Here is a 57671-nt window from a genome sequence, read left to right on the forward strand (position 1 = left end):
CCGCCACCAATGACGGCCACATCGTAATGGCCTTCGACAGGACCTTGCGCCGCCCCCGCAAACAGGGGCGCCGTGTCGTGCCAATAGGAGACGAGCTTCATGATCCGGTCCTTCCTTACAGTCCAACGACGCCCGCGAGACCGGAAATATCGGAGATCTCCGTATAACCGTAATAGGGGTTTGCCGGTTCGTGGCCGCGGTTGACCCAGACCTTGTTCTTGATGCCGAGATCGTGCGCGGACATCAGGTCGTAGCGGAAGGAGGACGAGACGTGCAGAATATCTTCCGGGCCGCAGCCGAGCATGTCGAACAAATATTCGAAAGCCTTGAAATGCGGCTTGTAGGCCTGCGCCTGTTCGGCGGTATAGACAGCATGGAACGGCGCGCCAAGCTTTGCCACATTCGACATGATCTGCGAATTCATGGCGTTAGACAGAATGACCAGCGGAATTTCCTTGGCAACCTTCGCCAGACCGGCCGGAACGTCCGCATGCGGACCCCATGTCGGAACGCGCTCATACACCATTACCGCATCTTCGTCCTTGAAGGCCACACCGTTGCGCTTGCAGGTGCGCGACAGGGCGTTATGGACAACTTCGGCGTAAGGCTTCCAGTCATGCATGACCTCGTCCAGGCGATATGCAGAGAAGTCCTTGATGAATTGCTGCATCTCGGCCTCGCCCAGACGATCACCATAGAGATCGCGGGCAGCTTCTGCCATCTGGAAATGAATCAGCGTACCGTGGCAATCGAAAGTGATGTATTTCGGGCGGAAGATGGTCATGTCGTCGTCGTCCTTGCTTGGGGATGGGTGGTGGCTGCAATAACAAGATCATAGAGGCCTTTGCCCGGTCGACGCACTGCAATTGCCATTCGCGAAAGCAGATTGTTGCGTATGCAGCCGCCAGTTTGGCAGAGAGTTGCGTGCGACAAAACCGGAAGCCGCCGCCCACCCCCGTTCTGCGGATGGAAGCAGATGATGTGCGGCATAAGATGCGGCGGCGGGTAAAAGCAACAGTGAAACATATCGAACCTTGCCATTCGTCGGGACAATGTTCTTTTGCCGCCGGTCTATCAATGAACATGAAGAATAAAACGGAGTTGGGCCATGCAAGCCAGCCTCATCGATATCCAGAAATTTGAGCCGCAACACCTCGACGCCGCCGTCGAGCTTTCCCGCCAGGCCGGTTGGCCACACCGCCGGGAAGACTGGGCGCTCGTCCTTTCACTGAGCAAGGGTTTCGTCGCTATCGAAAACGGTCGCGTCGTCGGAACCGCAATGGCCACGCTTATCGGAGACACCTGCGCCACCGTCAACATGGTGATCGTGGACGAGGCCATGCGCGGCCGTGGTCTCGGACGCAAGCTGATGCAGGCGGTCGTCGATGCTGCGGAAAATCGCGAGTGCCGTCTGACCGCCACCGCTGAAGGCCTCCCACTCTATGAGAAGATGGGTTTCGTCGCATGCGGCGAGGTGCGTCAGCACCAGGGAATTCCTACGGCCGCCGATAAGCCCGCTAACGTGGCATGGGCAGAAACGATTGTACCGGCCGAGCTTGCCGCACTCGACGCGCAGGCATTCGGTGCGGATCGTACGGCACTCTTTACCGAGCTTGCGGATAGGGCACGGTTTGCGGTGGTTCAAAAGCATGGCGCCATCATGGGCTTTGCAGGCCTTCGCGCCTTTGGCCGTGGTGAAGTCATCGGCCCGATTGTCGCGGAAACTGCTGAAATCGCAAAGGATTTGATTGCCTTCGTAGTTTCCGAGCGCCCCGGCGCATTCCTGCGCGTAGACACCACCACCGAGACGGGACTCGGTCCCTGGCTTGCCGAATACGGTCTTGCCCATGTCGGTGGCGGCATCGCCATGCGCCGGCCGAAGGCGGAAACCTCTGCCGACAAAAAACTGAAAACATTCGCGTTGACCAGCCAGGCGCTGGGCTGAATCCGGAGAGACCCATGTTAAGCAATTCACTGATCGAGCTCGACCGCGCCCATCTGGTGCACCCTGTCTCTTCCTTCCGCGGCCATGAAAAGCTTGGCGTTCGCGTGCTGAAATCGGCAAAGGGTGCCACGATTACCGACATGACCGGCCACCAGCTGATCGACGGTTTTGCCGGCCTCTGGTGCGTCAATGCAGGCTATGGCCATGACAGCATCGTGGAAGCGGCGGCAAAGCAGATGCGTGAACTGCCCTATGCCACTGCCTATTTCGACATTGGCAGCGAACCCGCCATCCGCCTGGCCTCCGAACTCGCCGACCGCGCGCCGGGCGATCTCAACCACGTCTATTTCACGCTTGGCGGATCCGACGCGGTGGACAGCACCATCCGCTTCATCCGATATTACTGGCACGCCAAAGGCCAGCCGCAGCGCGACCAGTTCATTTCCGTCGAACAGGGTTATCACGGCTCCACCACCGCCGGTTCAGGCCTGACTGCGCTGCCCGCCTTCCATGCAGGTTTCGGCGTGCCTTACGACTGGCAGCACAAAATTCCGTCTCACTATGCCTATCGCAATCCGGTCGGCAGCGACCCCGCCGCCATCATCGCCTCTTCCCTGCAAATCCTGAAGGACAAGATCGAGGCTATCGGCCCGGAGCGGGTCGCCGCCTTTTATGCCGAGCCCATTCAGGGCTCCGGTGGCGTTCTGGTGCCGCCGCCTGGCTGGATCAAGGCCATGCGAGAACTCTGCCGTTCCTACGGCATTCTCTTCGTTGCCGACGAAGTCATCACCGGCTTCGGCCGCACGGGACCACTGTTTGCCTGTGCCGACGAAGATATCGTGCCGGACTTCATCACGGCCGCCAAGGGTCTGACTTCGGGCTATGTGCCGATGGGCGCCGTCTTCATGGCCGACCATGTTTATGATACAATAGCCGACTTCGCCGGCGATGCCGCGGTCGGGCACGGTTATACCTATTCCGCCCATCCCGTCAGTGCCGCCGTTGGTCTCGAAGTGCTGAAACTTTACGAAGGCGGGCTGCTGGAAAACGGCCGGCGCGCCGGTCAGCGGCTGATGGCCGGGCTGGAAGGATTGAGAAGCCATCCGCTGGTTGGCGATGTACGTGGCCGGGGCATGCTTGCCGCTATCGAACTCGTGACCGACAAAGAGAAGAAAACCCCGCTGCCGGCTGCAGCGGCCCCTGCACGCAAGGTTTTTGACCGCGCCTGGGAAAACGGCCTCATCGTGCGCGCCTTCGCCAACGGCATCCTCGGCTACGCGCCGCCGCTGTGTTGCACCGATGACGAGATCGACGCCATTATAGAGCGGACGCGGAAAACCCTCGACCAGACGCTCGAGGACCCGGCAGTGCGGGCCGCCATGGCCTGAGGCGAACAGTGGATGGCGTTGCGGCACCTTCTCGAAATGTCGCAACGCCGCACATATTCGCAATATTCTGCCGAAGACCCGATCCTTTTCGGAGAATCCGGCGCGCTGGAACTGCCAAACTATCAACAGAAAAAGCACTAAACGCCATAAAAAAGGGCGTTAGCGAGAATGGGAACGGGGCAAGGATCCCGTCCGGGAACAGAATAAAATGCCGCAGCCTTCCCAAGGGCTCTGCGCGGCAAAGCGGAGACCGACATTGCCCAAGAAACTGAGCGACTTCAAATATATGAGCTTCGACGTGGTGGGAACTCTCATCGATTTCGAAGGTGGCTTGAAATCGACCCTGATCCAGATCGGCGCTGAAAACGGCGTTGAGGTCGACGGTGAAAAGGCGCTTAGCCTTTACCGCGCGGCGCGTTACTCCGACGCCACCGATCTGTTTCCGGACGATCTCGTCCGCGTCTACCTGATCATCGCTCCGGAACTCGGTTTGCCGGCGGAGCGCGCTCTGGGTGAGCGCCTGCGCGACGCGGCAAAAAACTGGAAAGGCTTTGAAGACAGCCGTGCCGCGATGGCCGAGCTTGCAAAGACGCATCGTCTCATTGCCATGACCAACGCCCAGCGCTGGGCCTTCGAGTATTTCTCGAAGGAACTCGGTAGTCCCTTTTACGCCGCTTTCACAGCGGATGATACCGGCACGGAAAAGCCGGATCCCGCATTCTTCGAGAAGGTTTTCGCCTTCGTTGAAAGCGAAGGCGCATCGAAGGACGACATTCTGCACGTTGCGCAGAGCCAGTACCACGATATCGGCATTTCACGGAAACTCGGGATGACCAATTGCTGGATAGAGCGCCGCCACGCCCAGAAGGGATATGGCGGCACCATCGAGCCGGAGAACTTTACCGAACCGGACTACCATTTCACCTCGATGGCCGGCCTTGCCGAGGCCACGAGACACTCGGGCCGCTGAACCGCCTGTGGCATGACGCGCACTAGGGCGTGGATGCCGAAAATTACTGCAGATGCCATTTCAACAAATCATACAAAAGGGGAAGACCATGAGTGACAGGATTACAAATTGGACCCGCTCTGACGATGCCGCCGTTGAACAGGCTATCCGTCGCGGCGCGACGCGGCGAGAGCTGCTTCACATGATGCTGGCCGGCGGCGTAGCACTTTCCGCCGGTTCGGCCATTCTTGGCCGCGCCTCGCAGGCTCTGGCGGTCACTCCCGTTTCCGGCGGCACGCTGAAGGCGGCCGGCTGGTCCTCCTCCACGGCCGACACGCTCGATCCCGCAAAAGCCTCGCTTTCGACGGATTACGTTCGTTGCTGCGCGCTCTATAACCGGCTGAGCTTCCTCGATGTTTCCGGCACGCCCCAGATGGAGCTGGCCGAATCCATCGAAACGAAGGACGCCAAGACCTGGACCGTGAAGCTGCGTTCCGGCGTCACCTTCCATGACGGCAAGGCACTGACCGCCGATGACGTGGTCTATTCGCTGAAGCGTCACCTTGACCCGGCCGTCGGTTCGAAGGTCGCCAAGATCGCCGCCCAGATGACCGGCTTCAAGGCGATCGACAAGAGCACCGTCGAGATCACGCTGGCAAACGCGAATGCAGACCTGCCGGCCATCCTGGCATTGCATCACTTCATGATCGTTGCCGATGGCGCGACCGATTTCTCCAAGGGGAACGGCACCGGTGCCTTCAAGCTGGAGAAATTCGAACCCGGCGTCCGCTCGATCATGTCGAAAAACACCAATTACTGGAAACAGGGTGGTCCGCACGTCGATAGCTTCGAATTCTTCGCGATTGCCGAAGACAATGCCCGCGTTAACGCCCTCATTTCGGGCGATATCCACCTCGCAGCGGCTATCAATCCGCGTTCGCTGCGCCTGCTCGACAAGCAGGAAGGCATCGTTCTGTCCAAGGGAACGTCCGGCAACTACACCAACCTCAATATGCGGCTGGACCAGACGCCCGGCAACAATGCCGATTTCATCGCCGGCATGAAGTCGATCGTCAACCGCGAGCAGATCGTCAAGGCGGCTTTGCGTGGCCTCGGCGAAGTCGGTAACGACCAGCCCGTGCCGCCAATGAGTCCCTACCACAATCCGGACCTCAAGCCGAAGGCCTTCGATCCTGATAAGGCGAAGTTCCACTTTGAAAAAGCGGGTCTTATCGGTCAGTCCATCCCCGTCATCACCTCGGATGCTGCAAACTCTGCCGTGGACATGGCGATGATCATCCAGGCGTCGGCCGCAGAAATCGGTGTAAAGCTGGATGTGCAGCGCGTTCCCTCGGACGGTTACTGGAGCAATTACTGGCTCAAGGCGCCTATTCACTTCGGCAATATCAACCCGCGCCCGACCCCGGATATTCTGTTCTCGCTGCTTTACGCCTCCGACGCGCCGTGGAACGAAAGCCAGTACAAGTCGCCGAAGTTCGACAAGATGATGCTCGAAGCACGCGGCATGCTGGACATGGACAAGCGCAAGCAGATCTACTTCGAAATGGAAAAGATGATCGCCGACGAAGCCGGCACCATCATTCCCGCCTATATCACCAATGTCGACGCCATCACCTCCAAGCTGAAGGGTCTGGAAGCCAATCCGCTCGGCGGCATGATGGGTTACGCGTTTGCTGAATACGTCTGGCTCGAAGCCTGATAGACCAAGGGGCCGGGCGCCGATGCGCCCGGCAACCTTTCCGCCGGTGCGGGAAGCCTCCACAGCTGGAGCGACACTTTGAAAAACAAGCGGTTTTCGCCTGATATCTCGCTCCAGCCATATAATTTGGATCATGATGATTTCAGGTCGATCGGGCCTGAAATCATCATGATCCGGGCAGGTCGCAGGAGCATGTAAATGAACAGCCGGATACTCTCCCTTATCGCCAGGCGGCTGGTCGTCATGCTGACGACGCTGCTTATCGTATCGTTTATCGTCTTTTCCGCCACCAGCCTGCTGCCCGGCGACACGGCAACGATCCTTCTTGGCCAGTCGGCAACGCCGGAGGCCGTGGCTGGTCTGCGCACCGCCATGCATCTCGACGACCCGGCCCTTCTGCGTTTTGTCCGCTGGCTTTTTGGCCTGCTGCACGGCGAACTTGGCACGTCCTACGCCAACAATATGGCGATCGCCGACCTCATAGGCCCACGTTTCGTCAACTCCATGAAGCTTGCTGGCATCACCACTGTTATCGCCGTGCCGCTGGCCCTGACGCTCGGCATCAGCTCCGCTATGCTGCGTGGAACGCTTTATGATCGCGCCGTCACCATCCTGACCATCGGTGTCATTTCCGTGCCGGAGTTCATGATCGCGACGCTCGCGGTTCTTCTTTTCGCCGTATACCTGAAGTGGCTGCCGGCCCTGTCGCTGGTCAGCGAGGTGCATACCGTGTTCGATGTGCTGCGGGTTTACGCCATGCCGGTCATCACGCTCACCTTCGTCGTGTCGGCACAGATGATCCGCATGAGCCGCGCCGCCGTCATCGAGACGCTCGATACGCCCTATGTGGAAATGGCGCTCCTGAAGGGCGCACCGCGCATGCGCATCGTCCTGCGCCACGCACTTCCCAATGCGCTTGGCCCCATCGTCAATGCGGTTGCTTTGTCGCTCTCCTATCTCGTCGGCGGCGTCATCATCGTTGAGACTATCTTCAATTATCCAGGCATCGCCAAGCTGATGGTTGATGGCGTCGCGACCCGCGACCTGCCTCTGATCCAGAGCTGCGCAATGATTTTCTGCGTCGGTTATCTCCTCCTCATCACAACCGCCGATATCATCGCCATCATGTCCAATCCGAGGCTGCGCTGATGACCGACAATATCAAAACAACTTCGGGGACCTCGCGCTTGGGTTACAAAATCAACGTCGTCGGCGTTTTCGGCTTTCTCGTCATTTTTCTCTGGGCCATGGTTGCGATCTTTGCGCCCTATCTCATCCCGCATCCCGTCGGTGAAATCGTCGATCTCGATTATTTCGGTCCGATGACCTCCGATCTCTGGCTCGGCTCCGACTATCTCGGCCGCGACGTGTTTTCCCGCATTCTCATGGGCGCGCGTTTCACGGTCGGCATTTCACTTGCGGCCGTCACGATCGCCTGCGTGTCGGGCGTCGTTCTCGGCATGAGCGCTGCCGTGGTCGGCGGCTGGTTCGATGCGGCCCTCAGCCGTTTTCTCGATGCGGTGAACTCCATTCCAAGCAAGCTTTTCGGACTTGTGGTTGTCGCTGCCGTTGGCTCCTCCATTCCTGTGCTGATCGTCACCCTGTCGGTAATCTATACGCCGGGCGCTTATCGCTTTGCCCGGGCGCTCGCCGTCAATGTCAACACTATGGATTTCGTCACCGTGGCCCGCGTGCGCGGCGAGAGCCTCTTGCACCTCATCAGCTCCGAAATCCTGCCCAACATCATCCGTCCCGTGCTGGCCGATCTCGGCGTGCGCTTTGTATTCATCGTGCTGCTTCTGTCGGGCCTTTCCTTTCTCGGTCTTGGCCTGCAGCCGCCGAATGCAGACTGGGGTGCGCTGGTGCGTGAAAACATCGGCGGCCTGCCCTTTGCCGCGCCAGCCGTGATCTTTCCGTCGTTGGCGATTGCCAGCCTGACGATCAGCGTCAATCTGCTGATCGACAATCTGCCGCAGAAAATCCGCGACAGGAGCGAATAATGACAAATCTTGTTGAAATCCGTGGACTTAAAGTCGAGGCGACCACCGATTCCGGCCGCCGCATCCAAATCATCAGGGGTGTAGACATCGATATCGCCGATGGCGAGATCGTCGCATTGATCGGCGAAAGCGGCTCCGGCAAGACCACCATTGCACTGACATTGATGGGATATGCCCGTCCAGGCTGCCGTATTTCCGGCGGCAGCGTCACGGTGGCAGGCCGCGACATGGTACAGCTTTCCGAAATGGAACGGGCGAAGATCCGCGGTACGAAAATCTCCTACGTCCCTCAAAGCGCCGCAGCCGCCTTCAATCCGGCGCAAAAGATCATCGACCAGGTCATAGAGGTCACCCGCATCCACGATCTGATGCCGCCGCAGGAGGCACGCCAAAGAGCGGTGGAACTGTTCAAGGCATTGTCGCTGCCCAATCCCGAAACCATCGGCGACCGTTATCCGCACCAGGTTTCCGGCGGCCAGCTTCAGCGTCTCTCCGCAGCCATGGCGCTGATCGGCAACCCGGACCTGGTCATTTTCGACGAACCGACCACGGCACTCGATGTGACGACACAGATCGAGGTTCTCCGCGCCTTCAAATCAGCGATGCGCAAGGGCGGTATCGGCGGCGTTTATGTTTCGCACGATCTCGCAGTCGTCGCCCAGATTGCCGACCGGATCGTGGTGCTGAAAGGCGGCGAGATACAGGAAACCGGCACGACCACGGATATTCTCGAGAATGCACAGCATCCTTATACGCGGGAGTTGCTCACCGCTTTTAACGATAAGGTACGCACCGTAGCGCCGCTAAAACAAAGTGAAGCGAAGCCGCTGCTGGATATCGAGAAGCTGATCGCCGGATATGGAACGAAAGGCGAAGACCATATGCCGCTGGTGCGTGCGGTCGATTCCGTCAGCCTTGCAGTCTATCCCGGACGCAATCTCGGCATCATCGGCGAATCCGGTTGCGGAAAATCGACGCTGGCGCGCGCCATTGCCGGCATTCTGCCCGCCGCCAGCGGTCATGTCATCTTCGAAGGTCGGCAGCTGGATGCCGATGCCCGCCAACGCACCAGCGATCAATTGCGCCGCATGCAGATCGTCTTCCAATATGCCGATACGGCGCTCAACCCGGCCAAATCCATCGAGGATATTCTCGGCCGGCCGCTGACCTTTTATCACGGCATGAGAGGCAAGGCGCGCGACGCCCGGATCGACCAGTTGCTGGATATGGTGAAGCTGCCGCGCTCGGTTCGCCACCGCCATCCTTCCGGTCTGTCGGGCGGACAGAAGCAACGCGTCAACTTCGCCCGCGCACTCGCAGCAGAACCATCGCTCATCATTTGCGATGAAATTACGTCGGCGCTTGATACGGTCGTCGCAGCCGCGATCATCGACCTGCTCGGCGAACTCCAGCGAGAGCTGAACCTCTCCTACATCTTCATCAGCCACGATCTCTCTGTGGTGGAAACCATCTGCGACGAAATCGTCGTGATGTATGGCGGGCAGAAAGTGGAGCATCTGGCAACGGAAGCGATCAAGTCGCCGACCCATCCCTATTCGAAGCTCCTGTTCTCCTCGGTACCGAAGCTCGACCCGAAATGGCTCGACAATCTTCAGCAGGATGCAGAGTTGGTGCGGGCGTTTTCCAAGAGGTGACAACATCACTTTCGTCATCCTCGGGCTCGTCCCCAGGATGACGTTGAGTATGAAGCGACGTATCTCGATACTCTGGCGCCCCTGCTAAGGGACGTCTTCCACCTCAAAGCGGAAACAGGCTGGTCAGCGGCATATGCGATTTGATGATCGGCGATTTCAGCACAACGAAGCTGAAATATTTGTCGATACCGACATCCATGTCCGTCAGCCGCTCCATGATCGACTGATATTCAACGATGCCGGAGGTGACGAATTTCAGGAGGTAATCGTAACCGCCTGAAACGAGGTGGCATTCCACTACCTGATCGATCTTTTCGATAACGCCGAGAAAACGGGCGAAGTCGATCTGGCGGTGGTTCTTGAGCGTGATCTCGGTGAATACCGTCAGCGTCTGGCCGAGTTTGTTGATGTTGATCTGTGCCGAATAACCTTCGATATAGCCCTCGGCCTGAAGCTTCTTGACGCGCATCAGGCAGGGGCTTGGCGAAAGATTGACAAGCTCCGCCAGCTCGACATTGGTGATGCGACCATTTTTCTGGAGTTCGTAAAGGATCTTGATGTCGATCCGGTCAAGTTTCATCACGTGCGGAACCCCTTTTATATTTTTCGTGCACGCGGCATAAAATTCTGACGCGGCCATGGAAATCTTAACACAAGAGCGTGCCCTGTCGACGCGGGGATGTTTTTTTCATCCAGCATAAAGAGTTGCAGACATGGCTACGAACAGCAGGAGATTCCGGCAATCGGCGCAGTCTGGCAGCGTTTACCCGGCGACCAAGGTAAATTAAGACGAATACAAGGAGCCCCACCATGCCTGCGCCGCTGCAACAGATCACAACATCACCGGAACTGCCGAAATCGGCGGACGCCGTCATTATCGGCGGCGGTATCGTCGGCGTGTTCGCAGCCTATTACCTCGCCAGGCGTGGCCTGAAAGTGGCTCTTGTCGAAAAAGGTCTTGTTGGCGCGGAGCAATCCAGCCGCAACTGGGGTTGGTGCCGGCAGCAGAACCGCGACGCCCGCGAATTGCCGATTTCAACGCAGAGCCTGACGCTCTGGGAACGGTTTGCCGCAGAAAGCGGCGAAGACACCGGTTTCCGCCGCTGCGGATTGTTCTACCTGAGCGACAACGAAGCTGAAATTGCCGGCTGGGCGCGCTGGCGCGACTTTGCCATCACCGCAGGCGTGACGACGCATATGTTGAGCGCGGATGAGGCGAGCAACCGCGGACGCGCAACTGGAAAACGCTGGAAGGGCGGCGTCTTTTCGCCAACGGACGGCACCGCCGATCCCTCGATGGCGGCGCCGGCCGTCGCGCGTGCCCTCATGAAACTGGGCGGAACGGTGCACCAGAATTGCGCCGCGCGCGGTCTGGAGACGGAAGGTGGTCGCGTTAGCGCCGTCGTTACCGAAAAAGGCACGATCCGCACCAAAACCGCCATCATGTCCGGCGGCGCCTGGGCCTCGTCCTTCTGCCGCCAGCTCGGAATTCGTTTTCCGCAAGCCGCTGTCCGCTCCTCAATCCTGTCCGTCACAGCAGGTGCGGAAGGACTGCCGGATGCGCTGCATACAAAAGCCGTTTCTGTAACACGCCGGAGCAACGGCGGTTACACGCTCGCCATCAGCGGCCTCGGTCGCATCGACCCGACCGCGCAGCAGATGCGGTTTGCACGCGAATTCGTTCCGATGTTCCTCAAGCGCTGGCGCAGCCTGCGACCGGGTGGATTGGAAGGCGTTCGCGGTGGGCACGAAACGCTGAAACACTGGCGGCTCGATGCGCCGACGCCGATGGAGCGGGTTCGTATTCTCGATCCGAAACCGAATGCCGCCGCCATCCGTGAGACCCACAAAAGGGCGCTGGAACTTTTGCCTGCACTCCGCAAAACCCAGATATCCGCTGCCTGGGCCGGCTTCATCGACAGCACGCCGGATGGTGTGCCCGCCATCGGCGAGACCAGCGAATTGCCCGGCTTCATCCTCGCCGCCGGTTTCAGCGGCCACGGTTTCGGCATCGGCCCCGGCGCTGGCCACCTGATCGCCGATATCGTGACGGGTTCAACCCCGATCGTTGACCCCGCCCCGTATCATCCCAGCCGTTTCCTTGACTCGTCATGGGGCAAGGTCGCAGATTTCTGATTGTTCCGCGCAGGCCAACAGACGAATAAAACAGCACCCGCAGGCATGACCTGCGGGTGCTGCCGTCCACCGCATTTATTCGACCGGTCAGCTTTTCGGCAGGCCGGGTGGGTTGGTTCTCGATTCCGGCAAGGCCTCTTCCGAAAGCTGCCAGCGTTCCAGTATCTTCGCGTAAGCGCCGCTCTTGATCAGATCGTTGGTGGCGAGCGTCAGCGCATCGGCCAGTCCCGAACCCTTGCGGGTGGTGATGGCGACATCCGAACGTTCCGGCCAGCCGGCGGAGAGTGTTCCGACACGTTTGATGGTCTTGTCACGCGCGGCGATGAAGACCAGCTGCGCATGCGGCTGGACGATCACATCGGCCCGCCCGGCAGAAAGCGCGACAAGCCGGGTGGCCTCGTCGTCATAATATTGCAGCTCGAGCGGCTTTAAACCGGCGGCTACATTCTCGTCATTCCATTTCAGCAGAATACGCTCCTGATTGGTGCCAGCGCCGACGATGATCTTCAGGCCCGCCGCGTCCTTCGGCTCATTTATGGCGGTGATGCCGCTGTCGGACTTCACGAAAAAGCCGTGCAGGCCCTGACGGTAGGTGGAGAAGTCGAACTTCTCCTTGCGCTGCTCGGTCACCCCGACATTGGAAATGACAGCATCGTATTTGCCGGAGGCAAGCCCCAGCGGCCAGTCGGCCCAGGCGACAGCAACCAGCTCAAGCTCAAGGCCGAGACTATCAGCCACCGCAAGCGCATAGTCCGGATCGGCACCCACCACGGTCTTGGCGTCCGTCGCATAGGTCGCGAGCGGTGGTCCGCCAGGTGCAACCGCGACCGTGAGTTTGCCCGGGGTGATGAACTTGAAGTCTTTCGGGATGGCGGCAATCGCTGCGGGGTCTTTTTCTACCCTGATCCGGCCAGGCTGGTCTGGCGAAAGATCGAAGACATCAGTTGCGAAAGCCGACCCGAAAGCGGCGACAGAGAGAAAAACGCCGAACGTGACTGTGGCAAGACGAGAGGTGAGTGCCATTCTGGCTCCCCGATAAAATGAATTGCGGGACGGAGGTAGCGCGGACGGGAGGAGGCCCGCGCTACCGGCTGAGTGATGTCCCACCTTCAACTCAGCTTTGTGGAAACTCAGCTTTCTGGCAGCAAACCAGCACTCAGCTCTTGGGCAGACCGGGCGGATTGGTGCGGGATTCGGTGATGGCTTCCGAACCGAGGTTCCAGCGGGCGAGAACCTTGCCGTAATTGCCGTTCTTGATCTGGGCGTTCAGTGCCGCCGTGATGGCTGCGGCAATTCCGGCATCCTTTTTGGAGGCAACGGCGATTTCCGCCGCTTCCGGCCAGCCGCCGGAGAAGGTACCAACGAGCTTGGTCTTCTTCTGGCTTGCTGCCTGGAAGGCTGACGTCGCGTTGGGGCCGAGATAGGCGTCCGCGCGGCCGGATTGCAGGGCGACATCGAGCACGGCCTGATCGTCGTAATATTGCACATCGGTGTCGGCCAGACCCTTGGCCTTGTTGTCCTTGATCCATTTCAGCAGGATTTGCTCCTGATTGGTGGCAGCGCCGACGATAACCTTCAGCCCGGCCACATCCTCGGGCTTGCTGATGCTCGTCACCTTGCTGTTGCTGCCGACGTAAAAGCCGAGCAGGTCGTTGCGGTAGCTGGAGAAGTCGAACTTTTCCTTGCGGGCTTCCGTCACCGTGATGTTGGAGGTGACGGCATCATATTTGCCGGAGGTGAGACCCAGCGGCCAATCGGCCCAGGCGATGGGAACTAGCTGAAGTTCAAGGCCAAGGCTGTCAGCAACCAGCTGGGCGATATCCGGCTCCACGCCAATAGGCGTTTTCGTATCGCTGGCATAATCGACCAGCGGCAGCCGGAAAGGCACGGTCGCGACCGTCAACTTTCCATCCGCGACGAACTTGTGGCCAGCGGGCAGAAGCTTGATCGCTTCTTCCACCTTCTCGGCGCGCACTCGCCCCTTCTGCTCCGGCGACAGGTCGATTTCCTGCGCATGCGCAGCCGATATCAGCGCGGTGGTAGCGGTGAAAAGACCGCCTGCAAGGAACGACAATAATTTCGATGAAAAAGCCATGCGAGTGTTTCCTTTGTTGTTTTGATTAGAGAACTTTTGCGAGGAATTCGGCGGTGCGGGGATGTTCAGGGCTGTTGAACACCTGGTCCGGCGTGCCTGTTTCGATGATGCGGCCCTGTTCCATGAAGACGACCCTGTCGGAGACTTCACGGGCAAAACCGATTTCATGGGTAACGATGATGAGCGTGACGCCGGAGCGGGAAAGCTCCTTGATGACATCAAGCACTTCGTTGACGAGTTCAGGATCGAGCGCGGATGTCGGCTCATCGAACAGCAACACCTTCGGCCGCAACGCCAGCGCCCGGGCGATCGCCACGCGTTGCTGCTGACCGCCGGAAAGCTGACGGGGATAAGCGCCAGCTTTTTCGGCAAGGCCGACGCGAGCCAGAAGATCGCGCGCCTCGGCCTGCGCCTGCTCTTTCGATATGCCACGAACGGCGATGGGTGCTTCAATGATGTTTTCAAGCGCGGTCAGATGCGGGAACAGGTTGAAGCTCTGAAACACCATGCCCACTTCGGCGCGGCGCTTGAGGATTTCCCGTTCCTTCAGCTCATAAAGCGTATCGCCCTTTTGACGATAACCGACCAGTTCACCGTCTATGGCAATAAAACCGTCATCGACGCGCTCGAGATGGTTGATGGAGCGCAGCAATGTGGACTTGCCGGAGCCGGATTGGCCGAGAATGGTGGTGACACTGCCTGCCGGAATGGAAAGGCTGATATCATCAAGCACCTTCAGCGACCCGAAGGATTTCGAAACGCCATGAATATTGACCGACCCGCCACGATTTCCGAGCTGAAAGCTCACGGCACGGGCAGGCACCGAACGCTCGGGCCTTACGGCTGTCGTGGCCACCGTTTCCACGGCTTCAGGCAAGGGTTTGCGCGGCAGGAAGGTGCGGTAAATCGTGGCGAACAGTGACGGCGGCGGATTGCGCAGCGCACCGCGTGAAAAATGCCGCTCGATATGGTGCTGCACGATCGAAAGCGCCGTCAGTATCACCAGATACCAGACGGTCGCGACCATCAGCAGCGGGATCACTTCCAGATTGCGGCGATAGATGATCTGGATCGTGTAGAACAGCTCCGGCAGGGCAAGGATATAGACCTGCGAAGTCCCCTTGGCGAGGCCGATGATGTCGTTGAAGGCGGTGGGCAAGATGGAGCGCATCGCCTGCGGCAGAACAATGCGGGACGCCTGCCGCCGCCGGGGAAGGCCGAGTGCTGCGGCAGCCTCAAGCTGCCCCTGATCAACCGAGAGAATGCCGCCACGGACGATTTCGGATGCGAAGGCGGCCTGATTGAGCGTCAGCCCCAGAACGGCGGCCGCAAACGGCGTCATCAGCTGCGTGGTATTCCAGCTGAAGAAGTTGATGCCGGTGTAGGGCACACCGATCGTCACGGTCTCATAGAGATAACCTAGGTTGTTGAGGATCAGCAAAAGCACGATCAGCGGGATGGATCGAAAAATCCAGATATAGGTCCAGGATACGGCAACCAGCAGCGGCGAGCGTGAAACGCGGGCAAGCGCCAGCAGCGTTCCCAGTGCGAAGCCGAGCACCGCACCGAGCGCGGTCAGCAGCAGCGTCCGTCCTAAGCCGACCAACACCGGTTCAGCGAAAAACCATTCCGCAAAGACATCCCAGCCCCAGCGCGGATTGCCGAAAACGGAATGCAGAACGGCCGCAATGATGAGTACGGAGAAGACCGTTCCCACCGTCCGCAAGGGGTAGCGGGCCGGCACGATGCGGAAATGGGAATACCCACCCTTGATCGGTTCACCCTTCTGGTCGTTCAATGCAACATGCGGAAAATCAGAGGCTATCGTCATCTGAAAAAGCCTTTCACGGGTGGGCCGGGGAAGAATGCGGCCGGGCCGCCGGTATCGACGCGCTTTCCGCAACGGAGGCGGAGGCGCTATCGGCAAGCCATTTTTCGAAAGGCAGCGACCTGATCGTTTCAGGATCGGCCGACGTATCGAACAACGCGCGATAACCGTTGGTGAGATATAGGCCGACCGCTTCCGGCTGGCGGAAGCCCGTGGTCAGATAGACACGGGCGTAACCCTGCCGGATCGCCTGCCGCTCCAGCTCCTGAAGCACTAATTTGGCAAGCCCCTGCCGGCGGTGGGCGGAATGGGTCCAGACCCGCTTGAACTCGGCGGTTTCCTCGTCGTAGCGCATGAAGGCACCGCCGGCGATCGCCTTGCCGCCACGCAAGAGCAGCAGGAAATTGCCCGACGGCGGGCTGAAAGCCTCCGGCGGATATTTGTTAAGTTCCGCCTTGGCGCCTTCCGCGTTGAAATATGTGCCGTAGCGGATGTCATATTCGAACAGCAACTCCTCCAGAAGCGGGGTTGCGAGCGGATCCTTGACCGATGTGTAGAGAAAACTGTCGCTCATCTCATTGTCCTAAACTCGTTGCATCAGGAGAGGTATGCTTCGGCCAGACGCACCCAGAAGCGTGCCGCAGGCGCAATGATCGCATCGTTGAAATCGTAGTGAGGGCTGTGCAGTGGCGCGCTGTCGCCATTGCCGACAAAGAGATAGGAGCCCGGCCGCTCCAGAAGCATGAAGGCGAAATCCTCGCTCGCCGTTCGCGGCTGAAAGCCTTCTGCAACCTGTTCGGCTGGAAAATGCCGTTTGGCGACGTCGCGGGCAAAAGCCGTCTGCCTGATGTGATTGATGACGGGCGGGAAGCCACGGGAGTAGGTGACATCGGCGCTTGCGCCGAAGCTTTCCGCCTGTGCTTTGGCAAGGGCGGGAAGCCGCTCCTCCAGTCTGTCGCGCACGGCGGGCGAAAAGGCCCGCGCGGTAATCTGCAGTTCGACACTCTCGGGAATGACGTTGGAAGCAGTTCCGCCATGGATGGAGCCTACCGTCAGCACCGCCATGTCTCGCGGGTCGACATTGCGCGAGACGATGCTCTGCAAGGCGGTGACGAAGCTTGCCGAGGCAAGAACCGGGTCAACCGTTTCATGCGGCGCAGCCCCGTGTCCGCCCTTGCCGATGATCCGAACCTTCGCCTTGTCGACGGAGGCCATGGCAGGCCCTTCGACAAAGCCGAATTGTCCGGTTTCGACACCCGGCCAATTGTGCAGCCCGAACACGGCATCGACGGGAAACCGCTCGAAAAGCCTGTCCTTTATCATCGCTCTAGCACCCGCACCGATTTCCTCGGCGGGTTGGAAAATCAGCGTCAGCGTGCCGGAAAAACTCGATGTTTCAGCTAGATAACGGGCAGCGGCGAGCAGGATAGTCGTGTGACCGTCATGACCGCAGGCATGCATCACACCCTGTGTCTGACTGGCATAGGCAAGACCGGTTTCCTCAACGATGGGCAGGGCGTCGATATCGGCGCGGATACCCAGACGCTTGTCACCATGACCACGTTTCAAGGTGGCGACGACGCCATGGCCCCCGACACCCTCGGTCACCTCATATCCGAAGGAGAGGAGGTAACGGGCAACGAGAGCCGCCGTGCGCTTTTCCCCAAGCGAAAGCTCCGGATGTCGGTGAAGATCGTGCCGGATGGCGATGCTTTCCTCGATGAAGGCAAGGATTCCCCGTTCGGCGTCGTCCTGCGGACGCGCGCCGTCAATGCGGATATTCATGGTTCTGGTCTCCTGCGCTGCGCTTTACCCGCACAGCACCTTGAAATTCTCTCCGGGCGGCAATGGCTGTCGCCCGACCCCGCTTTTATGCGATCGCCTTGCTGGAACCGCTTTCAGCGTGGGAATAGATGCTGTCCTTGAAAGGCAGGCCGAGATGCTCACGCAGCGTTCTGCCTTCCAGATGCGGTTCGAAATATCCGCGCCGTTGCAGCACCGGTATGACGAGGCGGATGAAATCATCCAGCCCTTCGGCAATCACCGGGAAGCCCAGAATGAAACCGTCGGCCGCATCGTGCTCCACCCAGCGGATGATCTCGTCCGCCACCTTGTCCGGAGTTCCGATGAAACCTTCGCGCGGGGTCGCCGCCTCCAGTGCCGCTTCGCGCAACGTCTGGCTCTTTTCCTTCGCACGGCGCTTGATGCGGTCGGTCGTCGAACGGAAGCTGTTCTTGCCGATCTCGCCAAGTTCGGGGAAAGGCTCATCCAGCGGATAGACACTGAAGTCGTGGTGATCGAAGAAACGGCCGAGATAGGCGAGCGCATCCTCGATGGTGATGAGGTTGCGGATGATGTCGTATTTTGCTTCCGCCTCCTCCTGCGTCTCGCCCACAATCGGCCCGATGCCAGGGAAAATCTTCACGTCGGCTGCGGACCTGCCCTGCGCGACAGCACTCTGCTTCACGCGCTTGAGGAATGTCTGGTTTTCCTCGAGCGATGCGGAATTGGTAAAAACGGCGTCGGCATGTTTGCCCGCAAGCCCGATACCGGCATCCGAAGACCCCGCCTGAAAAATCACCGGCTGTCCCTGCGGCGAACGCTGGATGTTCAGCGGACCTTCCACCTGGAAGAAGCGACCCTTGTGGCCGAGCGTGTGGAGTTTTTGCCTGTCGAAGAACTGTCCCGTCTCGCGGTTACGCACGAAGGCATCGTCGTCCCAGCTGTCCCACAGGCCTTTGATCACCTCCAGATATTCATCGGCGATCTCGTAGCGCAGCGCATGTTCGGGATGGTTGCGGCTGTAGTTCTTCGCCGTACCTTCGAGTGGCGTCGTCACTGCATTCCAGCCGGCCCTGCCACCGCTCAGAAGATCGAGCGAGGCGAACTGGCGCGCGATGGTAAAGGGCTCGCTGTAGGAGGTCGAAACCGTGCCGGCAAGACCGATCTTCGAGGTGACGGAGGCCAGCGCCGAAAGGATGGTCAAAGGCTCGAACCGGTTGAGGAAATGCGGAATGGACTTGTCGTTGATGTAAAGCCCGTCGGCAACGAAGGCGAAGGCGATGCCGGCGGCTTCTGCCTTCAGCGCGTTCTTCCTGAAGAAATCGAAGTTGACGCTGGCATCAACAGGGCTTTTCGGGTGCCGCCAGGCGTTCATGTGCCCGCCGGGGCCCTGGAGCATGATGCCGAAACGGATTGTCTTTTTCGTCATGTCATTTCCTCCTGAGGACAAGTTCACGCGGCCCTGGAAAAGCGGTGTGTGGCCAGCAATTCGATCGAGGCGAGCCTCTGATCGGCCCCCACATGCGGCGGCTCCACGATGAATTCCTCGATACCGTGCTCATCGGAAAGCGCGCGCAGCGCCTTGTGAATATCGTCCGGCCCGCCATGCAGGACGTTGGGCTTACGCTCCTCGATGCGATAATCGGTATCGCCGGACTGGCGGGCGAATTCTTCCGCCTGTTCACGGCGGCCAAGGTTGAACGCCTTGCCGTCGCTGAGGAACACCCGGTAGATGCGCTGACCTTCCACCTGCCGCGCCGCATGGTCGGGATCACTGGCGGCAAAGACGGAGAGGGCAAGGATCGGCGCCCTTCCGCCGCTCTCCTCACGGAAAGCCGACAGGCTGCTGCGAAGAACCTCCGGATCACCATTGAGGTGGCCGGCAAAGACGAAATTCCATCCTTTGGAAGCTGCAAGCCTTGCGCTTTCCGGGCTGGCACCGAGCAGAAACCGTTCCACCGCAACCGGCGGCACCGGTGTTGCCTGCAACCCGGCCTGCGCATGCCCCTTCGGCGCGGCACCGGAGAGAAATGTGGTAAGCTCACCAAAAGCCGTTTCGAAATCCGGCTTGCGAGCGGGATCATAGGCCTGCTGTAGGGCAGACGTCGCAAGCGGCAGCCCGCCCGGTGTCTTGCCGACGCCGAGATCGACCCGACCGGGGGCGAGCGACGACAACACGTTGAAAACCTCGGCGACCTTGTAAGGGCTGTAATGCTGCAGCATCACGCCGCCCGAGCCGACGCGGATACGAGAGGTCTTCGCCAAAATCCATGCAACCAGCGCTTCCGGCGCGGAACCGGCAAGCTCCGGCGAATTGTGATGTTCTGCCACCCAGAATCGGCGATAGCCCAGTTCTTCGGCGCGTTTGGCGAGATTGATCGTGTCGCGGAACGCGCTTGCCGCGTTCTCACCCGTTGGAACAGGGCTCTTGTCCAGCAAACTGAGAGTATACATCATCACCTCGCATGTCTTTTGATGCATACTTTGTCTACTGATTTTATATAGTAATAAAGGACGTTCGTTCCACGTTGCGACGCGATCAGAGAAAATATTGTTTCCCGCTATGGTTTCGGCAGGCGTCTTTGGCAAAGCAATCCGAAACGATGAGGAAACAGGGCGAAAAACGATGGTGTAAAGCCGCTTTGTGCATCGAGCCGGGACGAAACGGACTTGCGCGGGAATTCGGTAAAAACTACTTAGTAAGTTGAGAACACCATAACCCGGCACTCAGAAGGTGCTGGCCCTCTTTGCGGATCATGCGATGTTGACCAAAAAAGGCAAATACGGACTGAAGGCTCTTGTCGATCTGGCGCGGTTGCCCCAGGGCGAGACCGCCTTTGTGACCGAGATTGCAACCCGCAACAATATTCCGAAAAAATTTCTGGATACTATTCTTCTGGAACTGCGCAACAGCGGCATTCTGCGTTCAAAGAAGGGACCGAATGGCGGTTATTCGTTGTCGAAAATGCCATCGGAAATCATGATCGGGCAGGTCATCCGAACGCTGGACGGGCCCTTGGCCCCCATCCGCTGTGCCAGCCGCACCGCCTTTGAAGCCTGCGACGACTGCGACGATCCCGAGACCTGTCAGGTCAGGGTTTCGATGACGGACGTGCGGGACGCCATCGCAACAATCCTGGACAATATGACGCTCGCACAATTCGTGGCAAAAGGCGGACAAGACGCGCAATTTATTCCGGCAGGCGAATAAGCGCCGTTTACTGCCGGCGCAGATCGTCTCCCAGGGTCGCAATCAGCCCGGATTCGCTTGCACCATCGATAAGGCCGAGACGGGCCATTAGAATTTCCAGCGTGATGGCATTGTTGCGGACAGAGCGAAAGGTCACGCTTTCCGCCCCCACCTGCGCCGCATCAATATTGGCCGCGAGGCGGGAAATCTGTGCCTTCAGCAATTCGATTGCGAGAAATATTTCGCCGATAAGGGGGCGCGCATCACCTTCCTCGGCCAATCTGTCAATCAGCAATGCTGAAAGCTCACGCTGTTTCTCACCCAGAGCCACGGCGGCCTTCAGAAGGGTGAAAACGGAGGCTGCCAGATTTCCAGCGCCCTGGGCAAGAAACGCGACCTGATCGGCGCGCAGCAGGCCGTCCCATGATGTATCCGGGCGATTGCGAAGAACAACGAGTACGGCCTGCCCTGCCGTATTGACTGCCGGGACAACGATCCAGTCTGCATCTGAGGTAACAGATCGGGCAATGTCATCGGGCAGCCGCAAGCCATAGTCGTCGCCAGTCAACAGAACCGCCTGATCCACGCCGGCGTCAGATGAGGCAAGCGCAAAAGTCTCACCAAGATCGAGGCGGGCGAAGAGGGTTTTGCGCTGCTCTTCGCTACCGGCGTTCCTGATGAATTCGAGCGCCGTGAAGTGTTCGGCAAGCGCATGCGCCGCCTCCGCATCAGCCGCGGAAATAATCGAGAGAGCTTGCGAGAGAACGTCGTTTGTGATGTCCGCCCCGCCCAGATCGTTTGGAACGGAGAGGGCGAGAAGGCCGGAACGGGCAATCCGCGCGTGGATTTGTGCGGCACTTTCCACCGCGCATTTTTCGGCAATCGTCCGGGCAACGTTCAGTACATCCCCATCCGCGCCGAGACGCGGGGACACGAAACGAATTCTTTCGCCGAGCGGCGTGACAGATCCCATGCTCAACTCCCTCAAAGAATGACCCAGTGAAAGCGCCGGAAAGGCCGGAGCTCAGTCCAGCGAATGATAACGGCCGTTTTGATAGACCAGCGAGTGACCCGACCCGATGCGGATCGCCTCCACCTTACCGATGATGATGACGTGGCTGTGGCGCTCGATCGCCTCCTCGATGGTGCAATCGATCGCGGCAACGGCGTCCTCGAGGATGGGCGCGCCGCTCGCCAGACGGGTCCATTCCGCGCCGCGATAACGGTCCACACCTTTCAGACCGCCAACACCGGCAAACTGGTTGGCAATGAACTGATGGTTCGGGCCGATAATATTCACCGCCAGATGGCCGAAGCGCTGCACCACAGGCCATGTGGAGGAGGAGCGGTTGAGCGCAACCAGAATTCTTGGAGGATCGACCGACAGGGCGGTGGCGGATGTTACCGTAGCACCCGTGCGCGCATCACCCTCGCCCGCCGTAATGACGCTGACACCGCCGCCCAGCGTCCTGAGCGCCGCCTTAAGGCTATCGGCATCCGGCGCCTTGCCAGAGACGGGATCGCGGAGATTGATGAATTGTTGATCCTTGGCCGCATATTGCAATGTCATCGATCGCTCCTGAAAACAGCTTGTTGCTCAATAGTTAGCAGCGGCGGCGGGGCGTGAAATAGACATCGTTTTCCATAATACTTATATTCTATGGAAATAATGTTTTATATGCCGCTCTCCCGTGAACGCTCCGCCGAATGACGCCCATAGGAAAGGCTAACCGGAAGACAGGGCCGCCTGCCTTCCGGCGATTGATCACGAGCCGGATACCAGCTTGACGTTACCGCCGTGGCCGCCGCCGCCGAAAACCTGTTTCGTGCCGAAAGACGAACGGATCTGATTACGTGGCCCATCAAGCCCGATTTCCGGAAACAGCAATTCGGATAGACGGTAGGCTTCCTCCAAATGCGGATAGCCCGATGCGATGACGGTATCGATGCCCAGCGCCTGATACTCCCGCAGCCGCGCCGCAACTGTCTTCGGCGAACCCACCAGCGCGGTGCCGGCGCCGGAGCGGACAAGACCGATTCCCGCCCACAAGTTCGGAGAGACTTCAAGCTGGTCACGCCGGCCATTATGCAGCGCCCGCATCCTTGCCTGACCGACCGAATCCGACGCCTTTAAGAAGGCCTCCTGAGCGGAAGCGATGGTTTCGTCGGAAAGCTTGGAAATCAGTTTGTCCGCATCGGCCCAGGCCTCCTCATCGGTTTCGCGCACGATGAAATGCAGGCGAATGCCGAATGTTACTTCTCGCCCCTTTTTCGCTGCGGCGGCGCGAACCTTGGCGATTTTTTCTGCCACCTGTGCCGGCGGCTCACCCCAGGTCAGATATTTGTCGGTGATACCGGCCGAGAACTCGATCCCGGCATCGGAGGAGCCGCCGAAATAAAGCGGCGGACGCGGTTCCTGCACCGGTGGCAGGCCGAGCCTGGCACCCTGTGCCTTGATATATTTGCCGTCGAGATCTCCCTTGCCAGTTTCGATCAACGAATTGAACACCTGGAAGAACTCGTCAGCGTGGTCGTAACGCTCGTCGTGCGGCAGGAAGATGCCATCACCAGCCAGCTCCTGCGCGCTGCCGCCAACGACGATGTTGAGAAGCAGCCGACCATGGGAAACACGGTCCAGCGTGGAGGCCAGCCGCGCATAATAGGCCGGCGAGGCAACGCCCGGACGGATGGCGACGAGGAATTTCAGTTTCTCGGTATAGGCGGCGAGATTGGCCGCGAGGATGAAGGATTCCTCGCAGGCGACGCCGGTGGGAATAAGCACCCCGGAATAACCGAGCCGATCCGCAGCCTGCGCTATTTCCCGGAAATAGCCGGGATCGGCGGGACGTGACAGATCGTCGGAGCCAAGATAGCTGCCGTCGCCTGAGGTGGGTATGAACCACAGAAAATCGAGTGGTTTGTCAGCTGTACTCATCGACAGGTCCTTTGCAATCCGCCCATCGGGCAATTCGGCTTGGTACTAAAAGGGTAGCCAATTCCCCGCCGCGTTTAAGAAATTTTGTTCCAATTTCCGTGCCGCAAGGAGAGTTTATCTCCGCTGGGAAATAGGTCTGGGAAGCGAAAACAAACCTTTCGCCTCCCTGTGTCAGAGGACCGGATAAAGTCCGAGCATCGCGAAATTCATTTCGTAAATCTCTTCCCGCTCAAGGTCGAGATCGCTCTTTTCCCGCTTGATACGACCGGAATGATCCAGCGGCTGGAGCCTGCCCTCATCATCCCCTCGCGGCCTACGCCTGGCCAGACCGAACAGATCGACAGTAAACGCATGAAGTCCCTGCGGCATGTGCGCCTCCTTTGGTCAATTCGCTCTATCCTCCGGCGAGCGCCCAGATTGGTCAATATTTTCCATAAAATTACTATTCTATAATTGGCGGATTGCCGGCAAACGTGGACTAAGGTTGCGGCAGCGGGAAAAATTCCGTTTCGAACCGCCAATAAAGGGGTCATCGCAATGGCGTCGACGCGATGGCCGCTCAAAGCACGGACTTGGGACGAAAAGACTATAGAGCGCCGGCATCACCCTGCAGCAGCGCACCGTGCAGAACGGGTGATCCGCGCTTCCTCGATCTGCTGGCCTTGATTTCGGACGCCGCTTTCAGGCGTGCGAAAAGAGCATAGCCCTCGGACCACCGGCCGAAACCGGCGGCAATATTGATGTGTCCAACGGAGCCGAGATTGACGATATCGCTTCCCCAGTCAGCAGCGGTGCGGGCTAACTCGTCCGGATTCATATAGGGGTCGTTCATGCTACCTACGACGAGACTGGGGAAGGCGAGCGGCGACCGAGGAAATGCGCCGAAGCGGACGATGCATGGATGCATTGCCTCCACTCTGTCGAGATGGGCGGGCGCCACCAGAAGCGCACCCCTGATTTTGCTGGCCACGGGTCGTGTCGCCATATTGGCGACAAGCAGGCAACCCAGGCTGTGGGCGACAATATAGGCGCTTTCGGTTGCGGCGAGCGCCGCTTCCAGACGCTCAAGCCAGTCTTCAAGAACCGGGCATTCCCAATTCTGCTGATCGACCAGCTGCGCCTCCGAATCTTCCAGCAGCCAGTGCCGCTGCCAATGCCCCTCATCCGAACCGTTGAGGCCGGGGACAATCAAGGTGGTACACATGCCTACTCCGTGGTTTGCGGGCGGGGTGTGCCAAGAATGGTGAATTTCGCAATTTTAGTCGACTATTGCCTTGCTCAGCTTTTCCGAACTCGAGAAAAATCGATCCATACAATTCCGTTCTGGCAAAAAATACGTCCTCGGCAGCGGGCCTCAAAACTGCGCATGTGGAATCATTGCCTAAAATATTTTCCATAGAAAATATGTTCTAATTGAGCAAAAGACGCGGAAAGCTTTTCCTCTGCCGCATCCGAAAAGAAACGCCGCTGCTTGGCCGTGCCGCCGCCGGTTTGTCATTCTCGCACTATCGGAGACCTCAACCTCCCGAACCCCAAAATGGCAGATGCCGAGCCTCGGCAGGGCCATTCCACCGCGAAATAAAGCGAAAATTCAGGCGGATAATGTGAGCAGCACGAGCGAATTTCTCTGGTACATACCCAATGACGTAAAACCCGGACATCGGGGCGACGCCGTCAGCGAAAACCACAACAGCCTCGATACTTTAACTACCCATGCCAGGGCGCTGGAAAACCATGGCTGGAAGGGCGCGTTGATCGGCACCGGCTGGGGGCGTCCGGATACCTTTACGGTTGCGGCGTCGCTTACCGCGCGTACCACCACTTTCGAGCCACTGATCGCTATCCGCCCCGGCTACTGGAAGCCGGCCAATCTCGCATCGGCCGCCGCCACGCTCGATCAGCTTTCTGGTGGCCGGGTACGAATCAATGTCGTTTCCGGCCGGGACGAGCTTGCGGCCTATGGCGACGAAGAAGGCGATCAGGCGCAGCGTTACGCGCGCACGAAGGAGTTCATGCGGCTGGTGCGGCGGCTCTGGACTGAGGAAAACGTCACTTTCGATGGCGACCATTTCCGGGTCAGGAACTCCACCGTTTCGCCGCGCACCACTGAACGTGCCGGCCGGCCACATCCCAAACTTTATTTCGGCGGCGCGTCCGAGGCCGCCGAACAGGTTGCCGCAACTGAAGCCGATGTCCAGCTCTTCTGGGGCGAACCGCTCGCCGGCGTGCGCGAAAGGATCGAACGTCTCAGACATTTCAGTGAGACCCTCGGCCGTGACCTGCCGCCGCTGCAATTCGGTCTGCGGATCACCACGCTGGTGCGCGAAACCACGGCTGAGGCTTGGCGCGATGCGGAAGCAAAGGTGGCGGAGATGGCTGCGAACAATGGCGTGCGCTGGAACGATCATCTGCAAGGTGTCGCGGTCGGCCAGCGCCGCCTGCTGGATCTGCACACGCAGAGCGATGTGCTGGACGACAATCTTTATACCGCACCCGGCAAATTTGGCGGAGGCGGTGCCGCAACGACATGGCTCGTCGGTTCGGCGGAAGACGTCGCCGCGTCGCTGCGCAAATACCGCTCGCTTGGCATCACCCATTTCGTGCTTTCCGACACGCCCTATCTTCAGGAAATTGAACGGCAGGGCGACAAGCTGTTACCGCTACTGCGGGACTGATGCGAGCGGCGTCAACATGGGCGGCCTGCCGAACAAAGCCGCCCATGTCTTCTACGGTCAGCCGCCAACAGCCTTGATGCTCTGACGGCCGAGGATAGTTCGGATCATGTGGCTTTGCGGCGCATGCGCCCTTGCCGTTATGGCGTCGCGGTGATGCCGCTCGAGATCATAGTCGCGGCGAAGGCCGCGATTGCCGCCGAGCTCCAGCGCCAAATCCGTCACCGCCACCGCATTGTCGATCACCACATGACGAACGGCGAGCGCATCCGTGCCTACCCTCTCACCCGCATCGACATCACGCGCGACGGAGCGGAGCAGACGCCTGTTGGCCACAAGAAGCACCTCGATCTCGCCCAGACCTTCCTGAATACGCGGAATGGATGACAGCGGCGCGCCGAGGCTTGCCGGAACATGGCCTGTCAGATGGCGCAAGAGGGCGTCACGCGCCGAAAGCGCGACACCATGATAGACGGAGGCCAGCAGCACGAAGAAATTGTAACCGTCCGCCTCATCCCGCCGCAACGGCTCGTCCGCCGGCTGTTCGGCAACGATATCGGCGAGCGGCACCCTCACATTCTCAAGCAGGAGATCGTCGCTGGCGGTGGCATACATTCCGGTCGCTTCCCATGCCTTTTCCCGGCCGATGCCCGGCGCATCGAGCGGGACCAGAAGCTGGATCAGGCGCGGCACCTCTTCCGTCGTGACGGCAAGTACAATCGCCCATTTCAGACCCGGCAGGCCGGTGACGAAGCTCTTGCGGCCATTGACCACCCAGAAATCGCCCTCGATCCGCGCCGTCGTTTCCGGCAGGCCGCCATGGGCCGGGGAACCGATCCCCGGCTCTGCCTGCGCATTGTTCAGAAGCGCCCGCTCCCTGTTATTGGCTGCCAGCACTTTTGCCGCGAGATCTGCCGGCCACCTGCCGCGCCGGATGGCAGCATGAACGCTGTAATGCATGGCAAGGATGAGGGCGGTTGACGGATCACCCTTGGCAATGGCGGCGATGACGGCATGCGCGGTTTCCATGCCCTCCCCCCAGCCACCGTCCTTTTCAGCCGTCACGAGACCAAGCAGGCCAGACTTGAAAAGCGCCTCGAAATTACCGGCGGCGAATTCACCGCTTTTGTCATACTCCGCCGCAGTCAGGCTGAAATCTTCGGCGAGCGCGGTTGCGATGGCGACGGGATTCAAGTGCTGCTCCGGGCTCGGAACGGCGGATAAAGCGCCGCTCATGCCACCGCCCTTTCACTGGCCGTGACAAAACGGTCATCGATCCACGCAGCGAGATCGAAGTCGTTTTCAAGGAAACCCCATTGATGCAGGAAATCCTTGTAATGGCCGACGGCGGCGACGAGGTCTGCATCAAGGCCAAGACCTAGATGGCGGTGGACATCCGGGCCGTTGGCGGCCAGAACCTGCTCTTCGGTCGCACCCGCCTCGCGCGCGATAAAACGGCGGGTCTCTTCCGGATGCTGCTCCGCCCAGAGCGAGGCTTTGGCAATGGCGGCAACCAGCCGCTCCACCAGATCGGGGCGCTCATCGGCAAGTCGTCCGTCAACTGTCAGCACGCGGGGAGAGCCGGAGTTGATGCGTATCTTCGGGTCGGGGTGAAAACCGAATTCCGCCACCTGCACGGCGCCGATCAGGTTCGCGGCGGCGATACCGGCAGTACCCTTGACGAAAATCGCATCGACCTCACCCCGCAACAGCGCGATGATCTCCTCACCGAACGATTGTCGCCGCTTCAGGCCGAAAAGGGATGGTCCCTCCTGTGTCGCCAGCACGGAATCCTTGATCACGATATCCTTCAGCTCGATATCCTCGACCCTCAGCCCCTCCAGCGAAAGCGCCGAAACGATGCCCTTCAATGCTGTCGCTCGCATGAAATCGACAATGCCATCAGGTCTGCGCGGCACACCGAAACGGCGGCCGACGAGATCGGCAAACGAGCGGATACCGTTTTCCGGAAGGGTGATGATCGCCTGGAACTCATCGGTCCAGGTAATGCCGATAAGACGCGTATCGCGCCCTTCCGAGCGGGCGCGGATAGGGGGCACATTACCGCCGTGGCGGAAGGACCATTCCAGCGTGTGGTTGAAATGGCTCTGCCGCACGGAGCGATCCGGTGAATCGATGATGGATTTCAGCGATATCCCTACATCCTCGAAGGTCTGCGCGAGATAACCGAGCTGCGCCGCAAGCCCCACGGGCGTGGGCACCGGGCAACGTGTGTACCAGATTTCAGAAAGTGTCGTGCTCATGGCTTTGGCCTCGATGAAAACGATGACACCAGAAAGAGATGCTGCGGTGCCCGTCGACGAAAGGGAGATGTCCCTGCCCGCCGCAAACGGTGGGCAGGGTCTGGCGAGACGATCAGGATGCCGCAATATGCGCGAAGGCCAGGCTGCCCGCGACGCCTTCTGCACCGATCGTGTGATCGGCAATGCGCTTGTTGAAGATGGTGATTTCAGGTGCCGCAACGATATCGATGGCAGGAACGTCATCGACGAGGATCTGCTGTATTTCCTTCCATTGCGCGACGCGCTTGTCCGGATCGATCTCAACAGCGGCAGCTTCCAGCAGCGCATCCACCTTGGGGTTGCTGTAGGCGGCGCCATTTGAGAAGGGCACACCCTTCTTGAAGTTCTTGGACCAGTAGAGCCGCTGCACACCGACTGTCGGGTCGAAGAGATTGCTCATGCCCTCATAGGCAAAGTCGAAATCACGATCCGTGTAGATGCGCTTCGTGTAGGTGGCGAAATCCTGCGTCCGCACCGTCACATCCACGCCGACCTTTGCCAGTGCCTGGCGAATGTAATCTGCGCCGCGCGGATAGGCTTCGGTGCTCGGCACATAGTCCAGATTGAGCTTGAAACGGATGCCATCCGCGCCGCGCTTGTATCCCGCCTCGTCCAGCAGCGCTTCGGCCGCCTTCAGATCGATCGGATAGGTCTTCAGATCCTCGACAAACCATTTCGTCAGCTTCGGATTGATCGGGCCGGTGATTGTCGCGCCATAGCCATAATTGACCGTGTTGAAAATGACTTTGCGGTCGATCACATGCGCGAAGGCACGGCGGACGCGTACGTCCTTGAACACATCCTTTTCGAGGTTGAACTCAACGCGGCTGATAGAATTGGTATATTGATAGCCATTGGTCTCGAAGCCGAGGCTCGGTAGTTCCTTCAGGCGGTCGAGATCGCTATAGGCGACCGGGGTGCTCGGAGCGAGATCGATCTCACCGGTTTCGATTGCGATGGCACGGGCCGACGCATCTGGAATGAAGCGAACGATAAGCTTGTCGAGATAGGGGCGCGGCGCATCCCAGTAATCGGCATTGCGCTCAAAAACGATATGGCTGCCGCGCACCCATTCCTTGAACTTGAACGGGCCGGTGCCGATGGGTGCGAGATTGACCGGATTTTCGGTCACTTTCGTACCCTCATAAAGATGTTTCGGCACGATGGGCGTTTCGGCGGCGGCAAGCGCCGTAATCAGATAGGGCGCAGGTTTGGAAAGAACCAGAACCGCCGTTAGCTCGTCCGGCGTCTCGACAGCAGTGAGGTTCAGGAATGTATTGCGACCGCGCGGATGCACTTCCTTGATGGTGTTGATGGAGAACGCCACATCGGCAGATGTGAAAGGCTTGCCGTCATGCCATTTTACACCGGGTCTCAGATTGAAGGTGTAACGCAGGCCATCGCCGCTGACATCCCATGATTTGGCCAGGAGCGGCTTGGGATTGAGGTCGAAATCATAGGTCAGCAGCCCTTCCGTGACCTTGGGCGATATGTAGACGGAATTATAGGCCGTGTGCGCGATCGTCGTCAGAACCGGCGGCTCCGATGAGATGAGCAAAGTGGCCGTTCCGCCGCTTGCCGGCTCTGCTGCGTTGAGCTTCAGCCCCGGCAACGACACCACGCCAAGCGCCACCGACGCCAGCAGAAATCCGCGGCGCGTCGTCTGGTTGAAAACAGTCATGCGATACCTCTCCTTAATTGAACCGGCGAAAAACCGGCAAAACTGAACGGCCGCGCTTGGGAAGAAGTTTGTTCCGCAGACGAGAGTGAGATTGGCATGAAGCACCAACCATTCTCATAAATAGGAATTATCTTTTCTTTATGGCGCATTTTTCCGTAAATTTCAGAAAATAATTCTATTACTCTTTGACAAATTCCATAAAATTAGTCAACTAATACCAACGCCTTTACGGGCCGATTTCATGTTTTCAAGCGAATGGACTGGAGCCGATGTCGAATTCGAAACGGATTTTATCGCAGGCAAGGCGGGTGGCCATTCAGGCCGTCCCGACGGTTCTCGGTATCGTCATCCTGAACTTCTTCCTGCTGCAGCTAGCGCCTGGTGATGCGGCTGACGTGCTGGCCGCGGAAGCGGGTTCGGCGACCGTCGAGACCATGGCCGAAATTCGCTCACGCTTCGGGCTCGACCTGCCGGTCGTCCATCAGCTCATGAACTATCTCGGCAATCTGGCCCAGTTCAGCCTCGGCTTTTCACCCCGCTACGGCATGCCGGTCGCCGATCTTATCGGCCAGCGATTGCCCGGCACGCTGGCGCTGATGGGAGCAGCACTTGGCATTGCGATTTTCGTCGGCGTTTTCCTCGGCTCCATCATGGCGCTCTTTTCCGGCAAGCTGCCGGACCGGATCATTTCGATTGGCTCGCTAATCTTTTATTCTGTGCCGGGCTTCTGGATCGGCCTGATGCTTATCCTCACCTTCTCGGTCAAGCTCGGCTGGCTTCCGTCTGGCGGCGACAGCACCATCGGCAGCAGCCTCACCGGCCTCGACGCTTTTCTGGACAGGCTGCGCTATATCGTTCTCCCCGCCCTTTCGCTGGCGCTTTATTTTCTGGCGATTTATGCCCGCCTCACGCGCGCGGCGATGCTGGAAGTCAAATCCCAAGACTATGTGCGCACGGCACGGGCAAAAGGCGTTTCACCCTTCCGGCTCACCACACGCCATATTCTGCGCAACGCGCTCATCCCGATCACCACCATGGCCGGCATGCATATTGGCGGCCTGCTGGGCGGTGCGGTCGTGGTCGAGACCGTCTTCAGCTGGCCAGGCCTTGGCCGTCTTGCTTTCGAGGCCGTCATGGCCCGCGATTTCAGCGTGCTACTCGGCATTCTGCTTCTCTCTTCCCTTGTCGTCATCATTGTCAATGCCGCCGTGGACCTGTTGCAGGCATGGCTCGACCCCCGCATCGGAGAAAGCCGATGAATTCCTCCCAGACATCAGCAGTTCTCGACGCGGCCGAACTCAGTGCCGAAGAGAGCAATCCCAAACCTAAAAAAACTGAAGAAAAGGTCTGGCCCTATATCCATGCGCCGGACGCGCTTTCAGCCCGCTCCGTCTCCGTGCCGCGGCGCGGCTTGCGGCGGGAACTGAAGATTTTCCTGACCAATCCCAACGCCATCGTTGGGCTGCTGTTTCTTGCCACCGTCCTCATCGCCGCTGTCACGGCCCCGCTGATCTATCCGGGCGATCCGCTGGAAATGGTTGCCCGCCCCTTCCTCTGGCCCGGCCAGAATCCAGCCTATCCGCTCGGCACCGATTCCATGGGTCGTGATGTGCTAGCAGGCATCGTGCATGGCGCACGCATCTCGCTCACCGTCGGTGTCGTCGCCACCCTGATCGGGCTGACGATCGGCATAACAATAGGTGCTTTCGCCGGTTATTTCGGTGGCGTCATCGACGATATTCTCGTGAAGATCATCGAAATCTTCCAGACATTGCCGAACTTCGTGCTGCTGGTGGTGCTCGTCGCCATTGCCCAGCCTTCGGTCACCACGGTAACCTCGGCAATCGGCATCATTACCTGGCCACTTGTTGCGCGCCTGACCCGCGCCGAATTCCGCGCCATCCGCGAGAAGGACTATGTGCTTGCCGCACGAAGCCTCGGTTATGGCCATGCGCGTATCGTGTTTCAGGAAATTCTGCCCAACGCCCTGCCGCCGATCATCGTCACCTCCTCCGTCATGGTGGCGGGTGCGATTCTCATGGAAGCAGCCCTTTCCTTCATGGGACTTGGCGACCCCAACCGTGTTTCCTGGGGTTCGATGATCGGGTCGGGACGCGATGTCATCCGCACCGCCTGGTATCTGACCGCCCTTCCCGGCCTCGCCATCGTCTTCACCGTCATTTCGCTGAACCTCATCAGCGACGGTCTCAACGATGCGCTCAACCCCCGTTTTTCGGAGGAACGCCGATGAGCAAACTTATCGAAGTCCACGATCTTTCCGTCAGCTTCGGCTCAGCCCAACCGGTCAAGGGCGTCAGCTTCGATGTGGAGTCCGGCGAAATGCTGGCAATCGTCGGCGAAAGCGGCTCGGGAAAATCGCTGACTGCGCTCGGCCTGATCGGCCTGTTGCCGTCGCATGCAAAAACCGGCGGGCGTGTTCTGCTCGAAGGCCGCGATCTCCTACCGCTTTCCGAGCGGCAGTGGCGCGGCATTCGCGGCCGCGATATCGGCATGATCTTTCAGGAACCGATGACGTCGCTGAACCCCGTCCTGACGGTGGGCGAACAGATCATCGAGGTGCTGCGCATCCATGAAAGGATCGACAGGCACCAGGCGCGCAAACGCGCCATCGAGCTTCTGGACCTCGTCAATATTCCCGACGCCCAGCGCCGCGTGGACGATTATCCACACCAGCTTTCCGGCGGCATGCGCCAGCGCGTCATGATCGCCATCGGCGTTGCCTGCAATCCCAAACTACTGATCGCCGACGAGGCGACGACCGCGCTCGACGTGACGATACAGGCGCAGATCCTGCAGCTGCTCGACAATCTGCGCCGCGATCTCAATATGGCCGTCATCCTCATCACCCACGATCTTGGCATTGTGGCGCAATGGGCCGATCGGGTCATGGTCATGTATGCCGGCCGCAAGGTGGAAGAAGGATTGCCTGAACCGGTTTTCTCCAATCCTTACCACCCCTATACGCGCGGCCTGCTGGCTGCCTCTCCGCGCGCCGAAGACGGCCAGCATTATCGCGACGGGCCACTCATCGAAATTCCGGGTTCAATCGTTTCCGCCACGGGGGAGCGCGGCTGCGCCTTCCGGCCACGCTGTCCGAGCGCCCGCGGTTTCTGCGGGCAGTTCGTACCGCCGCTGAGGCTCGTTTCGGAAGGCCGCTACGCCGCCTGCCCCTTCGTATCCCCCACATCCCAAGAGGTATCCGATGACGCTCTTGTCAGTGCATAGTCTTTCCACCCACTATTCGGGAGGACGCGGAACAGTCCGCGCCGTCGACGATGTGTCGCTCGACATCGAGGCGGGCGAGACCGTGGCGCTGGTGGGTGAATCAGGCTGCGGCAAATCCTCGCTCGGCAAGTCGCTCATGCGGCTGGTGGAGCCCACTTCCGGCAGGATCACCTTCAAGGGCGCCGATGTCACGGCGATGTCGTCGTCGCAGCTGCGCGGCATCCGCCGCCGCATCCAGATGATCTTTCAGGACCCATTCGCGTCGCTCAATCCACGCCAGACGGTGCGAACCATCCTTACCGGGCCGTTGAAGGTGCACGGCATTGGCGACAGGGCGCAACAGCGGGAGATCGTCGAGGCGATCGTCGCGCAGGTGGGTCTGCCGCCTGATGCACTCGACCGCTATCCGCACGAGTTTTCCGGCGGCCAGCGCCAGCGCATCGGCATTGCCCGGGCGCTCGTTCTCGAGTCGGAACTGGTCGTCTGCGACGAGCCTGTCTCGGCGCTCGATCTTTCCATCCAGGCACAGATCCTCAACCTTCTGGTGGAGATGAAGAAACGGCTTTCGTTGTCCTATCTCTTCGTATCCCACGACCTTTCGGTCGTACGCTATTTTTCCGATCGCGTTCTCGTCATGTATCTCGGCAAGATCGTGGAAAGCGCGCCGACCGCGGAGCTTTGGGCCTCGCCGAAACACCCCTATACCCGTGCGCTTCTCGCAGCCGTTCCCGATCCCGCGCGCCGCAAGCAGGCAGCGCCCATTTCCGGCGACCTGCCGAGCCCCCACAACCCGCCATCCGGCTGCCGGTTTCACACCCGCTGCCCGCTCGCCACCGATCTCTGTCGCGAAAAAGCGCCGGATTACACCCTTTTCGGCAAGAACCACGCCGTGGCTTGCCACCATGCCCAATAAACTGAAGGAGCAACCATAATGGTCGACTATCGCTATCTCGGACGCAGCGCGCTGAAAGTTTCACCGCTGAGCCTCGGCACGATGATGTTCGGAGGCCCGACGCCGGATGACGTGGCCTTCCGCATCATCGACAAGGCACGCGAGCAGGGCATCAACTTCATCGACACTGCCGATGTCTATCACGACGGCAAGTCGGAAGAAGTCGTTGGTCGCGGTATCAAGGCCAGTCGCGATCACTGGGTTCTGGCAACGAAATTCGTCAATTCCCACACCAAGGGTCCGAACCTTGGCGGCCATTCGCGCAAATGGGTGATCGAGACCGTCGAGAATTCGCTTCGCCGTCTCAACACCGACTACATCGATATCCTCTATTTCCACCGCGCCGTCTTCGACGCGCCGCTGGAAGAGCCGGTACGCGCCATTGCCGATCTCATCCGTGCGGGCAAGCTGCGCTATTTCGGCGTTTCCAACTTCCGGGGCTGGCGCATCGCCGAAATTTCGCATTTGGCCGATCAGCTCGGCATCGACCGGCCTATCGCCAGCCAGCCGCTCTACAACATCGTCAACCGCACGGCCGAAGCCGAGCAGCTGCCTGCGGCACATAATTACGGGCTGGGCGTCGTTTCCTATTCGCCGCTGGCACGTGGCGTGCTGACCGGCAAATATCAGCCGGGTGAGCAGCCGGGCGCAGATACCCGTGTCGGCCGTGGCGACAAGCGGGTTCTGGAAACCGAATGGCGCCCCGAGTCGGTCGAAATCGCCCAGAAGGTTGCGGCGCACGCCGCATCAAAGGGTGTTTCGGCAGCGGATTTTGCGCTCGCCTGGGTGCTGAACAACAAGTTCGTCACCGCCGCGATCACCGGCCCGCGCACTGAAGACCATTGGGACGGTTACGTCCGCGCCCTCGATGTGAAGATCGATGCGGAAGACGAGGCGCTGGTCGACAGCCTTGTGACGACAGGCCATCCCTCGACACCCGGCTTCAACGATCCGAGCCATCCCGTCGAAGGCCGCGTGCCGCGCAATATCGAACCGGCTCCCCGCCCGGTCGTCAAGCCGCGCGCGGTCGCCTGATCGTCCAGAAGAAAATGCCTGCGGCGCGACCGTGCCGCAGGTCATCACATCCGCTCAGGGAAATCCGCAATGTCCAATCCTAAAATACAGACCGCAACCACCGATAATTCCAGCGTGCCGAGCCGAGACGACATTCTGGCCCGCGCCAGGGACATTGCGGCTGTTGCCGCCAAGGATGCCGCTCGCCGTGAGCGTCAGCGGGAACTTCCCTTCGAAATCTTCGGCCTGATCAAAGAAGCCAGGATCGGCACGCTGCGCATCCCCGAGGCCAAAGGCGGGCCGGGAGGCTCGATTGCGGACTATATAGAAGTCCTGATGATCCTCGGGGAAGCCGACAGCAATATTCCGCACGCACTCCGCAGCCATTTCAATTTCACAGAAAACCTCGCTCTCACACCGATCGAGCTCGAGGATCGGCGGCACCTCGAAAATGTCCTCACCGGCAAGCTCTTTGCGGGCGCCAGCACGGAACAGGGCACCAAACGTCCCGGCGAAATCACCACGCGCCTCAGCGCCGATGGCGACCGTTATCGTCTGAACGGCCGCAAATGGTATGCGACCGGCACCGCCTTCGCAGATTTCGGCACCTTTAGCGCTGTCGGCGACGACGAACAGCCGATCGGCGTCCTCATTCCGCTTGATCGGCCCGGGATCACCATCCTCGACGACTGGGACAGCATGGGCCAGCGCATGACGGCAAGCGGCGGCGTTTTGCTTGAAAATGTCGAGGTGCTCCCGCATGAACTGACGACCCGCAAGCTCGGCAGCCAGATCGGGCGCCACAGCTCGGCCATGCGACAGTTGCATCTCGCTGCCTCTGCCGCCGGTGCCGTTCAGGGCGCACTCAACGACGGCATCGACTATGTTCTGCGCCAGGCGCGCACCACGCTCCACAGCAGCGCCGAAACCGCCAATCAGGACCCCTTTGTGCAGAAGATGCTCGGCGAGATCAGCGCCGGTGCCTTCGCCGTCAAGACGCTGATCCGCGAGGCGGCAAGAACGCTCGACAGGACCGCCGCCGCCTTTTCCAGCGGCGACGAAGAGGCGATAGAAGCGGCTTTGCTGGAAGGTTCTCTCGCCACCGCCCGTACCCAGATCATCGCATCGCAGCTTTCACTAACGGTCGCCACCAACCTTTACGAACTCGGCGGCGGATCGGCGACGTCCAGCGAGCGGAATTTCGACCGCCACTGGCGCAACATCCGCACGGTCTACAACCACAATCCGCTTGCCCACAAGGCGCGTGTCATCGGCGACTATTATCTCAACGGCACCACGACGCACCTCAGGGAAGGCCGGGTATTCTAGCGATGAAGGGAAAACGGCCATGAGAACGGAATTCATCCCTCCTTCGGTCGCAAGAGCGGCTTTCCGGTTGCCGACGCTTTCACGGCTGCCACCGCTGACAGCCCTGCGCGCATTTGTCGTGGCCGCGCGTCACGCCAGCTTCTCGCGGGCGGCGGAAGAACTGCATGTCTCGACTGCCGCAATCGGCCAGCAGGTCCGCATTCTGGAAACCCATCTCGGGCAAACACTCTTTAGCCGCCAGCGCGGCGAGCTGGTGCTGACCGAGGCCGGCAGCACGCTTTACCCCGGCCTTGCGGACGCTTTCGAGACGATGATCGGCAGCCTTTCCGATCTCATGGCCTCCGGCGGCCGGCGGCAGGTGAAGGTTCTGGCGGAAGGCTGTTTTGCGGCCCGATGGCTGGCGCCGCGGTTGGGAACCATCGTTCCAGCCCTTGGAGACGTAGATATCTCGATTGAATCTCTCGAGGGCGATACCATCGACCTCACGCATTTCGATGCCGATTGCGCGATCGTCGCCACCCACGGACAAATCCCCGGTTTCATTCACGAACCGCTTTTTGCCGACACCGTCAGTGCCGTCTGCACCCCGGATTTTGCCACCCGCTACCAGCTTGGTGGTGAACCCGAGCGGCTTCGGGATATCTCTTTTGCGATGTTGCGCGGCAACGGCACCGATGCTGCCTTCGAATGGGCAAACTGGCTGCGCGCCTGCCGCATTCCGCTTCGGCTTTCCGCAGCAGGACCGCGCTTTTCGCGTCAGACCGCGCTGATAGAGGCACTCTTGTCCAGCCACGGCATCGGCCTTGCGCGCCACTCGCTCATTTCTGAAGAGCTTCGAACCGGCCGTCTGATCGCGCCTTTCGGTGTGCCTCAGCCGACCGCCAGCCGGTATCATCTTCTGACCAGTCCTGACAGGCGGCGGCTGCCGGAAATCGCATCTCTACTCGCCTTGTTGCGCGAGGATACACGCTCACTCGAAGCCGCCGCCTGAACACGCCCGTCCCACATCAGGCGCGTTCCCTTTGCAACTCCCTGGTCGTATGGATGTTTTCTGGCCGGGGCAGGCCGTAATGATCACGCAGCGTGTCGCCCTCGTAGTCCTCGCGGAACAGCCCGCGCTGTTTGAGGATCGGCACGACCTCGTCGACGAAAATATCGAACCCGCCATTCAGCCATGGCGGCATGATGTTGAAGCCGTCGGCAGCACCTTCACGGAACCAGGTCTCTATCCAGTCTGCCACCTGTTCCGGCGTTCCCGAAATCACCTTGTGGCCGCGCCCGCCGGCAAGCCGGTGCAACAATTGCCGGATCGTCGGATTTTCCCGGTCGATGACATCGAGAACCAGCTGATGCCGGCTGCTATCCGCCTGCGCGCGCGTCGCTTCCACCGCCTCCTTCGGCAACGGCTGATCGAGATCGGCCGATGAGAGATCAATGCCGGTTATGCGCTGCAACTGCCCAAGCGAAAAGGCCGGCTGGATGAGATCGTTGAAACTCGCCTCTAGCTTTCGCGCCTCCTCTTCGGTGGAGGCGATGAAGGGGCTGATCCCCGGCAGGATTTTCACATGGGCGGGATTGCGCCCCGTGGCCGCCACGCGCCTCTTGATGTCGGAATAAAAAGACCGCGCACTCTCCAGAGTTTGATGCGCGGTAAAGATTGCCTCGGCATACCGGGCAGCAAAGCCACGGCCGTCCTCCGAAGAGCCGGCCTGCACATAGACCGGCCTGCCCTGCGGCGAGCGTGGCAGGTTAAGCGCGCCCCGCACCCGGTAGAACTCGCCCTCGTGACTGGCAGGATGGATGCGGTCGGTATCGGCGAAAAGACCGCTCTCCTTGTCGGCGACGATGGCATCGTCTTCCCAGCTGTCCCAGAGCTTCGTCACCACATCGACGAACTCAGTCGCCTGCCGGTAACGGTCGGCATGCGGCGGATGCTGCTGGAGATTGAAGTTTCCGGCCGCCGCATCGGCGGAGGTCGTCACGATGTTCCAGCCCACCCGGCCGCCGCTGATATGATCGACCGAGGCGAACAGCCGCGCGAGATTGTAAGGCTCGTAATAGGTGGTGGAGGCCGTCGCAATGAAGCCGATCTTTTCGGTGACGGCCGCCAAGGCCGCCAGCATGGTGATCGGTTCCAGCCGGTGCCGGGCGGCATAGCGGATATTGGCGTCCAGCGCCGGCGCATCGGCAAAGAAAATGGCATCCAGCTTTGCCGCCTCGGCCTTGCGAGCGATATCCTGGTAGAGCCTTATATCGGTGACGCGCAGTGGCTCCGACTCGGGGTGGCGCCAGGCTGCTTCATGGTGCCCACCCGGATAAATGAACGCATTGAGGACCAGCTTCTCGGATTTTCTGCTCATGGCGATGAACCCTTTTCAACTTTGACGCGGCTTTAAACGAGAGGTGAGGATGCGCTTACGCCTCCTTCGTCACCCACGCTTTGGCGAGATTGCCGCTGAGACCCTCCGCCCCTGTCGCGTAATCCTTGATGCGGACGCTGCCGACGACCGGCTGGATTGGCGAAACGAGATTGATGACGGGAAGATCCTTGGCGACGACGGCCTGAAACTCCTTGAAGAAGGCTGCGCGCTTTTCGATATCCGGCTCCACCGCGGCCGCTTCCAGCAGCCGGTCCACTTCCGGATTGGCGTAGTGGCTGGCATTCGAAAACGGCAGGCCGATCTTGAAGTTCTTGCTCCAGTAGACACGCTGCACGCCGGCCGTCGGATCGAAGGTATTGGAGAGGGATTCGACTGAAAGGTCCCAGGCGCGATCGGTATAAACGACCTTCACATAGGTGCCGAAATCGAATTTCTGGATATCCGCCTCGATGCCGATCTTGGAAAGCGCCTGCGCTATGAAATCCGAATAGGTCTGCGGGTTGAACGGGTTGGTGGTGACCCTGAGCTTGAAGCGCTTGCCGCCATCCTTGCGCGGAAAGCCCGCCTCATCCAGCAGCTTTTCCGCCAGCGCGACGTCGAATTTGGCAAAACCGATATCCGGATTGTGGAACTTCCCAAGGCCGGGGCTGATCGGCGTGGGCGATGGCACGGCGTAACCGTAAAGCACGGTATCGATCAGCGCCGGAACGTCGATCGCGTGGGCAATAGCCTGCCTCACCTTCAATTCCTTGAAATATTCGTTCTCAAGATTGATGACGAGCTGGTTCTGCTGGCCGGCATAGGCGTAGATGCGGTCATCCACCTTCAGCGTCGGGATGGATTTCAGTCGTTCCAGATCGGCAAGCGCCACCGGGTTCGGGCCAATGTCGCCCTCTCCGGTTTCCAGCGCCGCCGCGCGAGCGCCCGCATCGTTGATGAGGCGAATGATGACGCGGTCGAGATAAGGACCTGACGCATCCCAGTAGTCGGCATTCTTTTCCAGAAGAATATGGCTGCCCGGCACCCATTCCTTCAGGACGAAGGGACCGCTGCCGATGATCTGGGCGGGTTTTGGATTGTCGGTCGGCTTGAAGGTCTCGAAGATGTGCTTTGGCACAATAGGCGATTCCGACGAGGCGAGCGCGGTTATCAATCCCGGCGCCGGCTTGGAAAGCTTCACCTTCGCGACCAGCGGATCGGAAGTATCGACGCTTTCAACATGCGAGAAAGTCGCCCGGCCGCGCGGATGGGCTTCCTTCAGCCGCAGGATCGAGAACTCCACATCTGCCGATGTCACCGGCTTGCCGTCATGGAACTTCGCATTCGGCTGCAGATGAAAGACATATTCCAGCCCGTCGGCGGAAACGCTCCATTCTTTGGCAAGGCTCGGCTTGGGCGAAAGTTCGTAATCGTACGTCAAAAGCCCGTCATAAATCTTCGAGCCGATGAACTGCGGACCGCCCGCACTGGTATTGATTGCCACGAGCTGCGTCGGCTCGGGAAAATAGACGATCTTGAGCGTACCGCCCGAAACCGGCTCTTCAGCAGCAGCGAAAGAACCGCCGGGAAGCGCCACGAAAGCGCCGGCGGCGAGTGCAATTTTATGAAACTGGCGTCTGGAAAAGGTCATGTCTGTCTCCGATAAAAATCCGATGTGCGGGGTGCGGCATCTCAGTGCAGTTGCGGGAACCCGTGACGCTCGGCGAGGATTTGCAAAATGCGTTTCGTGTCCTGAATGAAGTGCGTGTCGCCTTTAGTCGTCGCATCGGCTGGTGCATCGCCGGTAAAGACGAAAAGCGGCAACGACTGGTTTTCCTCACCCACGACGGCGATGACCGCTTCGCGCGGACGCTGAAAACCGACCCGGTGGATATCGATCCCGGCGGCAAGGTCCGGAAAGGCGGCAAGCAGGCCTTCGATCTGGTTACAATGCGGGCAGACGAACCGGACACCGGGGTGCTTGGGGTCTTCAAAACCGGGGGCGATCAAAAAAAGCGTATCCTTGGCCATGGCATCCATCGTGTGTGGGTGAGATTTCATGGACACAGTGCAGGCAGAGAAATCAGAGGTCCAGAAAGCTATTCTTCCCGCAAAACGAAGAATTCCTTCGCCCTAAATTATTGAAGAAATTGATTTTTTTAGAGTTCCGATAATTGGCATCACCGTTCCTGCCGGCCTGTTCCAAAGGCAACGTTTTTCCCGAAAACGCCGTTATCCCGCGATAGTGAAAAAAGGCCGGAGGGCCGTTTTCAGCAATAAAAAACCCGGCAGAATTGCCGGGTTTTTTATTGCCATATGCAAAACGCTCACTCGTTCTTCCAGGCCGTCGACAGATCGCCATAGGCAATGTCGATGGTGGTGACGAGAGACTGCAGGCTGGTGTTGCGCAGAATGACGGTCGGCAGGGCGACGATAGAGAAATTCGGCAATTCGTCACCGGTGATTTTCTGGATATCGTGGAACTGCCCCGCCCGTTTCGTTTCATCCACTTCAATCGCAGCGGCGCGGAAAAGATCATCCACCCTGGGATTGTTGTAGTGGGCGGCATTGACGTATGGCGCGGGTTTCTTGATGCCATCGGACCAGTAGAGCCGCTGCACGCCCGCTGTCGGATCAAACAACCGGCTGATGCCGTTCACTGTCAGGTCAAAACCGCGCTCCGTATAGACGCGCTTGATGAAGGTGGCGAGATCGCCTTCGACGATATCCACCTTCACGCCGAGCTTGCCGAAGGACGAGCGTAGATATTCGGAGGTTTTGCGGAAAACGTCGGAGGGCAGGAAGGCCAGCCGCAGCGAAAAACGCGTGCCATCCGCACCCCTCGGATACCCCGCCTTGTCCAGCAGCTCGTTCGCTTTGGCCAGATCGAAGGGATAGGTAAAGGGCTTCTCGTCATTATAGGCGGTGAATACCGCTGGAATGTTCGAACCGGCGGGTTTCGCCGTGCCGAAAAAGATCGCGTCGTTGATGAAATTGCGGTCGATTGCATGTGCCAGCGCGTGCCGCACCTCCTTTTTCGCGAGGATCGGGTTCTCCAGATTGAACTCGAATACGGCGGCGTTATTGAGATAGGAGTCGGTATAGACCTCCACCGAAAGCTTGGGATTTTGCCGCAAACGCTCCAGATCGCTGTAGGAGACATCGGCGGTATAATCCGCCTCGCCCGTTTCCACCGAGATGGTGGTGGAGGCCGCGTCAGCGACGAACCGCGCCACGAAGCCATCGAGATAGGGAAGATCGGCCTGCCAGTAGTTCGGGTTCTTCCTGAGCTTCACATAGCTGCCGCGTTTCCATTCCTCAAACACAAAGGGGCCAGTGCCAACGGGCGCGTTGCCGTTCGGGCTCTCATTGTAGTTTTCCGAAGCATAGGCATGGGCCGGCAAAATGGGCGTTTCGCCACCGGTCAGCGCCCTCAGAAGATAAGGCGCAGGTTTGGAAAGCACCACTACCGCCGTCAGCGGATCGGGCGTTTCGATATCGGCAACATTGGCGAAAGTGATACGGCCGCGTGGGCCCACCTTCTTGAAGGCAAGCAGGGAAAATTTCACATCCTGTGCGGTGAAATCCTTGCCATCATGCCATTTGACGCCCTTGCGCAGCTTGAAGGTGTAGCGCAGCCCGTCGGCGGAGGTTTCCCAGCTTTCGGCGAGAACCGGATGCGGCTTGAACTCGCTGTCGAAGCGCACCAACCCTTCCAGAATCTTGGTGGAAATCGCGCGCGTGCGCGTATTGGAATCGGAAAGCGGCACAAGCGTCGTCGGCTCACCGAGACCCGCAAGGGTGACAATACCGCCCTTTTTCGGCGTCTCCGCCGCCAGCACCGGCACGGATGGCAGCAGCATGGCCACACCTAGCGCAGCACTCAAAAGCAATGTCTTACGTCTTGTAATATCCATGAATGTTTCCTCTTGCAGGCTTGTTTTCAAATTTCAGGCAGGCTTCAGCCGGGTTTCGACCAGTCGGGCAAACAAGGTGGCGCCGACCGGCAGGATGGCATCGTCGACAATGAAACCGGGATTATGGGCCGGCACGGTGCCGGAATGACCGAGGGTGAAAAACGCACCGGGCGCATGTTTCAGGAGGTCGGCGAAATCCTCGCTGCCCATGAAGCGGCTGGGCTCAGTGGAAACGCGCTCGTCTCCGAGAACTTCGCGCGCCACCCCGGCCACAATCTCCACCGACGCGTCGTCATTGGTCAGAACCGAGAATATGTCGCGAATATCCACCTCGGCGGTGAGCCCATAAGCGGCGGCAATGTGATCGGAAATCGTGCGGATTCGGCCCCTTATGGTCTCGCGCACGCTGTCGGAGAAGGCCCGCACCGTGCCTGCAATCGAGGCCGTTTCGGGGATGACGTTATAGGCAGATCCCGCCTCGATGCGGGTGATCGACAAGACGGCCGGATCGGTCGGCGGCACATTGCGGCTGACGATGGTCTGCAAGGCCTGGATGAGTTCACCCGTCGCTGGCACCGGATCACGCGAGACATCCGGGTGAGCCGCATGCGCGCCCCTGCCCTTCAGCCGGATATCGAAGAAATCGGCGCCTGCCAGAATGGTACCGGGCGAAACCTTCAGATGGTTGGGTGCTGCATGGGAGGAATTGTGCAACCCGTAAATTTCATCGACGGGGAAATCCTTGAACAACCCATCGGCGATCATGGCGCGTGCGCCACCCAGTCCTTCCTCGGCGGGCTGGAAAATGAAAATCACCGTGCCGGCAAAATCACGGGTTTCCGCCAGATAACGGGCGGTGCCAAGCAATATGGTGGTGTGCACATCATGCCCGCAGCCGTGGAACTTGCCGGGATAGACCGATGCATAAGGCAGCCCTGTTTCTTCCGGCATCGGCAGGGCATCCATATCCGCCCTCAACCCGATTGAACGGTTGCCAGCATGACGGCCACGCAGCACGCCGACCACGCCGGTCTTGCCATAACCGCGATGCACCTCGATGCCCCAGGAGGTGAGCTTCTCGGCGACGATGCCGGAGGTGCGCACCTCTTCGAAACCGATTTCCGGATGCTGGTGCAGATCGTGGCGGATGGAGACGAGTTCGGGAACATAGGTCCCGATCCGGTCTATGACTTTCGGCGCGGGCGTTTTGACGGGATCGACGGCAATATTCACGGTATCTCCTCAGGGCAAAAAAGATCGTTCTCGCAATCTCTGTGATTGCGAAGTGCTAAGCTTCAGAACTGGAAATCTGAGGCGGGAGAGGCGTCAGAGCCTCAGGCCAGCCTCCTTCATCAAGGGCAGAATGCGCTCAGCGAAATATTCGAGATCTTCGCGGAAATCGTAGAAATTTAGCTGCACGCCATCGATGCCGGCCTTTTTCAAGCCGACAAGCTGCTCGACCACCTGCTCCGGCGAGCCGATGATTTCGATATTGCCGCCGAGATTGCGCCCCTGCTTGTGGCGTGCATCGCCGCGACCCCGCCAGGCATGGGCGTCACTGTCGTAATTGTTGGTCGCAAAGGCACGGGTGCCGGGCTGCGGTTTTCCCGCCTCGATGGCGTCGGCATAGGCGATCGCTTGCCTCTCCGTATCGCGGCTGACGATGATCGGATTGATGAGCGTCTTCACCTGACGGCCATAGGCCTTGGCGCGGTTCTTGATGGTGGCGATATGATCGGGAAGCGTTTCCAGCGCACTGTCGATATGCGCGCCGCCGGGCGAGGTAACGAAAACCAGATCGGAATGGCGGGCGGCGAAATCGATACCGGCTGGCGAGCCGGTCGCCGTCACCAGCGGCGGGCGGCCAAAGGCGGGCTTCGGCGTTATCCAGCCGTTGTTGATGGCCCAGGGGTTAAGCTTGCCCTCATAGGAGAAGTTTTCGGTTTCTCCCCACAGGCGGTGAAGCACATCGAACAACTCGCCCGCCATATCGTAGCGCTTGTCATGGTCGATCCGCCGCCAGCCGAACATTTCATGCTCGATGGCGCGATGGCCGGTGACGATGTTGATGCCCCATCGTCCCCTGGCGATATGATCCAGCGTTGCGCCATATTTGGCGAGATGAAGTGGATGCAGGGGACCGTAAAGCACATGAATAGTGGAGATCAGAAGAATGCTCTTGGTGACCGCCGCCATGGCGCCCAGCGCAATGAAACTGTCGAGCGAGGATTCTCCGTCATAACCGCCCTTGGGCAGCCATTGCGTGCGGCTGAAGGCGATTTCGAAACCAAGCTCCTCCGCGCGCTTCACCAGCTCCGCATTGTAGTCGAAGGTCCAGCTATTGCTGGTTGGCAGGCTGGAGAAGTTGATGTCCTGCAGATTGAGGAACAGCCCCAGCATCAGTGGCTGCTTCACCGCGCGGCTGAGCGGGCTGTCTTCGAAATCAGTGGGGCTTTTCAGTTCGGGACCTTCAGGCAGTGAAACAGTCAGCGCCATGTCTTTTCTCCCTCGGAATGATTACTCTGCGGGGTGGTCGCTGCCAGCCGGGCGCGCAAATAGGCCTCCACGCTGCGGGGCTGCCGACCGGTAATCCGCTCGATGTTGTCGTTGACGGGGGCCGCGAGGCCCTCGCGGATGAGTTGGCCAAATTCACCAATCGCCGTCTGTTCGAACGCTCCGATATGCGGCGGAAAAACGGAAGCGGAATGATGCGATATCCCCACGGGGCGATGCAGGATACGGGCCGCGATGCGGGCGATTTCCAGTGCCGTCAAGGCTTCACCGCCGGTTAGCACCAAGGCGCCGGAAACAGACGTGCTCGCAGTCAAGGCGTGAACCGCCACATCGGCTATATCGTCGGCATCAATGAAGGAAACGGCCGCATCGCCGAAACGGGCGGGCACATCCTCCCCCTGGCGTAGTGCTGCGACGATGGGTTCCAGCGCCACCTGCATCCAGGCATTCGGCCGCAGCACCGTATGCGCAATGCCGCTCCCGGCCAGATGTTTTTCGACCTTGGCGTGGGCGGCACCCGAGATCGAGCGTGCGGCATTGGCGATGGTCCAGTCGGAGCCGGATATTTTCACGATCCGCGATACGCTGGCGGAGAGAGCGGCATCGATGACCGCTTTCTGGTCCGCCGCCAGCGTTTCACCGATTGGGGAAAGCAGGAACACCGTGTCTGTTGCGCGTGAGGCCTCTTTCAGGCTGGCCGGATCGGAGAAATTACCCTCCGAAATATCCACCCTGTCGCCCCAAAGCTTGAGCGCGTCCTCACCCCGGCGGGTCAGCACCCTAACCTTCGCCTCTTTCTGCAAAAGGCGGCTGACGACGCGTTGGCCGAGCTTGCCGGTTGCACCCGTTACAAGAATGGTTGCTGTCATGACGCCCTCACTTCACCGCAGCCTGTTGCAGTAAAGAAAGGGCGCGCGGATCTGCCCAGTCGTTCACATCGAAATCGTCAGGGATGAATTTCCATTCCGGCAGGAAATCCTTGAAGTGGCTGAGCGCATCCAGCTCCGCCGGATCGAGATCGAGCCTCAGGTTACGGTACACATCCGCCCCGTTGGCGGCGATAACCGCTTCCTCACTGACACCGATCTCGCGGGCGATGAAACGCACCGCTTCCGCCGGATTGGCGTTCGCCCAGCCGGCAACCCGCTGTACCGTGGCCACGAGGTCGGCGACGAGATCGGGCCTTTCATCGGCAAAGGTGGCATCTACAGTCAAAGGACGTGGCGTGCCGTTATTGATGCGGATTTTCGGATCGGGGTGAAACCCGGTCGACACGACGACGTGCGCGCCAATGAGATTGGCGACGGTTACGCCCTCCGCCCCTTTGACAAACAACGCATCGATCTTTCCGCGATGCAATGCCGCGATCTCCTCCCCATAGGGCAGCCGTCGGCGCAGGCCATGGAACCTGTCGTCAGCCGGTCCGAGCAGCACCGGCTCGGTTGCGGTGAGATCGACCAGCTCGACCTCCGCCACGGAAAGGCCGGAAACGGTCAGTGCCGACACGATGCCCTTGAGCGATGTGGCGTGCTGGAAGTCGATGGTTTCGTTCGGTCGTTTCGGCAGCCCGATGCGCCGGCCCTTCAGCTCGCCGCCCTTTGTTATACCACTGGCTGGCAGCGCTATGACCGCCTGAAACTCGTCGGTCCTGGTCAAACCGACAAGACGCGTCTGGCGTCCGCCGGATTTTGCCCAGATAGGCGGAATATTACCGCCCTGACGGAAGGACCAGTCCAGACGGTGATCGAAATGGCTCTGGCGAATGGCCGGATCCGCCGCATCGCGAATGGAGGACACAGTAATACCGTGGCCGGCGAAACTCTCCTCGATCCAGCCAAGCTGCACCGCGATGGAAAGCGGCGTCGGCGCCGGGCAGCGCGTGTACCAGACGGTTTCAGGGTGGGTTATCTGGCGAAGGGCCGCATCAGCCATGGCGTTCGTCCTCTCAATTGCGATCTCTACGACACGCTACACGCCATAAAATATTTTCTATAGATAAAGTGTACTATTTGAGAGGCCATTGAGGAAATTCGTTTCCGTATCAGCATGGCTTCGTGCTTGCGGTAAAATATCCTTTCGGAAACGGCGTCATTCTCGCGCGATACTTCGGCGGAGAGCGGCACTCGATGTGAGCCTCTCCTTGGGAGCGCCGGCCATGGCTGGGAAGTTTTTCTTCTCCTGACAGCAAGGATTTTTAACTCGCGACCGGAACCCCGGCTGTTACGCTTCCCCGCAATTGTGTCGGACCCGCAAGCCGGCAATCCAACAGACCTGAAAGAAAAAGTGGCAGCATGAGCACGAACAAACGCCGGCTCAATCTCAATGTCGGCATCAATACCACCGGATACCTCGCCAATGCCTGGAAATACAGGAGCGGAGACCGGCACGACATCAACGATATCGGCTATTACCGGCGACTGACGGAACTGGCTCACAAAGGCCGGTTCGACGCCGTTTTCCTTTCGGATCACCCGGCATTGCTGACCGACCCGACAAGCCGACCGTTTCACACCATCGATCCGCTCATCCTTTCCGCATCGCTTGCCGCACAGGTGCCGGACATCGGGTTCGTGGCGACAGTGTCCTCCACCTATAACTCGCCCTATAATTTTGCGAGACGAACGCAATCCATCGATATCATCACGGGCGGCCGGTTGATCGTCAACATCGTCTCCTCCTTCAATCCGAACGTCGCCGCCAATTTCGGCAACGACCCGCTGCCGCCACGCAATGAGCGATATGCCAAGGCCACCGAATTTCTCGATGTCGCGAAAAAGCTCTGGTCGAGCTGGGATCCGCGCCGCGAAGGCGAGATATCGGAAGACCGCTTCTGGGATGCGGCGACGGCCGAGACCATCGATCACGAGGGGCAATATTTCCATGTCAAAGGCCCGCTCAACGTCCCTCGTGGACCGCAGGGGCACCCCGTCATCGCTCAGGCGGGCGCTTCCGAGGGCGGCATCGATCTGGCGGCACGTCACGGCGAGATTATCTATTGCAACATATTGTCCCGTCCCGCCGGCCAGGCCTTTGGCAAAAAGGTCCGTGACCGCGCCGTTTCTTTCGGCCGCGATCCCTCCGGCATCCGCATCGTTCCCGGCCTCGTCGTCATTCTCGGCGAGACGCGCGAGGAAGCGCTACGCAAACACGAACTCTACAGCGGAACCGGCTCGGAAGACGGTCTTCTGGCACGCTTCGCCAAGGAAAACGGTATCGATCCCCGCGATTTCGATCCCGACGCGAAACTGGATGGCGAGCGCTTCATTCCCGACCAGAACCGGCAATGGGCTGTCGGCATGGGGCTTGGCCTTTCCGAACTGCTGACCCATGAAAAGCTCACCGCCCGCGAGGCCGTGCGGCGCTCGGAGGGGCATCACCGGCTACTGCTTGGCACAGCGGAAGAGGTGGCGGACGGTATCATCGATCTCTGGCAGGACGGAACGGTTGACGGCTACACATTGCAGCCGCCCCGTGCCCCTGACGATATCGCCGAATTCGTCGAACAAGTCGTGCCGGTGCTGCAAGACCGCGGCGTTTATCCGCGTGAATACGAAGGCACGACCATACGCGAGAGATACGGCCTGCCTCAACCGGACTGACGCTGTTCGCCTCGTTCGCCATTCCCACGCTCGGCGCAGGAATGGCGGCGTTGTGAACGCGCTATTGAGCTGTCGCCACTTTCAAAATCGGTCGTCCGCCGGAAAGCTGCGGCACGACGGACGCGAAATCGGTCACGATCTGGCGATAGTCTTCCGGCTGGAATTCATAGGGCAGTTCCAGACGGAATTCCGAGACATGCGGCAAAACGGGATCGCGCGACAGCTTCTCCAGAATTTCATCCGTCGTCCCGACAATATCAGGCAGAAAAAGCGTGCGGCGCGCACCATGCGGCGTATGCGTGCGCTTGTCGCGCTCGGCCGCAAACTCCGCATAACGGCGGCGTGTCGCCGGGCTGGCACTGTCCGTCGGCAAAATCACGCGGCCAAGGGCGACGCGCGGCTGGCGCTCATGCGCCCACTCCTGCCGGAACCGAGCAACGAGGGCCGCCTGCGCCGTCAGAAAATCATCGGTATTTTCACCGCTGACGATATTGCCGGTCAGCAGATTGAATCCCGCCTTCCCCGCCCAGCGAGCGGAATTCTGCGATCCGCCGCCATACCACAGCCGGTCGGTCAACCCCTTGGCGAAGGGCCGAAGGCGAGGTACCTGCGCGCCCGCTGCATTGCCCGCCTCCGTTTCGCTGGACAGCGGTTCTGATCTCAAGGCCCTGGCGAGCTTCTCGGCACGGGCATGGCTGTAATCCGCATCGGGCGCCGTATCGACATAATCCGAAATCAGATGGGCGAAGGGCGGCGCGCCGACAGAGACGCCGACATTCAACCGTCCGTGTGACAGCACATCCACGGTGGCGAGATCTTCCGCCAGCCTGAAAGGGTTTTCATAACCCAGTTGAATGACGGCGGTGCCGAGGCCAATCCGCTTGGTGCGCTGCGACGCCGCCGCGAGAAAGGTGGCGGCCGAGGACACGCCGCGTTCCAGATGGCGCTGGCGGACCCAGGCGCTATCATAACCCAGCGCCTCGCCGGCTTCGAAAAGCTGCAGAGTTTCCTCCAGCCCCTGCGCAGGATCATCATCGTGATAGTTGCCGGGAACCAGAAAAGCAAAATGCGAGATATGGGAAATAGGCATGGTGTACATCCGGGAATGTTTGTTGAGGCATGATGAAGCTCAGACAGCGCAGGTGCGGCCATCATCCTGTACCGCGCATACCCAAGCAGAATGCACGATGACCGGCATCGCTGGCGCGGCATGGTCTTTTATAGTCCCGGCGATTTTTGAAAGATCGTTGCGCGATTCAGTAGTCTACTAAAATTATAGATTAATCCTCAAGGAGCGGTCGCTTTGTCCCCTCTCCATCCTTTTAAATACGCCGACGTATCGAGCGCCGCGCGAATGCCCTTGATTTTCCTCCCCAACATGTAATACAGATTATCATACATGTTGACAAATAATGCATACATGTATGGCATTGCAGCCACCACGAACGCTGCGATACCTGCATGAGGGAGGAATTATGATCATCACCGACGTCGAGGTCCGTGTTTTCCGCACGACGACCCGTCGGCACTCGGACAGTGCCGGTCACGCACATCCGGGTCCGGCGCATCAGGTGGAACAGGCCATGCTGACCATCCGCACGGAAGACGGGCAAGAAGGCCATTCCTTCACAGCGCCGGAAATCGTTCGCCCGCATGTCATCGAAAAATTCGTCAAGAAGGTGCTGATCGGCGAGGATTATCGCGACCGGGAACGCCTTTGGCAGGACCTTGCTCACTGGCAACGCGGCTCGGCGGCGCAGTTGACTGACCGCACGCTGGCGGTGGTGGACTGCGCGCTCTGGGACCTTGCCGGCCGCAGCCTCGGACAACCTGTATACAAGTTGATCGGCGGTTATCGCGACAAGGTGCTCGCCTATGGCTCGATCATGTGCGGGGACGAGCTGGAAGGCGGCCTAGCAACGCCTGAAGACTACGGCCGGTTTGCCGAAACGCTGGTGAAGCGCGGTTACAAGGGCATCAAGCTTCACACCTGGATGCCGCCCGTCAGCTGGGCGCCGGATGTGAAGATGGACCTCAAGGCCTGCGCGGCCGTGCGCGAAGCGGTCGGGCCCGATATCCGCCTGATGATCGACGCCTTCCACTGGTATTCCCGCACCGATGCGCTGGCATTGGGACGTGGCCTTGAAAAGCTCGGCTTCGACTGGATCGAAGAGCCGATGGATGAGCAGTCGCTCTCCTCCTACAAGTGGCTCGCCGACAATCTCGATATTCCCGTCGTCGGCCCGGAAAGTGCAGCTGGCAAGCACTGGCACCGCGCAGAATGGATCAAGGCCGGCGCCTGCGATATTCTTCGCACCGGCGTCAACGATGTAGGCGGCATCACGCCGGCGCTCAAGACCATGCATCTGGCCGAAGCCTTCGGTATGGAATGCGAGGTGCATGGCAATACGGCCATGAACCTGCATGTGGTCGCCGCCACCAAGAATTGCCGCTGGTACGAGCGTGGCCTCCTGCATCCCTTCCTCGAATATGATGACGGCCACGACTATCTGAAGTCTTTGTCCGACCCGATGGACCGCGATGGGTTCGTTCACGTTCCCGACCGGCCGGGCCTTGGCGAGGATATCGATTTCGATTTCATCGACAACAACCGGGTGAGATAAGGCTATGAAAACCGTGCTCGCCTTTGGAGACAGCCTCACCTGGGGCGCAGACCCGGCAACGGGTCTCCGCCACCGGCCTGAGCATCGCTGGCCGGAGGTGCTGGAGGCCGAGCTTTCCGGAATGGCGAAGGTTCATGCCGAAGGACTTGGCGGGCGCACCACCTGTTATGACGACCATGCCGGCCCGGCCTGCCGCAATGGCGCGCGAGCGCTTGAAGTCGCGCTTTCGTGCCACATGCCGCTTGATCTCGTCATCGTCATGCTCGGCACCAACGACATCAAGCCGGTGCATGGCGGTCGCGCGGAAGCCGCCGTTTCGGGCATGCGGCGGCTGGCGCAAATCGTCGAGACCTTCATCTACAAGCCGCGAGATGCAGTGCCTAAGCTTCTGATCGTCGCGCCGCCGCCCTGCGTCGCCGGCCCGGGTGGAGAGCCCGCAGGCGGTCGCGATATCGGACAATCACTACGGCTTGCGCCGCTCTATCACAAACTCGCCGCCGAACTTGGGCATCACTTCTTTGATGCCGGATCGGTCGCCAGCGCCTCGCCAGTGGATGGCGTGCATCTGGAAGCGCCGGCAACGGCTGCAATCGGCCGGGCGCTCGCCGCTCCGGTCAGAGACATTCTTGGCTGATCACACGAAGCCTGTGGAGGAACAGGCGCGCGGATCGAAACGTGGAAGGCCGTATGAACCGGCCGTATGGGAGGAAAAATGAGACATTTTCTTGCAACCGCAGCCCTCGGTGCACTGCTGATCGGCGCCGTGCCGTTCAGCGTCTTTGCCGAAACGCCGAAGGACCAGCTCATCGTCGCCACGACCATGAGCAATATCCTGACCCTTGATCCAGCCGCCATTACCGGCCGCGAGACGGTGCAGGTTCTGAACAATATCTACGACACGCTGGTCGTGCTTTCGCCCAAAGATCGCAGCGTCCAGCCCCGCCTTGCCGAACGTTGGGAAATCGGCGAGGACCGGAAATCGATCCGCTTCCACCTGCGGGCCGACGCCAAGTTCGCGTCGGGCAACGCCGTGACGGCAAAGGACGTGGCTTGGAGCCTGAAACGTCTGCTCGCCCGCAATCTGGCGCAATCGTCTTTCCTCAAAACGCGCGGTTTCAAGCTGGAGGATGCCGACAAGCTTTTCGTCGCCGAAAACGACCAGACCTTCGTGCTTAATATTCCGAAGCCTGATGATCCCAACCTGCTGCTGATGATCCTTGCACAGAATGGGCCCGGCTCGATCATCGACAGCCAGACGGCGCTTGCCAACGAAAAGGACGGCGATCTCGGTGGCGCGTGGCTGACGCTCAATGCGGCGGGCTCCGGCCCGTTCAAGCTGACCCAGTGGAAATCCAACGAATATATCATTCTCACCCGCAACGACGATTACTGGGGTGAAAAGGCCAAGATGAAGCGCGTCCTGATGCGCCATCTGCCGGAATCGCAATCGCAGCGGCTGATGCTGGAAAAGGGCGATATCGATGTCGCCTACTCCCTGCAGGCGCCGGACCTGAAGTCGCTCGAAGCCGACAAGACCATCGCCATCGAATCCACACCCGGCTCCGGTTTTTATTACCTCAGCGTTTCGATGAAAGACGAGCGCTTTGCGAACAAGAAAGTGCGCGAAGCCCTGCGTTACCTGATCGACTACGACGGCCTCGACAAGGCGGTCATGCCCTATTACGGCAAGCTGCATCAGCGCTCTCTCAGCACCGGTGTGATGGGCGCGCTGCCGGATCAGGGCTACAAGCTCGATATCGCAAAAGCCAAGGCGCTTCTGGCTGAAGCCGGTTATCCAAACGGTTTCAAGACGACGTTGCGCGTGCTCTCGGAAGACCCCTTCATGAAAGCGGCAACGGCAATCCAGAACACGCTGGCCCAGGCCGGCATCCAGGCAGAGTTGATCAGCGGTTCAGGCGACCAGATTTACGGCGCCATGCGCGAGCGCAACTTCGAACTGCTTCTCGGCCGCGGCGGCGGCGGTCAGCAGCCGCATCCGGACAACAACCTGCGCTCCATCGCCTATAATCCGAACAATGCGGACGACGCCAAGCTCACCAACTATCAGAGCTGGCGCACGAGCTTCTTCGATGAAAAGCTGAACAAGATGATCGAGGAAGCCCTTGTCGAGCGCGACGTGGCGAAACAGACGAAGCTCTACGAGGACCTTCAGGCCTATATGGACGAGATCGTCATGTCCATTCAGCCATTCTCCGAAGTCGTCGACACCGCCGCTTTCCGCAGCGACATCAAGGGTATGATCGTCAGCCCATGGCTCTCGCGCTTTGAAGAGGTGAGCAAGGAGCGGTGATCGGCTGCCATATCTGCGAGTAGGAGAAGGCGCGGCTAACCCCGCGCCTTTTTGCTGTAATGAAGCTCCATTCACCCAATGTGTTAGGCGAAGCCTCCGCACTCCGTAACGCCGGACGAGATCCGGGGTCTTGTGTGAGCAGCCTAAGCGCAGTTGGCGGCCCGCCATCCCGCCGTAGCCATCCAAAAAAATTGCCCGGCACTGAAGGCCGGGCAAGGAAGGAGGATTTTATTATTCGTGATGCCCCGGAGGAGGACGATCACGCTTTGGGAGGTGTCATGCGCCTTCATATTCCAGCGAGGCGCCGATCAGTTCGCGCGCATAGGGATGTGTCGCACCATTGCCGGCGATGGCCTCACGCGGCAGGATTTCGGTGATTTCGCCGCGCAGCATCACGGCGAAGCGGTCGCACATGTGGTCGACCACGGCGAGATCGTGCGTCACCATGATATAGGTGAAGCCGCGCTCTTCGCGCAGGCGCTGCAACAGGTTGAGGATTTCGGCCTGCACCGAAACATCGAGCGCCGAGGTCGGCTCGTCGAGCAGAAGCAGCGACGGTTCAAGTATCAGCGCACGCGCAATCGCCACGCGCTGACGCTGGCCGCCGGAAAGCTGATGCGGGAAGCGGTCCAGGAACGACACGGGCAGACCGACATCCGTAATTACCTTGCGCATGCGCTCTTCACGATCGCCCAGTTTATGGATGGCAAGCGATTCTCCGAGAACGGTGCGCACCGACTGGCGCGGATGCAGCGAACCATAGGGATCCTGAAACACCATCTGCAACGTGCGGCATCGCTCGATCAGCGGCATGTCGCGAACCGACTTTCCATTGATGAGGATTTCGCCGCTCCAGAAATCATTCAGCATCGACACGCAGCGCAACACTGTTGATTTGCCCGAACCGCTCTCACCGACCAGACCGAAACACTCGCCCGGCTCGACGCGAAAGGACACCGAAGGCAGCACTTTCAGCGCCGTGTGGCCGCTGCCGAAGGTGATGGAGAGATCGCGGGTTTCAACGGAAACTGCCATTATACTTTCTCCTCCAGCCATTCGGGGCGGCGATCCAGCACCGCAAGTGGCGCACGCGTGCCGCCAATCCGCGGCTGCGCCGCGAGCAGGCCGCGCGTGTAGGGGTGCTGCGCTTGATCGAGGTCGCGCGCGGCAAGCGTTTCCACCACCCGGCCGGCATACATGATGAGTACCCGGTCGCAGAAATTGCGCACGAGATTGAGGTCGTGGCTGATCATGATGAGACCGATGCCTCTATCCCGAACGAGGCCATCGAGAATATTCAGAACCTGCAGCCGTACCGTCACATCCAGCGCGGAGGTCGGCTCGTCGGCAATGACCAGATCAGGATCGGCAAGCAGCATCATCGCAATCATGACGCGCTGGCCCATGCCACCGGAAATCTCGTGCGGATATTGCTCGTAGACGCGCGCGGCATCGCGGATTTTCACCGCATCGAGCATGGCGAGCGCCTTTTCCCGGGCTTCCAATTTCGACGCCTTGAAATGGCGCAGATAGGTCTCCGTCACCTGATCGCCGACACGGCGGATGGGATTGAGAGAGAATTTTGGATCCTGAAGGATCATCGACATGCGCCGTCCGCGGACCTTCAGCATCTCCTTCTCACTGAGCGACAGAAGATCGAGACCATCAAAATCAAGCTTGTCGGCCGTTATCGTCGCCGATGGCAGGAGGCGCAGCAAAGCCCGGCCGACGGTGGACTTGCCCGATCCGCTTTCGCCGACAATGCCGAGACGCTCCCGGCCCAGGGTAAAGGAGATGCCGCGCACTGCCTCGGTGGGCGAACCGCCATAACGGATGCGAAGATTTTCGACGTCGAGGATTGGTTTTTCCATGGCCCTATTTCCGGTTCATCTGCTTCGGATCGAGCGCATCCCGCAGGCCGTCACCCAGAAGGTTGAAGGCAAGACTGACGGAAAGGATCGCAACGCCGGGGAAAGTGACGAGCCACCAGCTGTCGAGCATGTAACGGCGTCCGGTCGCGATCATCGCGCCCCATTCAGGCAGGGGTGGTTGCGCGCCAAGGCCGAGGAAGCCGAGGCCTGCGGCGGTCAGAATGACGGTCGCCATATTCAGCGTCAGACGGATCAGGACCGAAGGCAAGCACATGGGCATGATCGATTTTATGATGATACGCAGCGGCGAAGCACCCTGAAGCCTTGCGGCGGCAATGTAGTCCGCCTTGCGGAATGTCATCGCTTCGGCGCGTGCGAGCCGCGCGATCGGCGGCCATGAGGTGAGCGCGATCGCGATGATCGCATTGTTGAGGCTGGGCCCGAGCGCGGCCACGAAGGCGAGCGACAGGATGAGGCTCGGGAACGACAGGAAAATATCCGTGATGCGCATCATCACCGTATCGAACTTGCCGCCGAGATAACCGGAGGCCGTGCCGACCAGCAGACCGACGGGACCGACGATGATCGACACCAGCGAGATGATGGTCAGCGTGATGCGCGCGCCCCACAGAAGGCGACTGTAAATATCGCGTCCAAGCTCGTCCGTGCCGAAGAAATGGCCGTTACCAGGCGGCTGCAGCGTCTTGGCGAGATCCTGCACGTAAGGATCATGCGTCGCAAGCCAGGGCGCGAAAATCGCCGCGATGACGAGAAGCAGCAATATCACCAGGCCGAAGGCCGATGTCGGGCTTTTCAGCAGGAAGACAATGATGTTCTTCAGCGCGTTCAAAGGCACGGGAAGACGCAAGGAAGTTTCTGCACGAGCCGTCATCAGCGGGTCCTCGGATCGAAAAAGCGGTACAGAATGTCGGACAGGAGATTGAGCCCGATGAAGATGACGCCGACGATAAGTACGCAGGTCATCACGGCATTCATGTCGCCGATGATAAGATTGCTGGTGAGATATTGGCCGAAGCCCGGCCAGGCGAAGACGGTCTCGATAAGGACAGCGCCTTCCAGCAGTGAGCCGTAAGCAAGGGCAATGATGGTGACGAGCTGCACGCGGATATTGCCGAAAGCATGCAGCCACACCGTCTGGCGTTGCGACAGGCCTTTGACGCGCGCAGTCGTCACATATTCCTGACCCAGCTGGTCGAGCATGAAGCTGCGCGTCATACGGGTGATATAGGCCGACGATGAATAACCAAGCAGAGCGGCGGGCAGGATGAGGTGATTGATGGCCGACCAGAAGACTTCCATATCGCCCGCCAGCAGGCTGTCGATGAGCAGGAAGCCCGTTCGTTCCTCCACGAGACCGATATAGAACTGGTCCATGCGGCCACCGCCGCCGACAAGCCCGAGATGAGCGTAAAAAACGATCAGCGCAATCATACCGGTCCAGAAAATCGGCATGGAATGGCCGAACAGGCTGAGCACCCGCACCAAATGGTCCTGCCAGCGGTCTTTCTTGACGGCGGCATAAACCCCCATGGGAATCCCGAGGCCGGCACCGATCAGGATCGCGAAGGTCGCAAGCTCCATCGTCGCCGGCATGACGCGTATGATATCCTGGATGACGGGCTGGCCCGTGCGGA

52 protein-coding genes (2 of these 52 only partly in view) are annotated in these 57671 nt (G+C 59.7%); 21 read left to right on the top strand and 31 right to left on the bottom strand.

The window, feature by feature from the left end; all coding sequences use genetic code 11:
• Both F617_RS0106010 and F617_RS0106015 read right to left on the bottom strand, forming a co-directional pair.
• Positions 1–101, bottom strand: the start of a protein-coding gene (locus F617_RS0106010) for an FAD-binding oxidoreductase (protein ID WP_019564738.1). Its footprint begins 1174 nt before the window's first position; only the first 101 of its 1275 coding nucleotides appear in the window; it begins with the start codon at positions 99–101; its stop codon lies off the left edge, out of view.
• Between the two features lie 14 nt (positions 102–115).
• The gene (locus F617_RS0106015) at positions 116–784 is read right to left on the bottom strand and encodes a haloacid dehalogenase type II (RefSeq protein WP_003511068.1); all 669 of its coding nucleotides are present in this window, start codon (positions 782–784) and stop codon (positions 116–118) included.
• A gap of 324 nt (positions 785–1108) precedes the next feature.
• Between F617_RS0106015 and F617_RS0106020 the strand changes: the two genes are divergently transcribed.
• From F617_RS0106020 to F617_RS0106060, 7 genes are all read left to right on the top strand, one after another.
• Positions 1109–1945 (top strand): GNAT family N-acetyltransferase, encoded by an 837-nt coding sequence (locus F617_RS0106020; RefSeq protein ID WP_019564739.1) that lies wholly within the window; start codon positions 1109–1111, stop codon positions 1943–1945.
• A gap of 14 nt (positions 1946–1959) precedes the next feature.
• Positions 1960–3333 (top strand): aspartate aminotransferase family protein, encoded by a 1374-nt coding sequence (locus F617_RS0106025; protein ID WP_019564740.1) that lies wholly within the window; start codon positions 1960–1962, stop codon positions 3331–3333.
• 256 nt (positions 3334–3589) lie between these two features.
• Entirely contained in the window at positions 3590–4303 is a 714-nt protein-coding gene (locus F617_RS0106035; RefSeq protein ID WP_019564741.1) for an HAD-IA family hydrolase, read from the top strand.
• Positions 4304–4391: 88 nt separating this feature from the next.
• Positions 4392–6002: an ABC transporter substrate-binding protein gene (locus F617_RS0106040; protein WP_019564742.1), complete on the top strand. Its 1611-nt coding sequence runs from the start codon at positions 4392–4394 to the stop codon at positions 6000–6002.
• Positions 6003–6200: 198 nt separating this feature from the next.
• Positions 6201–7151: an ABC transporter permease gene (locus F617_RS0106050; RefSeq protein WP_003511075.1), complete on the top strand. Its 951-nt coding sequence runs from the start codon at positions 6201–6203 to the stop codon at positions 7149–7151.
• Positions 7151–8002: an ABC transporter permease gene (locus F617_RS0106055; protein ID WP_013761653.1), complete on the top strand. Its 852-nt coding sequence runs from the start codon at positions 7151–7153 to the stop codon at positions 8000–8002. Before F617_RS0106050 ends, F617_RS0106055 begins: the two co-directional genes overlap by 1 nt.
• Positions 8002–9657: an ABC transporter ATP-binding protein gene (locus F617_RS0106060; protein WP_019564744.1), complete on the top strand. Its 1656-nt coding sequence runs from the start codon at positions 8002–8004 to the stop codon at positions 9655–9657. The genes F617_RS0106055 and F617_RS0106060 overlap by 1 nt, the downstream gene beginning before the upstream one ends.
• A gap of 103 nt (positions 9658–9760) precedes the next feature.
• On the opposite strand, the gene F617_RS0106065 is transcribed toward F617_RS0106060, so the two are convergent.
• Positions 9761–10237, bottom strand: coding sequence for an Lrp/AsnC family transcriptional regulator (locus tag F617_RS0106065; RefSeq protein WP_013761655.1), 477 nt, complete (start codon positions 10235–10237; stop codon positions 9761–9763).
• 230 nt (positions 10238–10467) lie between these two features.
• Here F617_RS0106065 and F617_RS0106070 point away from each other — a divergent pair, with 230 nt between their 5' ends.
• On the top strand, positions 10468–11793 hold the full coding sequence (locus tag F617_RS0106070) for an FAD-binding oxidoreductase (protein ID WP_019564745.1): 1326 nt from the start codon (positions 10468–10470) through the stop codon (positions 11791–11793).
• A gap of 87 nt (positions 11794–11880) precedes the next feature.
• Here the strand turns inward: F617_RS0106070 and F617_RS0106075 are convergent, their stop codons facing one another.
• From F617_RS0106075 to F617_RS0106110, 7 genes are all read right to left on the bottom strand, one after another.
• Entirely contained in the window at positions 11881–12816 is a 936-nt protein-coding gene (locus F617_RS0106075; RefSeq protein WP_003511082.1) for an ABC transporter substrate-binding protein, read from the bottom strand.
• 133 nt (positions 12817–12949) lie between these two features.
• Positions 12950–13888 (bottom strand): ABC transporter substrate-binding protein, encoded by a 939-nt coding sequence (locus F617_RS0106080; protein WP_019564746.1) that lies wholly within the window; start codon positions 13886–13888, stop codon positions 12950–12952.
• Between the two features lie 25 nt (positions 13889–13913).
• Entirely contained in the window at positions 13914–15719 is a 1806-nt protein-coding gene (locus F617_RS29090; protein WP_019564747.1) for an amino acid ABC transporter permease/ATP-binding protein, read from the bottom strand.
• A gap of 13 nt (positions 15720–15732) precedes the next feature.
• Positions 15733–16290, bottom strand: a complete 558-nt coding sequence (locus tag F617_RS0106095) for a GNAT family N-acetyltransferase (protein ID WP_019564748.1) — start codon at positions 16288–16290, stop codon at positions 15733–15735.
• A gap of 23 nt (positions 16291–16313) precedes the next feature.
• Positions 16314–17501, bottom strand: a complete 1188-nt coding sequence (locus F617_RS0106100) for a M20 aminoacylase family protein (RefSeq protein WP_013761660.1) — start codon at positions 17499–17501, stop codon at positions 16314–16316.
• Positions 17502–17586: 85 nt separating this feature from the next.
• Entirely contained in the window at positions 17587–18927 is a 1341-nt protein-coding gene (locus F617_RS0106105) for an LLM class flavin-dependent oxidoreductase (protein ID WP_019564749.1), read from the bottom strand.
• 23 nt (positions 18928–18950) lie between these two features.
• Positions 18951–19955, bottom strand: a complete 1005-nt coding sequence (locus tag F617_RS0106110) for an LLM class flavin-dependent oxidoreductase (protein WP_026330694.1) — start codon at positions 19953–19955, stop codon at positions 18951–18953.
• A gap of 304 nt (positions 19956–20259) precedes the next feature.
• On the opposite strand from F617_RS0106110, the gene F617_RS0106115 reads away from it, so the two are divergent.
• Positions 20260–20709: an Rrf2 family transcriptional regulator gene (locus tag F617_RS0106115; protein ID WP_003511094.1), complete on the top strand. Its 450-nt coding sequence runs from the start codon at positions 20260–20262 to the stop codon at positions 20707–20709.
• A gap of 7 nt (positions 20710–20716) precedes the next feature.
• On the opposite strand, the gene F617_RS0106120 is transcribed toward F617_RS0106115, so the two are convergent.
• The 5 genes from F617_RS0106120 to F617_RS0106140 form a co-directional block, all read right to left on the bottom strand.
• Positions 20717–21661: an acyl-CoA dehydrogenase family protein gene (locus F617_RS0106120; protein WP_019564752.1), complete on the bottom strand. Its 945-nt coding sequence runs from the start codon at positions 21659–21661 to the stop codon at positions 20717–20719.
• 51 nt (positions 21662–21712) lie between these two features.
• Positions 21713–22258: a flavin reductase family protein gene (locus F617_RS0106125; RefSeq protein ID WP_003511097.1), complete on the bottom strand. Its 546-nt coding sequence runs from the start codon at positions 22256–22258 to the stop codon at positions 21713–21715.
• 195 nt (positions 22259–22453) lie between these two features.
• Complete coding sequence (gene ssuD / locus F617_RS0106130; RefSeq protein ID WP_003511099.1) at positions 22454–23623, bottom strand: FMNH2-dependent alkanesulfonate monooxygenase; 1170 nt, start codon at positions 23621–23623, stop codon at positions 22454–22456.
• 171 nt (positions 23624–23794) lie between these two features.
• A complete protein-coding gene (locus F617_RS0106135; protein ID WP_019564753.1) occupies positions 23795–23992 on the bottom strand; it encodes a hypothetical protein in 198 nt (65 codons plus the stop codon).
• 217 nt (positions 23993–24209) lie between these two features.
• Positions 24210–24827 carry an alpha/beta hydrolase gene (locus F617_RS0106140; RefSeq protein ID WP_013761667.1) on the bottom strand — a complete coding sequence of 206 codons (618 nt, stop codon included), beginning with the start codon at positions 24825–24827 and terminating at the stop codon, positions 24210–24212.
• A 400-nt stretch (positions 24828–25227) separates the two neighbouring features.
• Between F617_RS0106140 and F617_RS0106145 the strand changes: the two genes are divergently transcribed.
• A complete protein-coding gene (locus tag F617_RS0106145) occupies positions 25228–26298 on the top strand; it encodes an LLM class flavin-dependent oxidoreductase (protein WP_026330695.1) in 1071 nt (356 codons plus the stop codon).
• Positions 26299–26355: 57 nt separating this feature from the next.
• On the opposite strand, the gene F617_RS0106150 is transcribed toward F617_RS0106145, so the two are convergent.
• The 3 genes from F617_RS0106150 to F617_RS0106160 all read right to left on the bottom strand — a co-directional run bounded on the left by F617_RS0106150 (position 26356) and on the right by F617_RS0106160 (position 30279).
• A complete protein-coding gene (locus tag F617_RS0106150) occupies positions 26356–27531 on the bottom strand; it encodes an acyl-CoA dehydrogenase family protein (protein ID WP_019564755.1) in 1176 nt (391 codons plus the stop codon).
• Positions 27528–28559, bottom strand: a complete 1032-nt coding sequence (locus F617_RS0106155; RefSeq protein WP_026330696.1) for an ABC transporter substrate-binding protein — start codon at positions 28557–28559, stop codon at positions 27528–27530. Before F617_RS0106155 ends, F617_RS0106150 begins: the two co-directional genes overlap by 4 nt.
• A gap of 112 nt (positions 28560–28671) precedes the next feature.
• Positions 28672–30279 carry an ABC transporter substrate-binding protein gene (locus tag F617_RS0106160; protein ID WP_019564757.1) on the bottom strand — a complete coding sequence of 536 codons (1608 nt, stop codon included), beginning with the start codon at positions 30277–30279 and terminating at the stop codon, positions 28672–28674.
• A 269-nt stretch (positions 30280–30548) separates the two neighbouring features.
• Between F617_RS0106160 and F617_RS0106165 the strand changes: the two genes are divergently transcribed.
• The 7 genes from F617_RS0106165 to F617_RS0106195 all read left to right on the top strand — a co-directional run bounded on the left by F617_RS0106165 (position 30549) and on the right by F617_RS0106195 (position 37811).
• A complete protein-coding gene (locus tag F617_RS0106165; protein ID WP_026330697.1) occupies positions 30549–31538 on the top strand; it encodes an ABC transporter permease in 990 nt (329 codons plus the stop codon).
• Positions 31535–32530: an ABC transporter permease gene (locus tag F617_RS0106170; RefSeq protein ID WP_019564759.1), complete on the top strand. Its 996-nt coding sequence runs from the start codon at positions 31535–31537 to the stop codon at positions 32528–32530. The genes F617_RS0106165 and F617_RS0106170 overlap by 4 nt, the downstream gene beginning before the upstream one ends.
• Positions 32527–33525 (top strand): ABC transporter ATP-binding protein, encoded by a 999-nt coding sequence (locus F617_RS0106175; protein WP_019564760.1) that lies wholly within the window; start codon positions 32527–32529, stop codon positions 33523–33525. Before F617_RS0106170 ends, F617_RS0106175 begins: the two co-directional genes overlap by 4 nt.
• Positions 33503–34438 (top strand): ABC transporter ATP-binding protein, encoded by a 936-nt coding sequence (locus F617_RS0106180; RefSeq protein WP_026330698.1) that lies wholly within the window; start codon positions 33503–33505, stop codon positions 34436–34438. Before F617_RS0106175 ends, F617_RS0106180 begins: the two co-directional genes overlap by 23 nt.
• Before the next feature lie 18 nt (positions 34439–34456).
• The gene (locus F617_RS0106185; protein ID WP_003511118.1) at positions 34457–35512 is read left to right on the top strand and encodes an aldo/keto reductase; all 1056 of its coding nucleotides are present in this window, start codon (positions 34457–34459) and stop codon (positions 35510–35512) included.
• A gap of 69 nt (positions 35513–35581) precedes the next feature.
• On the top strand, positions 35582–36820 hold the full coding sequence (locus F617_RS0106190) for an acyl-CoA dehydrogenase family protein (RefSeq protein WP_019564762.1): 1239 nt from the start codon (positions 35582–35584) through the stop codon (positions 36818–36820).
• Between the two features lie 19 nt (positions 36821–36839).
• A complete protein-coding gene (locus F617_RS0106195) occupies positions 36840–37811 on the top strand; it encodes a LysR substrate-binding domain-containing protein (RefSeq protein ID WP_019564763.1) in 972 nt (323 codons plus the stop codon).
• A gap of 16 nt (positions 37812–37827) precedes the next feature.
• Here the strand turns inward: F617_RS0106195 and F617_RS0106200 are convergent, their stop codons facing one another.
• The 8 genes from F617_RS0106200 to F617_RS0106235 all read right to left on the bottom strand — a co-directional run bounded on the left by F617_RS0106200 (position 37828) and on the right by F617_RS0106235 (position 47543).
• Positions 37828–39180 (bottom strand): LLM class flavin-dependent oxidoreductase, encoded by a 1353-nt coding sequence (locus tag F617_RS0106200; protein ID WP_019564764.1) that lies wholly within the window; start codon positions 39178–39180, stop codon positions 37828–37830.
• 55 nt (positions 39181–39235) lie between these two features.
• On the bottom strand, positions 39236–40831 hold the full coding sequence (locus F617_RS0106205) for an ABC transporter substrate-binding protein (RefSeq protein ID WP_019564765.1): 1596 nt from the start codon (positions 40829–40831) through the stop codon (positions 39236–39238).
• Positions 40832–40872: 41 nt separating this feature from the next.
• Positions 40873–41211: a DUF3088 domain-containing protein gene (locus F617_RS0106210; protein WP_026330699.1), complete on the bottom strand. Its 339-nt coding sequence runs from the start codon at positions 41209–41211 to the stop codon at positions 40873–40875.
• A 296-nt stretch (positions 41212–41507) separates the two neighbouring features.
• Positions 41508–43097, bottom strand: a complete 1590-nt coding sequence (locus F617_RS0106215; protein ID WP_019564767.1) for an ABC transporter substrate-binding protein — start codon at positions 43095–43097, stop codon at positions 41508–41510.
• Positions 43098–43130: 33 nt separating this feature from the next.
• Positions 43131–44330 (bottom strand): M20 aminoacylase family protein, encoded by a 1200-nt coding sequence (locus F617_RS0106220; protein WP_019564768.1) that lies wholly within the window; start codon positions 44328–44330, stop codon positions 43131–43133.
• Positions 44331–44423: 93 nt separating this feature from the next.
• Positions 44424–45593 (bottom strand): LLM class flavin-dependent oxidoreductase, encoded by a 1170-nt coding sequence (locus F617_RS0106225; protein WP_019564769.1) that lies wholly within the window; start codon positions 45591–45593, stop codon positions 44424–44426.
• Positions 45584–46480: an NmrA family NAD(P)-binding protein gene (locus F617_RS0106230; protein WP_019564770.1), complete on the bottom strand. Its 897-nt coding sequence runs from the start codon at positions 46478–46480 to the stop codon at positions 45584–45586. Before F617_RS0106230 ends, F617_RS0106225 begins: the two co-directional genes overlap by 10 nt.
• A gap of 7 nt (positions 46481–46487) precedes the next feature.
• A complete protein-coding gene (locus F617_RS0106235) occupies positions 46488–47543 on the bottom strand; it encodes an ABC transporter substrate-binding protein (RefSeq protein ID WP_019564771.1) in 1056 nt (351 codons plus the stop codon).
• 359 nt (positions 47544–47902) lie between these two features.
• Here F617_RS0106235 and F617_RS0106240 point away from each other — a divergent pair, with 359 nt between their 5' ends.
• A complete protein-coding gene (locus F617_RS0106240) occupies positions 47903–49210 on the top strand; it encodes an NtaA/DmoA family FMN-dependent monooxygenase (protein WP_019564772.1) in 1308 nt (435 codons plus the stop codon).
• Between the two features lie 61 nt (positions 49211–49271).
• Here the strand turns inward: F617_RS0106240 and F617_RS0106245 are convergent, their stop codons facing one another.
• Positions 49272–50300: an LLM class flavin-dependent oxidoreductase gene (locus tag F617_RS0106245; protein WP_026330700.1), complete on the bottom strand. Its 1029-nt coding sequence runs from the start codon at positions 50298–50300 to the stop codon at positions 49272–49274.
• A 385-nt stretch (positions 50301–50685) separates the two neighbouring features.
• Here F617_RS0106245 and F617_RS0106250 point away from each other — a divergent pair, with 385 nt between their 5' ends.
• From F617_RS0106250 to F617_RS0106260, 3 genes are all read left to right on the top strand, one after another.
• A complete protein-coding gene (locus tag F617_RS0106250; RefSeq protein WP_003511150.1) occupies positions 50686–51834 on the top strand; it encodes a mandelate racemase family protein in 1149 nt (382 codons plus the stop codon).
• A 4-nt stretch (positions 51835–51838) separates the two neighbouring features.
• Complete coding sequence (locus tag F617_RS0106255; RefSeq protein ID WP_019564774.1) at positions 51839–52468, top strand: SGNH/GDSL hydrolase family protein; 630 nt, start codon at positions 51839–51841, stop codon at positions 52466–52468.
• A gap of 78 nt (positions 52469–52546) precedes the next feature.
• Complete coding sequence (locus tag F617_RS0106260; protein WP_019564775.1) at positions 52547–54145, top strand: ABC transporter substrate-binding protein; 1599 nt, start codon at positions 52547–52549, stop codon at positions 54143–54145.
• A gap of 276 nt (positions 54146–54421) precedes the next feature.
• On the opposite strand, the gene F617_RS0106265 is transcribed toward F617_RS0106260, so the two are convergent.
• The 4 genes in view from F617_RS0106265 to F617_RS0106280 are tightly spaced (at most 4 nt apart) and all read right to left on the bottom strand, a layout consistent with a single transcriptional unit that may run on beyond the window.
• The gene (locus tag F617_RS0106265) at positions 54422–55180 is read right to left on the bottom strand and encodes an ABC transporter ATP-binding protein (RefSeq protein WP_003511153.1); all 759 of its coding nucleotides are present in this window, start codon (positions 55178–55180) and stop codon (positions 54422–54424) included.
• Positions 55180–56016, bottom strand: a complete 837-nt coding sequence (locus F617_RS0106270; RefSeq protein ID WP_019564776.1) for an ABC transporter ATP-binding protein — start codon at positions 56014–56016, stop codon at positions 55180–55182. Before F617_RS0106270 ends, F617_RS0106265 begins: the two co-directional genes overlap by 1 nt.
• 4 nt (positions 56017–56020) lie before the next feature.
• On the bottom strand, positions 56021–56908 hold the full coding sequence (locus F617_RS0106275; RefSeq protein ID WP_003511156.1) for an ABC transporter permease: 888 nt from the start codon (positions 56906–56908) through the stop codon (positions 56021–56023).
• On the bottom strand, positions 56908–57671 hold the 3' portion of the coding sequence (locus F617_RS0106280) for an ABC transporter permease (protein ID WP_003500347.1). Its footprint extends 259 nt past the window's final position; the window shows 764 of its 1023 coding nt (coding positions 260–1023); its start codon lies beyond the right edge, outside the window — the gene reads right to left on this strand; it ends in the stop codon at positions 56908–56910. The genes F617_RS0106275 and F617_RS0106280 overlap by 1 nt, the downstream gene beginning before the upstream one ends.

The organism is Agrobacterium sp. 10MFCol1.1, assembly GCF_000381165.1.
In the GTDB taxonomy this organism is placed as follows: domain Bacteria; phylum Pseudomonadota; class Alphaproteobacteria; order Rhizobiales; family Rhizobiaceae; genus Agrobacterium; species Agrobacterium tumefaciens.

What these genes read in the sequence shown, in the direction of transcription:
- F617_RS0106015 (WP_003511068.1), bottom strand. Translation starts at nt 784, where the DNA reads ATGACCATCTTCCGCCCGAAATACATCACTTTCGATTGCCACGGTACG.
- F617_RS0106020 (WP_019564739.1), top strand. Translation starts at nt 1,109, where the DNA reads ATGCAAGCCAGCCTCATCGATATCCAGAAATTTGAGCCGCAACACCTC.
- F617_RS0106025 (WP_019564740.1), top strand. Translation starts at nt 1,960, where the DNA reads ATGTTAAGCAATTCACTGATCGAGCTCGACCGCGCCCATCTGGTGCAC.
- F617_RS0106040 (WP_019564742.1), top strand. Translation starts at nt 4,392, where the DNA reads ATGAGTGACAGGATTACAAATTGGACCCGCTCTGACGATGCCGCCGTT.
- F617_RS0106050 (WP_003511075.1), top strand. Translation starts at nt 6,201, where the DNA reads ATGAACAGCCGGATACTCTCCCTTATCGCCAGGCGGCTGGTCGTCATG.
- F617_RS0106055 (WP_013761653.1), top strand. Translation starts at nt 7,151, where the DNA reads ATGACCGACAATATCAAAACAACTTCGGGGACCTCGCGCTTGGGTTAC.
- F617_RS0106060 (WP_019564744.1), top strand. Translation starts at nt 8,002, where the DNA reads ATGACAAATCTTGTTGAAATCCGTGGACTTAAAGTCGAGGCGACCACC.
- F617_RS0106065 (WP_013761655.1), bottom strand. Translation starts at nt 10,237, where the DNA reads ATGAAACTTGACCGGATCGACATCAAGATCCTTTACGAACTCCAGAAA.
- F617_RS0106070 (WP_019564745.1), top strand. Translation starts at nt 10,468, where the DNA reads ATGCCTGCGCCGCTGCAACAGATCACAACATCACCGGAACTGCCGAAA.
- F617_RS0106075 (WP_003511082.1), bottom strand. Translation starts at nt 12,816, where the DNA reads ATGGCACTCACCTCTCGTCTTGCCACAGTCACGTTCGGCGTTTTTCTC.
- F617_RS0106080 (WP_019564746.1), bottom strand. Translation starts at nt 13,888, where the DNA reads ATGGCTTTTTCATCGAAATTATTGTCGTTCCTTGCAGGCGGTCTTTTC.
- F617_RS29090 (WP_019564747.1), bottom strand. Translation starts at nt 15,719, where the DNA reads ATGACGATAGCCTCTGATTTTCCGCATGTTGCATTGAACGACCAGAAG.
- F617_RS0106095 (WP_019564748.1), bottom strand. Translation starts at nt 16,290, where the DNA reads ATGAGCGACAGTTTTCTCTACACATCGGTCAAGGATCCGCTCGCAACC.
- F617_RS0106100 (WP_013761660.1), bottom strand. Translation starts at nt 17,501, where the DNA reads ATGAATATCCGCATTGACGGCGCGCGTCCGCAGGACGACGCCGAACGG.
- F617_RS0106105 (WP_019564749.1), bottom strand. Translation starts at nt 18,927, where the DNA reads ATGACGAAAAAGACAATCCGTTTCGGCATCATGCTCCAGGGCCCCGGC.
- F617_RS0106110 (WP_026330694.1), bottom strand. Translation starts at nt 19,955, where the DNA reads ATGATGTATACTCTCAGTTTGCTGGACAAGAGCCCTGTTCCAACGGGT.
- F617_RS0106115 (WP_003511094.1), top strand. Translation starts at nt 20,260, where the DNA reads ATGTTGACCAAAAAAGGCAAATACGGACTGAAGGCTCTTGTCGATCTG.
- F617_RS0106120 (WP_019564752.1), bottom strand. Translation starts at nt 21,661, where the DNA reads ATGGGATCTGTCACGCCGCTCGGCGAAAGAATTCGTTTCGTGTCCCCG.
- F617_RS0106125 (WP_003511097.1), bottom strand. Translation starts at nt 22,258, where the DNA reads ATGACATTGCAATATGCGGCCAAGGATCAACAATTCATCAATCTCCGC.
- ssuD (WP_003511099.1), bottom strand. Translation starts at nt 23,623, where the DNA reads ATGAGTACAGCTGACAAACCACTCGATTTTCTGTGGTTCATACCCACC.
- F617_RS0106135 (WP_019564753.1), bottom strand. Translation starts at nt 23,992, where the DNA reads ATGCCGCAGGGACTTCATGCGTTTACTGTCGATCTGTTCGGTCTGGCC.
- F617_RS0106140 (WP_013761667.1), bottom strand. Translation starts at nt 24,827, where the DNA reads ATGTGTACCACCTTGATTGTCCCCGGCCTCAACGGTTCGGATGAGGGG.
- F617_RS0106150 (WP_019564755.1), bottom strand. Translation starts at nt 27,531, where the DNA reads ATGAGCGGCGCTTTATCCGCCGTTCCGAGCCCGGAGCAGCACTTGAAT.
- F617_RS0106155 (WP_026330696.1), bottom strand. Translation starts at nt 28,559, where the DNA reads ATGAGCACGACACTTTCTGAAATCTGGTACACACGTTGCCCGGTGCCC.
- F617_RS0106160 (WP_019564757.1), bottom strand. Translation starts at nt 30,279, where the DNA reads ATGACTGTTTTCAACCAGACGACGCGCCGCGGATTTCTGCTGGCGTCG.
- F617_RS0106165 (WP_026330697.1), top strand. Translation starts at nt 30,549, where the DNA reads ATGTCGAATTCGAAACGGATTTTATCGCAGGCAAGGCGGGTGGCCATT.
- F617_RS0106170 (WP_019564759.1), top strand. Translation starts at nt 31,535, where the DNA reads ATGAATTCCTCCCAGACATCAGCAGTTCTCGACGCGGCCGAACTCAGT.
- F617_RS0106175 (WP_019564760.1), top strand. Translation starts at nt 32,527, where the DNA reads ATGAGCAAACTTATCGAAGTCCACGATCTTTCCGTCAGCTTCGGCTCA.
- F617_RS0106180 (WP_026330698.1), top strand. Translation starts at nt 33,503, where the DNA reads ATGACGCTCTTGTCAGTGCATAGTCTTTCCACCCACTATTCGGGAGGA.
- F617_RS0106185 (WP_003511118.1), top strand. Translation starts at nt 34,457, where the DNA reads ATGGTCGACTATCGCTATCTCGGACGCAGCGCGCTGAAAGTTTCACCG.
- F617_RS0106190 (WP_019564762.1), top strand. Translation starts at nt 35,582, where the DNA reads ATGTCCAATCCTAAAATACAGACCGCAACCACCGATAATTCCAGCGTG.
- F617_RS0106195 (WP_019564763.1), top strand. Translation starts at nt 36,840, where the DNA reads ATGAGAACGGAATTCATCCCTCCTTCGGTCGCAAGAGCGGCTTTCCGG.
- F617_RS0106200 (WP_019564764.1), bottom strand. Translation starts at nt 39,180, where the DNA reads ATGAGCAGAAAATCCGAGAAGCTGGTCCTCAATGCGTTCATTTATCCG.
- F617_RS0106205 (WP_019564765.1), bottom strand. Translation starts at nt 40,831, where the DNA reads ATGACCTTTTCCAGACGCCAGTTTCATAAAATTGCACTCGCCGCCGGC.
- F617_RS0106210 (WP_026330699.1), bottom strand. Translation starts at nt 41,211, where the DNA reads ATGGCCAAGGATACGCTTTTTTTGATCGCCCCCGGTTTTGAAGACCCC.
- F617_RS0106215 (WP_019564767.1), bottom strand. Translation starts at nt 43,097, where the DNA reads ATGGATATTACAAGACGTAAGACATTGCTTTTGAGTGCTGCGCTAGGT.
- F617_RS0106225 (WP_019564769.1), bottom strand. Translation starts at nt 45,593, where the DNA reads ATGGCGCTGACTGTTTCACTGCCTGAAGGTCCCGAACTGAAAAGCCCC.
- F617_RS0106230 (WP_019564770.1), bottom strand. Translation starts at nt 46,480, where the DNA reads ATGACAGCAACCATTCTTGTAACGGGTGCAACCGGCAAGCTCGGCCAA.
- F617_RS0106235 (WP_019564771.1), bottom strand. Translation starts at nt 47,543, where the DNA reads ATGGCTGATGCGGCCCTTCGCCAGATAACCCACCCTGAAACCGTCTGG.
- F617_RS0106240 (WP_019564772.1), top strand. Translation starts at nt 47,903, where the DNA reads ATGAGCACGAACAAACGCCGGCTCAATCTCAATGTCGGCATCAATACC.
- F617_RS0106245 (WP_026330700.1), bottom strand. Translation starts at nt 50,300, where the DNA reads ATGCCTATTTCCCATATCTCGCATTTTGCTTTTCTGGTTCCCGGCAAC.
- F617_RS0106250 (WP_003511150.1), top strand. Translation starts at nt 50,686, where the DNA reads ATGATCATCACCGACGTCGAGGTCCGTGTTTTCCGCACGACGACCCGT.
- F617_RS0106255 (WP_019564774.1), top strand. Translation starts at nt 51,839, where the DNA reads ATGAAAACCGTGCTCGCCTTTGGAGACAGCCTCACCTGGGGCGCAGAC.
- F617_RS0106260 (WP_019564775.1), top strand. Translation starts at nt 52,547, where the DNA reads ATGAGACATTTTCTTGCAACCGCAGCCCTCGGTGCACTGCTGATCGGC.
- F617_RS0106265 (WP_003511153.1), bottom strand. Translation starts at nt 55,180, where the DNA reads ATGGCAGTTTCCGTTGAAACCCGCGATCTCTCCATCACCTTCGGCAGC.
- F617_RS0106270 (WP_019564776.1), bottom strand. Translation starts at nt 56,016, where the DNA reads ATGGAAAAACCAATCCTCGACGTCGAAAATCTTCGCATCCGTTATGGC.
- F617_RS0106275 (WP_003511156.1), bottom strand. Translation starts at nt 56,908, where the DNA reads ATGACGGCTCGTGCAGAAACTTCCTTGCGTCTTCCCGTGCCTTTGAAC.